General features: G+C 61.6%; 57 protein-coding genes (2 of these 57 only partly in view). 38 read left to right on the forward strand and 19 right to left on the reverse strand.

Annotated features, from left to right (window positions below):
* The 3 genes in view from SM766_RS12095 to SM766_RS12105 are tightly spaced (at most 3 nt apart) and all read left to right on the forward strand, a layout consistent with a single transcriptional unit that may run on beyond the window.
* Positions 1 to 914 carry the 3' portion of a microcin C ABC transporter permease YejB gene (locus SM766_RS12095; RefSeq protein WP_065271290.1) on the forward strand. Its footprint begins 175 nt before the window's first position, so only the last 914 of its 1089 coding nucleotides appear in the window; the start codon falls outside the window, past its left edge; the stop codon is at positions 912 to 914.
* A 3-nt stretch (positions 915 to 917) separates the two neighbouring features.
* Complete coding sequence (locus SM766_RS12100) at positions 918 to 2024, forward strand: ABC transporter permease (RefSeq protein ID WP_368947935.1); 1107 nt, start codon at positions 918 to 920, stop codon at positions 2022 to 2024.
* The gene (locus tag SM766_RS12105; protein WP_368947936.1) at positions 2021 to 3601 is read left to right on the forward strand and encodes an ABC transporter ATP-binding protein; all 1581 of its coding nucleotides are present in this window, start codon (positions 2021 to 2023) and stop codon (positions 3599 to 3601) included. Before SM766_RS12100 ends, SM766_RS12105 begins: the two co-directional genes overlap by 4 nt.
* Positions 3602 to 3667: 66 nt before the next feature.
* On the opposite strand, the gene hemN is transcribed toward SM766_RS12105, so the two are convergent.
* Positions 3668 to 5023 carry an oxygen-independent coproporphyrinogen III oxidase gene (gene hemN, locus SM766_RS12110; protein WP_368947937.1) on the reverse strand — a complete coding sequence of 452 codons (1356 nt, stop codon included), beginning with the start codon at positions 5021 to 5023 and terminating at the stop codon, positions 3668 to 3670.
* A 61-nt stretch (positions 5024 to 5084) separates the two neighbouring features.
* Between hemN and fnrL the strand changes: the two genes are divergently transcribed.
* Positions 5085 to 5825 carry a transcriptional regulator FnrL gene (fnrL, locus tag SM766_RS12115; RefSeq protein WP_065271286.1) on the forward strand — a complete coding sequence of 247 codons (741 nt, stop codon included), beginning with the start codon at positions 5085 to 5087 and terminating at the stop codon, positions 5823 to 5825.
* A 73-nt stretch (positions 5826 to 5898) separates the two neighbouring features.
* Here the strand turns inward: fnrL and SM766_RS12120 are convergent, their stop codons facing one another.
* Complete coding sequence (locus tag SM766_RS12120) at positions 5899 to 6792, reverse strand: LysR family transcriptional regulator (protein WP_368947938.1); 894 nt, start codon at positions 6790 to 6792, stop codon at positions 5899 to 5901.
* A gap of 112 nt (positions 6793 to 6904) precedes the next feature.
* On the opposite strand from SM766_RS12120, the gene glyA reads away from it, so the two are divergent.
* Both glyA and SM766_RS12130 read left to right on the forward strand, forming a co-directional pair.
* Entirely contained in the window at positions 6905 to 8242 is a 1338-nt protein-coding gene (gene glyA, locus SM766_RS12125; RefSeq protein WP_368947939.1) for a serine hydroxymethyltransferase, read from the forward strand.
* A gap of 48 nt (positions 8243 to 8290) precedes the next feature.
* Entirely contained in the window at positions 8291 to 8548 is a 258-nt protein-coding gene (locus SM766_RS12130) for a GlsB/YeaQ/YmgE family stress response membrane protein (protein WP_274832689.1), read from the forward strand.
* A 95-nt stretch (positions 8549 to 8643) separates the two neighbouring features.
* Here SM766_RS12130 and SM766_RS12135 read toward each other — a convergent pair whose 3' ends face one another.
* On the reverse strand, positions 8644 to 9483 hold the full coding sequence (locus SM766_RS12135; protein ID WP_368947940.1) for a universal stress protein: 840 nt from the start codon (positions 9481 to 9483) through the stop codon (positions 8644 to 8646).
* A 204-nt stretch (positions 9484 to 9687) separates the two neighbouring features.
* Between SM766_RS12135 and ccoN the strand changes: the two genes are divergently transcribed.
* Genes ccoN through ccoP form a run of 4 tightly spaced genes read left to right on the forward strand, consistent with a single transcriptional unit; the run spans position 9688 to position 13117 of the window.
* Positions 9688 to 11298, forward strand: coding sequence for a cytochrome-c oxidase, cbb3-type subunit I (gene ccoN / locus SM766_RS12140; RefSeq protein WP_065271283.1), 1611 nt, complete (start codon positions 9688 to 9690; stop codon positions 11296 to 11298).
* A 13-nt stretch (positions 11299 to 11311) separates the two neighbouring features.
* Complete coding sequence (gene ccoO / locus SM766_RS12145) at positions 11312 to 12040, forward strand: cytochrome-c oxidase, cbb3-type subunit II (RefSeq protein ID WP_065271282.1); 729 nt, start codon at positions 11312 to 11314, stop codon at positions 12038 to 12040.
* Positions 12041 to 12053: 13 nt separating this feature from the next.
* Positions 12054 to 12251, forward strand: coding sequence for a CcoQ/FixQ family Cbb3-type cytochrome c oxidase assembly chaperone (locus tag SM766_RS12150; RefSeq protein WP_065271281.1), 198 nt, complete (start codon positions 12054 to 12056; stop codon positions 12249 to 12251).
* Positions 12248 to 13117, forward strand: a complete 870-nt coding sequence (ccoP, locus tag SM766_RS12155) for a cytochrome-c oxidase, cbb3-type subunit III (RefSeq protein WP_368947941.1) — start codon at positions 12248 to 12250, stop codon at positions 13115 to 13117. Before SM766_RS12150 ends, ccoP begins: the two co-directional genes overlap by 4 nt.
* 98 nt (positions 13118 to 13215) lie before the next feature.
* Here the strand turns inward: ccoP and SM766_RS12160 are convergent, their stop codons facing one another.
* On the reverse strand, positions 13216 to 14133 hold the full coding sequence (locus SM766_RS12160) for a DMT family transporter (protein WP_368947942.1): 918 nt from the start codon (positions 14131 to 14133) through the stop codon (positions 13216 to 13218).
* A gap of 330 nt (positions 14134 to 14463) precedes the next feature.
* Complete coding sequence (locus SM766_RS12165; RefSeq protein WP_368947943.1) at positions 14464 to 14655, reverse strand: hypothetical protein; 192 nt, start codon at positions 14653 to 14655, stop codon at positions 14464 to 14466.
* Between the two features lie 98 nt (positions 14656 to 14753).
* On the opposite strand from SM766_RS12165, the gene SM766_RS12170 reads away from it, so the two are divergent.
* From SM766_RS12170 to ccoS, 5 genes are all read left to right on the forward strand, one after another.
* Entirely contained in the window at positions 14754 to 15662 is a 909-nt protein-coding gene (locus tag SM766_RS12170) for a LysR family transcriptional regulator (RefSeq protein WP_368947944.1), read from the forward strand.
* 331 nt (positions 15663 to 15993) lie between these two features.
* The gene (gene ccoG / locus SM766_RS12175; protein WP_274832692.1) at positions 15994 to 17424 is read left to right on the forward strand and encodes a cytochrome c oxidase accessory protein CcoG; all 1431 of its coding nucleotides are present in this window, start codon (positions 15994 to 15996) and stop codon (positions 17422 to 17424) included.
* A gap of 3 nt (positions 17425 to 17427) precedes the next feature.
* A complete protein-coding gene (locus SM766_RS12180) occupies positions 17428 to 17901 on the forward strand; it encodes a FixH family protein (protein ID WP_274834865.1) in 474 nt (157 codons plus the stop codon).
* Positions 17902 to 17906: 5 nt separating this feature from the next.
* A complete protein-coding gene (locus SM766_RS12185; protein WP_368947945.1) occupies positions 17907 to 20087 on the forward strand; it encodes a heavy metal translocating P-type ATPase in 2181 nt (726 codons plus the stop codon).
* Positions 20088 to 20105: 18 nt separating this feature from the next.
* Positions 20106 to 20264 (forward strand): cbb3-type cytochrome oxidase assembly protein CcoS, encoded by a 159-nt coding sequence (gene ccoS, locus SM766_RS12190; protein ID WP_065271273.1) that lies wholly within the window; start codon positions 20106 to 20108, stop codon positions 20262 to 20264.
* A gap of 104 nt (positions 20265 to 20368) precedes the next feature.
* Here ccoS and SM766_RS12195 read toward each other — a convergent pair whose 3' ends face one another.
* Positions 20369 to 21919 (reverse strand): D-alanyl-D-alanine carboxypeptidase family protein, encoded by a 1551-nt coding sequence (locus tag SM766_RS12195; RefSeq protein WP_274839890.1) that lies wholly within the window; start codon positions 21917 to 21919, stop codon positions 20369 to 20371.
* Between the two features lie 306 nt (positions 21920 to 22225).
* Entirely contained in the window at positions 22226 to 22939 is a 714-nt protein-coding gene (locus tag SM766_RS12200) for an HAD family hydrolase (RefSeq protein WP_274839899.1), read from the reverse strand.
* A gap of 86 nt (positions 22940 to 23025) precedes the next feature.
* Between SM766_RS12200 and clpS the strand changes: the two genes are divergently transcribed.
* The 5 genes from clpS to SM766_RS12225 all read left to right on the forward strand — a co-directional run bounded on the left by clpS (position 23026) and on the right by SM766_RS12225 (position 27168).
* Positions 23026 to 23367, forward strand: a complete 342-nt coding sequence (clpS, locus tag SM766_RS12205) for an ATP-dependent Clp protease adapter ClpS (protein WP_065271271.1) — start codon at positions 23026 to 23028, stop codon at positions 23365 to 23367.
* A gap of 12 nt (positions 23368 to 23379) precedes the next feature.
* The gene (locus tag SM766_RS12210; protein ID WP_368947946.1) at positions 23380 to 24375 is read left to right on the forward strand and encodes a class I SAM-dependent methyltransferase; all 996 of its coding nucleotides are present in this window, start codon (positions 23380 to 23382) and stop codon (positions 24373 to 24375) included.
* Between the two features lie 101 nt (positions 24376 to 24476).
* The gene (locus SM766_RS12215) at positions 24477 to 25280 is read left to right on the forward strand and encodes an SDR family NAD(P)-dependent oxidoreductase (protein ID WP_065271269.1); all 804 of its coding nucleotides are present in this window, start codon (positions 24477 to 24479) and stop codon (positions 25278 to 25280) included.
* A gap of 66 nt (positions 25281 to 25346) precedes the next feature.
* The gene (hemF, locus tag SM766_RS12220) at positions 25347 to 26240 is read left to right on the forward strand and encodes an oxygen-dependent coproporphyrinogen oxidase (protein ID WP_368947947.1); all 894 of its coding nucleotides are present in this window, start codon (positions 25347 to 25349) and stop codon (positions 26238 to 26240) included.
* A gap of 115 nt (positions 26241 to 26355) precedes the next feature.
* On the forward strand, positions 26356 to 27168 hold the full coding sequence (locus SM766_RS12225) for a glycoside hydrolase family 25 protein (protein WP_368947948.1): 813 nt from the start codon (positions 26356 to 26358) through the stop codon (positions 27166 to 27168).
* 9 nt (positions 27169 to 27177) lie between these two features.
* On the opposite strand, the gene SM766_RS12230 is transcribed toward SM766_RS12225, so the two are convergent.
* Both SM766_RS12230 and hemC read right to left on the reverse strand, forming a co-directional pair.
* Positions 27178 to 28122, reverse strand: coding sequence for a fatty acid desaturase family protein (locus tag SM766_RS12230; protein WP_065271267.1), 945 nt, complete (start codon positions 28120 to 28122; stop codon positions 27178 to 27180).
* A gap of 85 nt (positions 28123 to 28207) precedes the next feature.
* Positions 28208 to 29167 (reverse strand): hydroxymethylbilane synthase, encoded by a 960-nt coding sequence (hemC, locus tag SM766_RS12235; RefSeq protein WP_274837316.1) that lies wholly within the window; start codon positions 29165 to 29167, stop codon positions 28208 to 28210.
* Between the two features lie 111 nt (positions 29168 to 29278).
* Between hemC and hemE the strand changes: the two genes are divergently transcribed.
* Together hemE and SM766_RS12245 are read left to right on the forward strand one after the other, a co-directional pair.
* A complete protein-coding gene (gene hemE / locus SM766_RS12240; RefSeq protein WP_274829709.1) occupies positions 29279 to 30313 on the forward strand; it encodes a uroporphyrinogen decarboxylase in 1035 nt (344 codons plus the stop codon).
* Positions 30314 to 30354: 41 nt separating this feature from the next.
* On the forward strand, positions 30355 to 30519 hold the full coding sequence (locus SM766_RS12245) for a hypothetical protein (RefSeq protein ID WP_165832675.1): 165 nt from the start codon (positions 30355 to 30357) through the stop codon (positions 30517 to 30519).
* 19 nt (positions 30520 to 30538) lie between these two features.
* Here SM766_RS12245 and SM766_RS12250 read toward each other — a convergent pair whose 3' ends face one another.
* From SM766_RS12250 to SM766_RS12275, 6 genes are all read right to left on the reverse strand, one after another.
* Positions 30539 to 31696 carry an acyl-CoA dehydrogenase family protein gene (locus tag SM766_RS12250; protein ID WP_368947949.1) on the reverse strand — a complete coding sequence of 386 codons (1158 nt, stop codon included), beginning with the start codon at positions 31694 to 31696 and terminating at the stop codon, positions 30539 to 30541.
* Between the two features lie 4 nt (positions 31697 to 31700).
* Entirely contained in the window at positions 31701 to 32792 is a 1092-nt protein-coding gene (locus SM766_RS12255) for a CaiB/BaiF CoA transferase family protein (RefSeq protein WP_368947950.1), read from the reverse strand.
* A gap of 76 nt (positions 32793 to 32868) precedes the next feature.
* Positions 32869 to 33696: an SDR family NAD(P)-dependent oxidoreductase gene (locus SM766_RS12260; protein WP_368947951.1), complete on the reverse strand. Its 828-nt coding sequence runs from the start codon at positions 33694 to 33696 to the stop codon at positions 32869 to 32871.
* Between the two features lie 20 nt (positions 33697 to 33716).
* Complete coding sequence (locus SM766_RS12265) at positions 33717 to 34127, reverse strand: MaoC family dehydratase (protein WP_274832703.1); 411 nt, start codon at positions 34125 to 34127, stop codon at positions 33717 to 33719.
* Positions 34127 to 34570: a MaoC family dehydratase N-terminal domain-containing protein gene (locus SM766_RS12270; RefSeq protein ID WP_368947952.1), complete on the reverse strand. Its 444-nt coding sequence runs from the start codon at positions 34568 to 34570 to the stop codon at positions 34127 to 34129. Before SM766_RS12270 ends, SM766_RS12265 begins: the two co-directional genes overlap by 1 nt.
* Before the next feature lie 7 nt (positions 34571 to 34577).
* Positions 34578 to 35762, reverse strand: a complete 1185-nt coding sequence (locus SM766_RS12275) for a lipid-transfer protein (protein WP_368947953.1) — start codon at positions 35760 to 35762, stop codon at positions 34578 to 34580.
* Positions 35763 to 35914: 152 nt separating this feature from the next.
* Here SM766_RS12275 and SM766_RS12280 point away from each other — a divergent pair, with 152 nt between their 5' ends.
* Complete coding sequence (locus SM766_RS12280; RefSeq protein ID WP_065271258.1) at positions 35915 to 36547, forward strand: TetR/AcrR family transcriptional regulator; 633 nt, start codon at positions 35915 to 35917, stop codon at positions 36545 to 36547.
* 6 nt (positions 36548 to 36553) lie between these two features.
* On the opposite strand, the gene SM766_RS12285 is transcribed toward SM766_RS12280, so the two are convergent.
* Positions 36554 to 37414, reverse strand: a complete 861-nt coding sequence (locus SM766_RS12285) for a helix-turn-helix domain-containing protein (RefSeq protein WP_274866746.1) — start codon at positions 37412 to 37414, stop codon at positions 36554 to 36556.
* Positions 37415 to 37507: 93 nt separating this feature from the next.
* On the opposite strand from SM766_RS12285, the gene pobA reads away from it, so the two are divergent.
* Together pobA and SM766_RS12295 are read left to right on the forward strand one after the other, a co-directional pair.
* Positions 37508 to 38689: a 4-hydroxybenzoate 3-monooxygenase gene (gene pobA, locus SM766_RS12290; RefSeq protein WP_368947954.1), complete on the forward strand. Its 1182-nt coding sequence runs from the start codon at positions 37508 to 37510 to the stop codon at positions 38687 to 38689.
* A 56-nt stretch (positions 38690 to 38745) separates the two neighbouring features.
* A complete protein-coding gene (locus tag SM766_RS12295; protein ID WP_274834849.1) occupies positions 38746 to 39621 on the forward strand; it encodes a crotonase/enoyl-CoA hydratase family protein in 876 nt (291 codons plus the stop codon).
* Between the two features lie 60 nt (positions 39622 to 39681).
* On the opposite strand, the gene SM766_RS12300 is transcribed toward SM766_RS12295, so the two are convergent.
* Positions 39682 to 40356 carry an NAD(P)-dependent oxidoreductase gene (locus SM766_RS12300; protein WP_368947955.1) on the reverse strand — a complete coding sequence of 225 codons (675 nt, stop codon included), beginning with the start codon at positions 40354 to 40356 and terminating at the stop codon, positions 39682 to 39684.
* 109 nt (positions 40357 to 40465) lie between these two features.
* Complete coding sequence (locus SM766_RS12305; RefSeq protein ID WP_368947956.1) at positions 40466 to 40927, reverse strand: winged helix-turn-helix transcriptional regulator; 462 nt, start codon at positions 40925 to 40927, stop codon at positions 40466 to 40468.
* A 144-nt stretch (positions 40928 to 41071) separates the two neighbouring features.
* Here SM766_RS12305 and SM766_RS12310 point away from each other — a divergent pair, with 144 nt between their 5' ends.
* The 13 genes from SM766_RS12310 (at position 41072) to SM766_RS12370 (ending at position 53860) form a co-directional block, all read left to right on the forward strand.
* Positions 41072 to 41998, forward strand: coding sequence for an alpha/beta hydrolase (locus SM766_RS12310; protein WP_368947957.1), 927 nt, complete (start codon positions 41072 to 41074; stop codon positions 41996 to 41998).
* A 116-nt stretch (positions 41999 to 42114) separates the two neighbouring features.
* Complete coding sequence (locus tag SM766_RS12315; RefSeq protein WP_368947958.1) at positions 42115 to 42645, forward strand: SRPBCC family protein; 531 nt, start codon at positions 42115 to 42117, stop codon at positions 42643 to 42645.
* Between the two features lie 139 nt (positions 42646 to 42784).
* Complete coding sequence (locus SM766_RS12320) at positions 42785 to 43714, forward strand: ABC transporter ATP-binding protein (RefSeq protein WP_065271251.1); 930 nt, start codon at positions 42785 to 42787, stop codon at positions 43712 to 43714.
* Complete coding sequence (locus SM766_RS12325; protein WP_065271250.1) at positions 43711 to 44472, forward strand: ABC transporter permease; 762 nt, start codon at positions 43711 to 43713, stop codon at positions 44470 to 44472. Before SM766_RS12320 ends, SM766_RS12325 begins: the two co-directional genes overlap by 4 nt.
* A 162-nt stretch (positions 44473 to 44634) precedes the next feature.
* On the forward strand, positions 44635 to 45432 hold the full coding sequence (locus tag SM766_RS12330; protein ID WP_065271249.1) for a S49 family peptidase: 798 nt from the start codon (positions 44635 to 44637) through the stop codon (positions 45430 to 45432).
* 171 nt (positions 45433 to 45603) lie between these two features.
* Positions 45604 to 46563 carry a calcium/sodium antiporter gene (locus SM766_RS12335; protein ID WP_274829695.1) on the forward strand — a complete coding sequence of 320 codons (960 nt, stop codon included), beginning with the start codon at positions 45604 to 45606 and terminating at the stop codon, positions 46561 to 46563.
* Positions 46535 to 47386 (forward strand): SDR family oxidoreductase, encoded by an 852-nt coding sequence (locus SM766_RS12340; protein WP_368947959.1) that lies wholly within the window; start codon positions 46535 to 46537, stop codon positions 47384 to 47386. The genes SM766_RS12335 and SM766_RS12340 overlap by 29 nt, the downstream gene beginning before the upstream one ends.
* Before the next feature lie 303 nt (positions 47387 to 47689).
* The gene (gene uvrC / locus SM766_RS12345) at positions 47690 to 49570 is read left to right on the forward strand and encodes an excinuclease ABC subunit UvrC (RefSeq protein WP_368947960.1); all 1881 of its coding nucleotides are present in this window, start codon (positions 47690 to 47692) and stop codon (positions 49568 to 49570) included.
* A gap of 69 nt (positions 49571 to 49639) precedes the next feature.
* Positions 49640 to 50251: a DUF922 domain-containing protein gene (locus SM766_RS12350; RefSeq protein ID WP_368947961.1), complete on the forward strand. Its 612-nt coding sequence runs from the start codon at positions 49640 to 49642 to the stop codon at positions 50249 to 50251.
* Between the two features lie 127 nt (positions 50252 to 50378).
* The gene (gene pgsA / locus SM766_RS12355; protein WP_065271245.1) at positions 50379 to 51050 is read left to right on the forward strand and encodes a CDP-diacylglycerol--glycerol-3-phosphate 3-phosphatidyltransferase; all 672 of its coding nucleotides are present in this window, start codon (positions 50379 to 50381) and stop codon (positions 51048 to 51050) included.
* The gene (gene moaD / locus SM766_RS12360) at positions 51050 to 51295 is read left to right on the forward strand and encodes a molybdopterin converting factor subunit 1 (RefSeq protein ID WP_368947962.1); all 246 of its coding nucleotides are present in this window, start codon (positions 51050 to 51052) and stop codon (positions 51293 to 51295) included. Before pgsA ends, moaD begins: the two co-directional genes overlap by 1 nt.
* Before the next feature lie 3 nt (positions 51296 to 51298).
* The gene (locus tag SM766_RS12365; protein ID WP_368947963.1) at positions 51299 to 51745 is read left to right on the forward strand and encodes a molybdenum cofactor biosynthesis protein MoaE; all 447 of its coding nucleotides are present in this window, start codon (positions 51299 to 51301) and stop codon (positions 51743 to 51745) included.
* 192 nt (positions 51746 to 51937) lie between these two features.
* The gene (locus tag SM766_RS12370) at positions 51938 to 53860 is read left to right on the forward strand and encodes an FAD-binding monooxygenase (RefSeq protein ID WP_368947964.1); all 1923 of its coding nucleotides are present in this window, start codon (positions 51938 to 51940) and stop codon (positions 53858 to 53860) included.
* 41 nt (positions 53861 to 53901) lie between these two features.
* Here the strand turns inward: SM766_RS12370 and SM766_RS12375 are convergent, their stop codons facing one another.
* Positions 53902 to 54780, reverse strand: the 3' portion of a protein-coding gene (locus SM766_RS12375; RefSeq protein WP_274834840.1) for an ABC transporter ATP-binding protein. The gene runs 96 nt beyond the window's last position; the window shows 879 of its 975 coding nt (coding positions 97–975); the start codon falls outside the window, past its right edge — the gene reads right to left on this strand; it ends in the stop codon at positions 53902 to 53904.

Here is a 54780-nt window from a genome sequence, read left to right on the forward strand (position 1 = left end):
CGGGGGCCACGGAAACCCTTGGATCGAATGACAACTATGCGGGTCGTCAGGGCCTGCCACCCGAGTTGATCGAAGAGTTGAACGCGCAATTCGGTCTAGACAAGCCGCCATTGGAGCGGTTCATCCAGATGATCGGCAACTATCTTCGGTTCGATTTCGGCGAAAGTTATTTCCGCAAGATCGATGTCACCGAACTGGTGATGGAGAAAATGCCGGTGTCGATTTCGCTGGGCCTGTGGTCGACCTTGATCGCCTATATGATCTCGATCCCGATGGGCATCCGCAAGGCGCTGAGCGACGGGTCGCGTTTCGATACTTGGACCAGTGGCATGATCATCGCGGCCTATGCGATCCCCTCGTTCCTGTTCGCGATTCTATTGCTGGTGCTCTTTGCCGGTGGCTCTTATTGGCAGATCTTTCCGCTGCGGGGGCTGACCTCGGACAACTGGGAGGAGCTAAGCCTGCTGGCCAAGATTGGGGATTACTTCTGGCATATCGCGCTGCCGGTCATCGCCTCCACCATCGGGGCCTTTGCGACGCTGACGCTGCTGACCAAGAACTCCTTCCTGGATGAGATCAAGAAACAATACGTGATGACCGCCCGGGCCAAGGGGCTGAGCGAACGACGGGTTCTGTATGGCCATGTGTTCCGCAATGCCATGCTGATCGTGATCGCGGGCTTCCCGGCGGTGTTCATCGGCGTCTTCTTCTCGGGCAGCCTGATCATCGAAACGATCTTCTCGCTCGACGGGCTGGGGCGTCTCGGGTTTGAGGCCGCCGTGGCGCGTGATTATCCGGTGATCTTTGGCACGCTGTTCATCTTTGGCCTGATGAGTCTCGTCGTGGGGATCGTGTCGGACATCATGTACGTGCTGGTCGACCCACGCATCGACTTTGAAAAGAGAGAGGGCTGAGCCATGGCATTGTCCCCACTCAACCAGCGCCGCTGGAACAATTTCCGCCGCAACAAGCGGGCTTTCTGGTCGTTCTGGATCTTTTCGGTGCTGTTCGTGCTGTCGTTGTTTGCCGAGTTCATCGCCAACGACAAACCGATTCTGGTCAGTTATCGCGCCGAATTGCACATGCCGATCTTCAAGTTCTATCCCGAAACCGCCTTTGGCGGCGATTTCAGGACCGAGGCGGTGTACAAGGACCCCGAGGTCGAATGCCTGATCCGTTCGGGCGGCAATCTGGACTGTTTTGATGACCCTGAAGGGATCATGGAACAGATCGCGGCTGGCACCTTCGCAGGGGAAGATTTCCACGAAGGCTGGACCATCTGGCCGCCGATTCCCTACAGCTTTAACACCACGGTGGACCGGCCCGGTGCCGCGCCGCTGCCGCCGAACCGGCAGAATCTCTTGGGCACCGATGATACCAAGCGGGACGTGCTGGCGCGGGTCATCCACGGCTTCCGCCTGTCCATCGTCTTTACCCTGATCGTGACAGGCGCGGCGACCGTTCTCGGCATCGCGGCAGGCGCCGTGCAGGGCTATTTTGGCGGCTGGCTGGATCTTCTGTTCCAGCGGTTCATCGAAATCTGGAGCTCGACCCCAACGCTTTATGTGATCATCATCATGTTCGCGATCCTGGGGCGCAGTTTCTGGCTGCTGGTCTTCCTTATGATCCTGTTCGGCTGGACCGCGCTGGTCGGGGTGGTGCGCGCCGAATTCCTGCGGGCGCGCAATCTGGAGTACGTGCGCGCGGCCAAGGCGCTGGGTGTTGGCAACATGACCATCATGTTCCGCCACATGCTGCCGAATGCCATGGTGGCGACCCTGACGATGATGCCCTTCATCGTGACCGGCACTATCTCCTCGCTGGCGGGGCTCGATTTCCTCGGCTTCGGCCTGCCGTCCTCGGCGCCTTCGCTGGGGGAGTTGACCCTGCAGGCGAAACAGAACCTTGAAGCGCCCTGGCTGGCCTTCACCGCCTTCTTCACCTTCGCCATCATGCTGTCGCTTCTTGTCTTTATCTTTGAAGGCATCCGCGACGCCTTCGACCCAAGAAAGACCTTCTCATGACTGCGATACTGGAGGTGAAAGGCCTGCGTGTCTCTTTCCGCCAAGACGGCAAGGAGACCGAAGCGGTCAAAGGCGTGTCCTTTGAGGTGGGGCGTGGCGAAACGGTGGCGCTGGTGGGGGAATCCGGCTCTGGCAAATCCGTGTCGGCTCTGTCGACGGTGTCGCTTCTGGGGGACAGTGCCACGGTGAAGGGATCGGTGCTCTACAACGGCAAGGAGATGGTCGGCGCCGACGAAAAGCATCTGATGAAACTGCGTGGCAACGACATCAGCTTTATCTTTCAGGAGCCGATGACCTCGCTTAATCCGCTGCACACCATTGAAAAGCAACTGTCGGAATCGCTGGCCCTGCATCAGGGGCTGGTGGGGCAGGCGGCGCGGGACCGCATTCTGGAACTGCTGATCAAGGTCGGCATCCGCGATCCGGAAACTCGTCTTGGCGCCTATCCGCACGAGCTGTCCGGTGGGCAGCGGCAGCGGGTGATGATCGCCATGGCGCTGGCCAACAAACCCGAGATCCTGATCGCGGATGAGCCGACCACGGCGCTGGATGTCACCATTCAGGCCCAGATTCTCGAACTTCTGGCCGAGCTGAAGGAAAGCGAAGGCATGGGGTTGTTGTTCATCACCCATGATCTGGCCATCGTGCGGCGCATTGCCGACCGAGTCTGCGTGATGAAGGCCGGCGAGATCGTCGAAAGCGGTCCTGCCGAGAATATTTTTGCAAACCCGCAGCATCCCTATACGCAGAAATTGCTGGCAGCCGAGCCCTCTGGGCAACCTGCCGCCGTGCCCGAAGGCGCCGAGGAATTGGTCCGAACCTCGGATCTCAAGGTCTGGTTCCCGATCCAGAAGGGGCTGTTGAAGCGCACCGTTGGGCATGTGAAGGCGGTCAATCCGACCTCCATTTCCGTCCGGGCAGGGGAAACCCTTGGCATTGTCGGGGAAAGCGGCTCTGGCAAGACGACCCTGGCGCTGGCCATCATGCGGCTGATTGCGTCGGAGGGTGAGGTGCGATTCCGCGGCGATGACCTGCGGCAATGGTCAACGCGGGATCTGCGGCGCCTGCGCAAGGATATGCAGATCGTGTTTCAGGATCCCTTTGGCTCTCTCAGCCCGCGGATGACCTGCGCACAGATCATTTCCGAAGGTCTGGCGATCCATAAGGTCGACCAGCACCGGAACACCCGCGAGTTGGTGGCTGAGGTGATGCTGGAGGTGGGCCTAGACCCGGCGGCGATGGACCGCTACCCGCACGAGTTTTCGGGCGGACAGCGGCAACGCATCGCCATTGCCCGTGCCATGGTGCTGCGGCCGCGGCTGGTGGTACTGGATGAGCCGACATCGGCGCTGGATATGACGGTGCAGGTGCAGATCGTCGACCTGCTGCGCGATCTGCAGACGCGCTATGGGCTGGCCTATCTGTTCATTTCCCACGATCTGAACGTCGTGCGCGCCATGTCGCACAAGATGATTGTGATGAAGCAGGGCGACGTGGTGGAGGCCGGAGAGGCAGACGCGCTGTTTGACACCCCCCAAGAGGAATACACCCGCCAGCTTCTTGCGGCGACGCGATGAATGGCTGACCGGCCAGCGGCAGGCCGCGGGGCCTTTTGAGGTCCCGTCGCGATATCAAACGGGATATCAGATCGCGGAGCTGTGCCCGGCCTGGTTCACCTCATAGGCGTCCAGACTACGTGCGATCATCCGGGTCAGGGGGCGGGCGCGCTCCGGGATCGACAGCCCTTCCTGCGACAGTTCCACCATGTTCGGAAAGGCGCGGGCTGTTTGCTCCAGCACATCCCGGAGCCATTGCGCCGAAATCTGAAACTTGCCCAGGATATCTTCGGCGCTGATCCTGAAATCGCACATCAGCGATTCGATCATGCGACCCCGCAACTTGTCTTCTCCCTGAAAGACATGTCCGCGCGCGGTTGCAAACTGACCAGTCGCTATCGCCCTTGCGTGGTCCGCGGTGCCGGGGGCGTTCTGGGCGTAGCCCTGCGGGAAGCGCGAGATTGCCGAGGCGCCGATGCCGATCAGAACGTCGGCGGGATCCTCGGTATAGCCCTGGAAATTCCGTTTGAGCCGCCCAGAGGTCTGAGCCTTGACCAGACTGTCGTCCGGCCTTGCAAAATGGTCGATGCCAATTTCGCGGTAGCCGTCCCACAGGAACAGGCGCCGGGCGGTATCAAAAAGATCCAGCCGATTTTCGGGCGTCGGCAGGGTATCCGTAGGAATCATGGTCTGGCGCCGCGCCATCCAGGGCACATGCGCATATCCAAACAGGGCGACCCGATCCGGTGAGAGGGACAACAGTTTCTGCGCGCTGTCGGTGATCCGCTCCGGCGTCTGATGTGGCAGCCCGAACAGGATGTCAGCATTGATACTGTGGATTCCCCGCGCGCGCAGCATTTCGAAGGTTTCATGCGTCAACTCATAGCTTTGCAGCCGCCCGATTGCGTTCTGGATGGTGGTATCGAAATCCTGCACTCCGATCGAGGCCCGGTTCATGCCTGCCTCGGCCAGGGCATCCAGCCGCGCCGCGTCGCATTCGTTTGGATCAATCTCGACCGAAAACTTGGTGCCAAGGGCCCATGGCGCCAGATCGGCCTGCGCGGCGGCCAGTTCACGAATCATATCGGCCGATAGCAGCGTCGGTGTGCCACCCCCCCAATGCAGCCGGGACAGGCTGACACCTTCGGGGAGGTGCGATTTCAGCAGCGCGATTTCGGCCTTGAGCGTGTCGAGATAGGCCCTGACCGGGGCGTCTGACTGGGTGCCCTGTGTGCGGCAGGCGCAGAACCAGCACAGCCTGCGGCAGAAAGGCACATGCACATAAAGCGAGATCTGACTGCCAGGCGCGATATCCCTTAGCCAGCCTGAGAAAACACTGGCATTTACGCCGCCTGCAAAGTGCGGCGCCGTGGGGTAGCTGGTATAGCGCGGCACTTTAGCATCGAATAATCCGAGGCTTGCCAATTGTGATTTCTGTTTCATCGGACTATCGTAAATCGTGTACGAGTAACTAGACTTTGACCCAGATCAAGCGGGACACGCCATGACAGCCCCCACGATTTCATCTTTCAACTGTGGTGATTGCCCGATCAGGCATCGCGCGGTCTGTGCGCGCTGCGATTCGGATGAATTGGAAGAGTTGGATGCCATCAAATACTACCGGACCTATGAGGCGGGGCGCCCGATTATCTGGTCCGGCGACTCGATGAATTTTGTCGGTTCGGTGGTTTCCGGCATCGCGACCCTGACCCAGACAATGGAAGATGGTCGTACCCAGATGGTCGGTCTTCTCCTGCCCAGCGATTTTGTCGGACGCCCCGGGCGCGATGGCGCGGCCTATAACGTGGTCGCCACAACCGAAGTGGTGATGTGCTGTTTCCGCAAGAAACCCTTTGAAGAACTGATGGCGCGTACGCCACATATCGCGCACCGCCTGCTTGAAATGACGCTGGATGAACTGGACGCCGCGCGGGAATGGATGCTGGTACTGGGCCGCAAGACCGCCCGGGAAAAGATCGCCAGCCTGCTATCGATCATCGCCCGCCGGGATGCGTCGCTGACTCCCGCAGGCGCGAAGGATCGGATGGTATTTGATCTGCCGCTCACGCGGGAGGCAATGGCAGACTACCTTGGCCTGACCCTTGAAACCGTCAGCCGCCAGATGTCGGCACTGAAAAAGGACGGCGTGATCGAACTCGAAGGCAAGCGGCACGTGACCGTGCCGGATATGGGGCGCCTGCTGGAAGAGGCAGGCGACGACAGCGACGGTGGTTTCCTCGGCTGAGGTTCAAGCTGCACGCAACTTTGGCGGGTGTATGGGGCGAAGCAGGTGCGGATCTGTCCGCCCCTTTCTCGTGTCAGCTTGGCAAATTGCCTGCGCCCGCACTCTCTTTCAGCCAGTCAGCGACCTGATTGACCGCCGCCGTTGATCCACGGCCCGGCAGGCGCCACAGACGCAGGGCATCCGGCAGTGTAACCTTGGTGGCAAAGGGCGCAACCAGCCGTCCTGATTGCAGCAAAGGTGCCAAAAGGGCAGCATGACCGATCAGCACCCCGGCACCGTTCAGGGTTTCCTCTACCGCGAGGGCATAGAGCGAATAGACTGGTCCGCGTGGCGTCACCTTCTCACTGAGATCCACTGCAGCCAGCCAATGCATCCAGTCCCGGTCCCATGTGGTGTCAGTCAGGCAGGGCACATTCCGCAGATCCTCGGGACGCGAAAGCTGTGCGGCCAGACCCGGGGCGCAGACTGGAAATATGACATCTCGTTCCACTGGCTGCCCCTGCGACGGGTCGAAGAACAGACACAGATCATAAGGCGTGCGTTTCAGGTTGGGCGGTGTTTCCAGCGCGGTGACCGAAATGGCAACCTCGGGCATGGCCTGCCGCAGGGCGGGCAAACGTGGGGACAACCAGAACTGCGCGACCGAGGGCAGGGTGGCGATATGCACCACCGCCGGGGCTGCTTCATCCCGCAGGGTTTGCACCGCCCAGGCCAACTGATCAAAGGCGGCGGTAAATTCGGGCAGCGCGCGCGCGCCCGGCGCGGTCAGCTCCACTGCCTTGGCCCGGCGATGAAACAGCGGCGCCCCAAGCGCATCTTCCAGCGTCTTGATATGCGCCGATACCGCCCCTGGCGTGACGCCAAGCTCCTGCGCTGCGGCGGCAAAACTACCGAGCCGGGCAGCAGCCTCGAAGGCGCGCAAGGCGGTCAGGGGCAGGGATCTGGGACGGGGCGGAGAGACGCTCATGAAAAAAGGCCTAGTTTTTCTAACCCTAATTTTTCGCAAAACTGGTTTGCGCACAAGGGGCACGGCGGCTTCACTGAGGCAACGCAATAGATCCGCAACAGGGATGATCCACATGACTGATCCGGCAAAACAACGCCTTGCACAGCGCCCTTGGGTGCCATCGGCCTGCGAGGCTCATGTGCAGGAGATTGCACAGCAGACTGCCGCTGCAACGACCGAGAAGCTGTCGGGGCGGATCGATGCGCTGATCCGGCGCAATGCGGAAATCCACGATGAAGAGTGTTTCAACCTCAACCCAGCCACCAACGTGATGAACCCGGCTGCCGAGGCGGTGTTGTCATCCGGGCTCGGCAGTCGGCCGTCGCTGGGCTATCCTGGCGACAAATATGAAATGGGGCTGGAGGCCATTGAGGAGATCGAGGTGATCGCCGCCGAATTGGCCGCCGAGGTGTTTCAGGCGGCCTATGCCGAGGTTCGGGTCGGCTCCGGCGCGCTCGCCAATCTCTATGGTTTCATGGCTCTGACGCAGCCGGGGGACAGTATCATCGCGCCGCCCGCCACCGTGGGTGGACATGTGACGCACCATGAGGCGGGCTGTGCTGGGCTTTACGGGTTGAAAACACATCCGGCGCCAGTGCACGCGGATGGCTACACCGTGGATCTGGATGGCTTGCGCCGTATGGCGCATGAGGTGCAGCCAAGCCTGATCACCATCGGCGGCAGTCTGAACCTCTTTCCGCACCCGGTGGCAGAGGTCCGCGCCATCGCAGATGAGGTCGGCGCAAAGGTGCTGTTCGACGCGGCGCATCAATGCGGCATCATCGCGGGCGGCGCCTGGGCCAATCCGCTGCAAGAGGGCGCTCATCTGATGACGATGAGCACCTACAAGAGCCTTGGCGGACCGGCCGGGGGGCTGATTGTCAGCAATGACGCGGCGGTTGCCGAGCGGCTTGATGCCATCGCCTTTCCGGGGATGACGGCCAATTTTGACGCGGCCAAGACGGCGGCGCTGGCGGTCAGCCTGCTGGACTGGGTCGATTATGGCGCCGCCTATGCCAAGGCGATGATCGACCTGGCGCAGGCGCTGGCGGATGAATTGGAGAAGCTTGGATTGCCGGTGTTCAAGGGCGCAGGAAAGGCAACCCAATCGCATCAGTTCGCGATCGAGGCCGCTGGATTCGGTGGTGGGCAGGCAGCATCCAAAAACCTGCGGAAAGCCGGGTTCCTGGCCTGTGGGATCGGTCTGCCAATTGCCGAGGTGCCGGGTGACATGAACGGTCTGCGCATCGGAACGCCCGAATTGGTGCGCCGGGGTGTCACGCCTGCGGATGCGCCGGAACTGGCGGCGCTGATCGCGCAGGGGCTGACCGGGAACGATCCCGCAGCCGTGGCGCCGCGCACCCGCGCGATGCGGGCACGGTTCCAGGGCATGCATTACGTGCGGGCGTGACCTCGCAGGGCTTCGCAGCTAAGCTGCCTGAAACAGGGGAGAAATCATATGCACTTCGAAAGTCTGATCGGAATGCTGATCATCGGCGCCTTGGCAGGGTGGCTGTCGGGCAAGATCATGCAGGGACGCGGGTTTGGCGTCATTGGCAATATCATCGTGGGGATTGTCGGCGCCTTTCTGGCGGGGGCAATCTTCCCAGCTCTTGGTTTTGCCGTTGGCGGCGGGGTGCTGGCTTCGGTGATCCACGCCACCATCGGCGCGGTGATTCTATTGTTTGTCATAGGGTTGATCCGAAAAGCACGCTGAGCCAGCCCTGCGACAGAATGAAAAAAGGCGCCCCTGATCGGGCGCCTTTTGTTTGCGTCGTTTCTTTGCCAGCCACGAGCGGCCAGTCGGTGAAATCAGTGGGCCATAAAGACTGGAACGGTCGCTTTTTCCAGCATGTTGCGGGTTGCGCCGCCCAGAATCGCCTCGCGGAAACGGGAGTGGCCGTAGGCGCCCATCACGATCATATCCGCACCGGTATCGGTGGCATGGCGGTTCAGGATGTCCGAGACCCGTGGCATCGTCTTGCTGAGCACGTCGATTTCGCATTTTACGCCATGGCGCGAGAGCATCTGCGCCAGCATCCCGCCGGGATCGGACCGTTCCGGGCTGTGCTGCGGCGGGTCGATGACGACGATGCGGGCCACCTCGGCGCCTTCGAGGAAGGGCAGCGCCTTGCGGATAGCGGTCATGGCCTCGATGCTTTCGTTCCAAGCCAGCAGCACGGTTTTCGGCTGGGTGATCGGCTCGGCGTCATCCGGCACCACCAGAACCGGAGTGCGGCCTTCAAACAGGGCCGCTTCAACCACGGGCTCTGCCTCTACGCCGATGCCTTCGCCGTAGGGTTTGCCGAGCACCACCAGATCCGAGAATCGCGCATGATGCGCCACGTGGCGGCCCAGATCGGCCACCGGCGCGATGGCGACATCGGTCGAAAAGGGCGTGCCGCTGCGCTCCATGACCTCTGCGGCGTGGGTTTGGACCTCTGCTGCTTCTTCCTGTGCCCGTACCATGGCTTCCTGGATGATCATGGCATTGGCACCGGCGTAGTAGTACCCCGTTTGGGTCCGGTCCACGCCAAGGCACAGAACCTCGGTATGGCCGGAAAAATGCTCTGCCAGAGCGGCGGCCTGAGCCAGCGGAGCTGCGGCGGTGTTCTGGTCAGTCAGAACGGATAAGAAGGTTTTGTAGGTCATTGTCATCCCTTGGTGGAAATAGCGCAAAATCCCCAGAAGGGACCGCGTTTCAATGGCTGTGCCATAAATGATGTGTCACACTTGTTTGGCAATTGTCTTGATGCAGATCAATGCATGGAAGCGGCGCGTTCTGCATCACAAACTCGGTCTAAAAAGGTCCCGCGTGGCGGAAGAATCGCGCGGTACATGTTAAAGGGACGCAAGATGTCTAATTATCTCAAGCTGATAGCGCTTGGTCTGGTCACGCTCTTTGCGATGATCGGGATCAACTATGCGCGCGATCTGGCTTACCAGGTGCACGCGATCATCGTGATGCTCGTGGCTGGTGGGCTTTTCCTCTACACACTTCGCAAGACGGATGAGCCGGTACCGGCCACCGGCAATCTGGAGCACGAATATTTCGATAGCGTCGTGCGCTACGGGGTCATTGCCACCGCCTTTTGGGGCGTTGTTGGTTTTCTGGCGGGCACGTTTATTGCCTTCCAGCTGGCCTTTCCGGTTCTGAACTTCGACTGGGCGCAGGGCTTTGCCAACTTTGGCCGTCTGCGTCCGCTGCACACCTCGGCGGTGATCTTCGCCTTCGGGGGCAACGCGCTTCTGGCAACCTCTTTCTACGTCGTTCAGCGCACCTCCGCGGCGCGGCTTTGGGGCGGCAACTTGGCGTGGTTCGTGTTCTGGGGCTATCAGCTGTTCATCGTTCTGGCCGCGACCGGCTATGTTCTGGGCGGGACCCAGTCCAAGGAATACGCCGAGCCGGAATGGTATGTTGACCTGTGGCTGACCATCGTATGGGTCGCCTATCTTGCTGTCTTCCTCGGCACGCTGATCAAGCGGAAAGAGCCACATATCTACGTCGCCAACTGGTTCTACCTGGCCTTCATCGTGACCGTCGCGATGCTTCACGTGGTCAACAACCTGACCATCCCGGTCTCCATCTGGGGGTCCAAATCGGTCATCGTCTGGCCCGGCGTGCAGGATGCGATGGTGCAGTGGTGGTATGGCCACAACGCGGTGGGCTTCTTCCTGACCGCTGGCTTCCTCGGCATGATGTACTATTTCATTCCGAAACAGGCCGAACGTCCCGTGTTCAGCTACAAACTGTCGATCATCCACTTCTGGGCGCTGATCTTCATCTACATCTGGGCTGGTCCGCACCACCTGCACTACACCGCGCTGCCTGACTGGGCCTCGACCCTTGGCATGGTGTTCTCGATCGTGCTGTGGATGCCGTCCTGGGGTGGTATGATCAACGGTCTGATGACCCTGTCGGGTGCCTGGGACAAGCTGCGCACCGACCCCGTCATCCGCATGATGGTGATCTCGGTCGGCTTCTACGGCATGTCCACCTTCGAAGGTCCGATGATGTCGATCCGCGCCGTGAACTCGCTGTCGCACTACACCGACTGGACCATCGGTCACGTACACTCCGGCGCTCTTGGCTGGAATGGCATGATCACCTTCGGTGCCCTGTACTTCCTGGTGCCGGTTCTGTGGAAACGTGAGCGTCTCTACTCGCTGCAGATGGTGTCCTGGCACTTCTGGCTCGCCACCATCGGTATCGTTCTCTATGCCGCCTCCATGTGGGTGACCGGCATCATGGAAGGCCTGATGTGGCGCGAAGTGGATGCGAATGGCTTCCTGGTGAACTCCTTTGCCGACACCGTGGCTGCAAAGCTTCCGATGTATGTGGTGCGCGGTCTGGGCGGGGTCATGTACCTCACCGGTGCGATCATCATGTGCTACAACCTCATCATGACCGTCCGTCGGGCGCCGGCTAAAGAAGCCAGCCTGTCGGTCTCGGTCCCGGCTGAATAAGGAGGGCCGGACAATGGCAATTCTCGACAAACATAAAATCCTCGAGACCAACGCGACCCTCCTTCTGGTGTGCAGCTTCCTGGTTGTGACCATCGGTGGTCTGGTGCAGATCGCACCGCTGTTCTGGCTGGAAAACACCATCGAAGAGGTGGAGGGCATGCGTCCCTACACCCCGCTGGAGATGGCTGGTCGCGAAGTCTACATCCGTGAAGGCTGCTATGTGTGCCACAGCCAGATGATCCGCCCCATGCGGGACGAGGTCGAACGCTATGGTCACTACTCGCTGGCGGCGGAATCGATGTACGATCACCCGTTCCAGTGGGGGTCCAAGCGGACCGGGCCGGATCTGGCCCGTGTCGGTGGCCGCTACTCGGATGAGTGGCACGTGGACCACCTGCGCAATCCGCAGTCGGTGGTGCCGGAATCGGTGATGCCCAAATATGGCTTCCTTGAGCGGACCATGCTGGACGGCAAATACATCGGTGACATCATGGCCACCAATGCGATCCTGGGCGTGCCCTACACCGACGAGATGGTCGAAGCCGCGCAAGCCGACTTCATGGCGCAAGCGGATCCCGACAGCGATTACGACGGCCTGATGGAGCGCTATGGCGAAGACATCAATGTGCGTAACTTTGATGGCCAGCCGGGTGTTTCCGAAGCGGACGCTCTGATCGCCTATCTGCAGATGCTGGGGACTCTGGTCGACTTCTCGACCTTCACCCCGGATGCAAGCCGCTAAGCGGGAGGGACAGATGGAAGAATACACACTCCTGCGGCAGTTCGCAGACAGCTGGATGCTGTTAATGCTGTTCGCTTTCTTCATCGGGGTCGTTGTCTGGGTGTTCCGCCCAGGCAGCAACCGGGTCTACCGCGACACGGCAGATATCCCCTTCCGGCATGACGACAAACCCGCCCCAGCAAAGGGTAAAGCCAAGGAGGCGCGGACATGAGTAAGAAACCACAAAAGTTCGATAGCGATCCGAAGACAACCGGCCATCAATGGGACGGGATCGAAGAGTTCGACAATCCTATGCCGCGCTGGTGGCTCTACACCTTCTACCTCTGCATCATCTGGGGCATTGGTTACACCATCGCCTATCCGGCATGGCCGATGATCAACTCGGCCACGGCCGGGGTACTGGGCTGGTCGACCCGTGCGAATGTGGCCAGTGAAATTGCGGCCGTGGAAGAGGCAAACGCCCCGACCAATGCCAAGCTGGTCGAAACCGACCTGACCGAGATTTCGGCGGACCCGGATCTGAATGCCTATGCGGTGTCGGCTGGCTCCGCCGTGTTCAAGACCTGGTGTGCCCAGTGTCACGGCTCTGGCGCTGCGGGTGCCAAGGGTTATCCCAACCTGCTGGACGATGACTGGCTTTGGGGTGGTTCGGTGGAAGACATCCACGCGACTGTGGCCCACGGCATCCGCAATGAGGACAGCGACGATGCGCGCTACTCCGCGATGCCTGCCTTTGGCCGGGATGAGCTGCTCGAAGCCGAAGAGATCGATCAGGTCGTGAACTACGTTATGTCCCTGTCGGGCGAAGCGCAGGATGCCTCCAAAGTCGAAGCAGGCGCTGTTGTTTTTGAAGACAACTGTTCGTCCTGCCACATGGAAGACGGCACCGGTGATCGCGCTCAGGGCGCTCCGAACCTGGCCGATGCGATCTGGCTCTATGGCGGCGATTACGACACGCTGACGGAGACCGTGACCAATGCGCGTTACGGTGTGATGCCGGCCTGGAACCTCCGCCTCAGCGAGGCCGAGATCCGCGCGGTTACCGCCTATGTACACCAGCTGGGTGGCGGCGAATAAGACCGGGTTCCGCAGCAAATATCGGAACACGTAAAAGGGCTGCCCAACGGGTGGCCCTTTTCATTTTGCCCTTGCCCGGGCTGCTTGGTTCTGCCGGTTCAGGGGTCTGCCCTGTGGGGGGCGACCGTGCGCCTAGTCTGGCTGCTCAGCATGATCGCCGCAAGGATCAAGGCGCACGCGATGGCCTGCGCTAGAGAGATCCGCTCTCCGAAGGCGATGACACCTACCGCGAACATGGTTGGCAGTTCGATGCTGCCAATGACAGCGGTGCGCGCGGCGCCGATCATCGGGCTGCAGACGGAATAGACCAACTGCGGCACCAGCGCCGTGCCAAGGCTGATCCCCAGCAACAAAAGCCAGCCTTCGCCGCCGTTGGGGACCATTGCAGCCGCATCCGTCGTCATCACCAGCGGCAAGAGGCCCAGAACGGATCCTAACGAGACCGCCGCGATCCGGGCCAAAGGCGGAAGAACGGTCAGCCGGTAGACCAGCACGGTGATGCCAAATCCAAACCCCAAGGGCGCGGCCAGAGAAACCACCAGGGCTGGCAGCGCGGCAGAAGGGACCGCACCCGGGCCGCTGGCAATTGTCGCGGCAACCACGATCAGACCGGCGGCCCAGACGGCGCGCAGGGGCGGTCTGTCACGAAACAGCACCCAGGCGATCAGCAGCGTGAACACCGGGTAGGTCATGTAAAGAACCCCGACCACGGAGACCGGCGCGCTGCGCAGGGCGCTGACATATCCAATCCAGCCAAGCCCCATCAGTGCCCCGGCCGCCATCCCCCACAGGATTGCGCGGGCTTTGTCCCGGTGCAGGAACAGCAGCGGCGAGAGGACCACGGCCGCCAGGGTGAAACGGTAAAAGGCGATGATGTGGGGCGGCATGCCCTGTTCGGTCAGGCTGCGGGCAAAAAACGGCAGCGCCCCAAAGCAGAGCGAAGCAAACAGCACGCCCGCGCTGGCCAGAACAAGCGAGGGGGCGGCAGGAAGCGGGCTGGAAGAGCGATCTGACATCCAAAGCCGATAGCACCGGTTTGGAATTCCGGCAAGAATTCCACGGCGACCTGCGGCGGGCCCAGTCAGAGCTGCGCAGCCGGGCGGCAGTTTCTATCCAATTGGGCGCCTTTAGTTTGCGTGACTTGATCCGTGTCAAATCGCTTTGGGCTGTCGCGTGCTTATATCGTTTCAAAGAGAAACAGGCCCTGCAGGGCGATAGGCATCAGGGTGATGCTTTCCTGCCGGGTCCTTCGCATCCCGCCGGTACCGACGTGCTGGTTAGGCGGGTACAGGCGTCGGCTTTTCGATCTGTTCGCGCGTTTCCTGAAAAGCCGACGCTTTTTCTTCCTAGATTTTCTGCGGGTCGATGCAGCGGGTGCGTCGCGCTGGTTGATTGCCGCGCCGTGTAAGCCAGGCTTTGATCCGGCCAAGGCGGCTCCGTGGCTGGGGCAGCGGTTTGGCGGGTGGCATATCCCGCAGGGGGGCGCAGTCGAGGCGGGTCGCGGTGAATACGGTGCGTGCGTAGATGTCGGTCAGCATTTCGGTGCCTCCTGAGTTTGAACATGTCCGGTACTGTTGCGCCAAAACGCGTTTCATGCGACTCAGGAAAAAAGTCACTATGTAAGTCAGGGTTACATATGGAGTGGTTTAGCCTGCCGCCTCTGGCTGCGCTCAGAGCCTTTTCTGCCTTTGCCGAAACGTCGAATGTGGTGAAGGCAGGGGTGGCGCTGAATGTCAGCCACGCTGCCATTAGCCAACAGCTCAGGGCGCTGGAACGCCATATGGGCGTGGCGCTTCTGGACCGCAGTGGCCGGGCGCTGCGGCTGACGCGCGAGGGGGAGCATCTGGCGCGCGGACTGCAACTGGGGTTCAGTGCGATTCAGACAGCGGTTCAGGACCTGACCGTTTCTGGCGCGCAACGGCCGTTACATGTCAGTTGCACGCCGATGTTTGCCGCCCAGTGGCTTATGCCGCGCCTTGCAGAGTTCCGCGTCCTGCATCCTGAGGTGGATATGGTGCTGGACCCAAGTGGCGAACTGGTCGAACTGACGCCGGGCGGGATCGACATTGCGCTGCGTTATGGTTCTGGCGATTGGTCCGGGTTGGCGGCTGAGATGTTGCTGCAATCGCCGATGTCCGTGGTTGCGGCGCCGGATCTACTTGATGGGCGCAGCGTGTCTTCGCCGCAGGACCTGCTCGATTTTCCCTGGCTTGAGGAATTGGGAACCACGGAGGCGGCCAAATGGCTTGTCTCCCGTGGTGTCGTCGACGCCCTACGTGGCCCCCGGGTCCGGCTGCCTGGAAATCTGCTGATGGAGGCGGTGCGCGGCGGGCAGGGCGCGGCGGTCAGCGTGCGCGCCTTTGTCGAAGAGGACATCAGGGCGGGGCGGCTGGTGGACCTGTTCACAGAGGACGACACGCGCGGTTATCACATCGTGACCCGGCCCGGCGTGCTGCGGTCGCAGGCTCGCAAATTCATCGCCTGGCTCAGGAAGCACCGGCAGGTTCCGAATGCTGTGGCGGAGGATGACACCGGCGATAACTGACGGGCGGGACAACACAATTTTGTGAAGCTGCGCCTGTGAGCCCGCCGATCCCGGTTGCGTGCCCATGATCCCTTGATCACAGAGACGTTTGCAGATGCGGAGACGTGCAAAAAGGTCGCGTTGCGCATCCATATAAGGTCGCTGACAACCGTTTCAGCGTATGTCGTCAACCTATCACGGTATGTGGTGGCCGGTTTTTTTGACGTGACCAAAGGGTGGCAGGACGCTGGCAAAGATATTTGTCCGATATCCTTTTTGATCCACGTCAAAGCTGTGCTGCGCCGCATCTGTGAGAACGCAAGACAAAGAGCAAATTCAGTGGAGTGAGTCCGTGAGCGATTCCGATCCCGCCCCAAGCCTTTATGCCGCCAGGGAGCCGATTTTCCCAAGGCGCGTATCGGGCATGTTCCGCAATCTCAAATGGTATCTGATGGCCGTGATGCTGGGCATCTACTACATCACGCCGTGGATCCGTTGGGACCGGGGGCCGTCGTTGCCCGATCAGGCGGTGCTGCTGGATCTTGCCAACCGCCGCTTCTATTTCTTCTGGATCGAAATCTGGCCGCATGAATTCTATTTCGTGGCCGGTCTTCTGATCATGGCGGGGCTGGGCCTCTTCCTGTTCACCTCGGCGCTGGGCCGGGTCTGGTGTGGCTATGCCTGCCCGCAGACTGTCTGGACCGACTTGTTCATTCTGGTGGAACGCTGGATCGAGGGTGACAGGAACGCCCGCCTGCGTCTGCACCGTCAGAAAAAGATGGATTTCCGCAAGGCGCGGCTGCGTGTCACCAAATGGGTGGCCTGGTTCCTGATCGGTCTGGCAACCGGCGGTGCCTGGATCTTCTATTTCTCCGATGCCCCGACACTGCTGCACGATCTGGTGACGCTGCAGGCGCACCCCATCGCCTATACCACCATGTTGGTGCTGACCCTGACCACCTTCTTCTTTGGTGGCTTTGCGCGGGAACAGATCTGCATCTACGCCTGCCCCTGGCCGCGTATTCAGGCGGCGATGATGGATGAGGACACGCTGACCGTCGGCTATCGTGAGTGGCGGGGGGAGCCCCGCGGCAAGCATCGCAAATCTGCCGAGTCGCAGGAAATGGGCGATTGCATCGACTGCATGGCCTGCGTCAACGTCTGTCCGATGGGGATCGACATCCGGGATGGCCAGCAACTGGAGTGCATCACCTGCGCCCTGTGCATCGACGCCTGTGACGATGTCATGGCCAAGATCGGCAAGCCGCGGGGCCTCATCGACTATATGGCGCTGTCGGACGAAGCAAACGAACGCGCTGGTCAGCCACCGCGCAGCGTCTGGAAACATATCCTGCGCCCACGCACGATCATGTATACCTCGCTCTGGGCTGTTGTTGGCTTTGCGCTGGTGTTTGCTCTGTTCATCCGCCCGGATATCGATCTGACCGTCGCACCGGTCCGCAACCCGACCTTCGTTACCCTGTCGGATGGCTCCGTCCGCAACACCTATGATGTGCGCCTGCGCAACAAGCATGGGGAGCCGCGCCAGTTCGAGCTGTCGATCAAGGGTGAGCCGGAAATGCGGATCCAGCTGGAAGGCACGCCCTATGCCTCGGTTCAGGTGCCTGCCGACACCGCCTTCCTGCAACGGGTTTATATTGTTACCCCTAAGGGAGCGCCTGCGTCCGGAGCCGAGTCGACCCCGGTCCGGATCTGGGTCGAAGACCTCAATAGCGGCGAGCGTGCCTACAAGGATACGACCTTCAACGGGAAAGGAAACTGAACCATGTCGGCAGACAAACCCCAGCGTGAGTTCACTGGTCGCCATGCGCTGATGGTGTTTGGCGGCGCTTTCACGGTCATCATCGGCGTCAATATTGCGCTGGCGGTCAATGCAGTGAAAACCTTTCCTGGTCTGGAGGTGAAGAACTCCTACACCGCCAGCCAGGAGTTCGATGCCCGTCGCACCGCCCAAGAGGCTCTGGGCTGGTCGGTCTATGCCTCGGCTCAGGACGGTCAGGTAAAGCTTGAGATCACCGACCGGGATGGCAACCCGGTCGAAGTGGCCAAGCTGACGGCCACTTTGGGCCGGGCAACCCACGTGAAGGACGACCAGAACCCTGATTTCCAGTTCAACGGCCAGGCCTATGTCGCGCCTGCCAAATTGGGCGCTGGGAACTGGAATATCCGGATGGTGGCGCGGGCCCAGAACGGCACTGAGTTCACTCAGCGGGTCATCCTGCACGTGGCAAAAGGGTAACGCAGATGACGGCTCCGATGCGTCCTCAGATGGCGGTGTGTCCGGGCTGCGTTGCGGCGCCGTCTGGAGCTGTGGAACAGGCTCCGACAGACGCACGGCTGGCCTTGTCCCTGCCGTCGATCCACTGTCAGGGCTGCATTTCCGCGGTCGAGCGCGGGCTGAACGCCCATCCGGGCGTAAAATCGGCGCGGGTCAACCTGACCCTGAAACGGGCTCTGATCGAAGCGGAGCCAGATGTTCACGCCGCCGATCTGATCCCGGTGCTCGAAAATCTGGGGTATGAGGCGCATGAGCTGGATGTGACCGCCCTTGCGGCAACCCAGAACGATACCGCAGGCCGGGATCTGCTGATGCGGCTGGCGGTTGCGGGCTTTGCTTCGATGAACGTCATGTTGCTGTCGATCTCTGTCTGGTCCGGAGCTTCGGACGCGACGCGGGACATGTTCCACTGGATCTCGGCGGCGATCACCTTTCCGGCGATCATTTTCTCGGCGCAGCCTTTCTTCAAGAACGCCTGGAGCGCACTGAAGGTCGGGCGCCTCAATATGGATGTGCCCATTGTCCTCGCTCTGGTTCTGGCGCTGGTGACCTCGCTTTGGGAAACCTCGCTGTCGGGGGAACATGCCTATTTCGATGCAGCGCTGACGCTGACCTTTTTCCTGTTGGCAGGCCGTTATCTGGACTATCGCACCCGTGCCGTGGCGCGGTCGGCAGCGCAGGAGCTTGCAGCGCTTGAGGTGCCCCGGGCGATCCGGCTTCTGGACGGTCAGGAATATGAGGTCCCTGTCGCCGATCTGGCCATCGGCGATCTGATCTTGGTGCGTCCCGGCGGGCGTATGCCGGTGGACGGGGAAGTGACCGATGGGCATTCGGAACTGGACCGGTCCCTGCTGACAGGGGAAACGCTGCCAGTCTTTGCCGGTCCCGGCACCGGGGTTTCGGCGGGCGAGGTGAACTTGACCGGGCCACTGACCATCCGCGCAACGGCGGTGGGGGAGGATACCTCTCTGCATCGCATGGCCGATCTGGTGGCGATCGCCGAGTCGGGCCGCTCGCGTTATACATCGCTGGCCGACAAGGCCGCCAAACTCTATGCGCCCGGGGTGCACATCCTGTCGGCGCTCGCCTTTGTGGGCTGGTATCTTTACACCTTTGATGTGCGCACGGCGCTGAACATCGCTGCGGCGGTTCTGATCATCACCTGTCCCTGTGCGCTGGGCCTTGCGGTGCCTGCGGTGACCACCGCAGCCTCGGGACGGCTGTTCAAGAAGGGCATGCTGATCAAGCATTCCACTGCGTTGGAACGGCTTGCGGGCGTGGATACCGTTGTCTTTGACAAGACCGGGACCCTGACGGCTGGCACACCCCAGTTGGTCAATCTGGACGAGATGGCGAAATCCGATTTGGAAATCGCGCTGGCGCTTGCTGCGCCCTCAGCGCATCCGCTTTCGGTGGCGCTGGCACGTGCCGCGCGGGAGGCCGGGATCACTCCGGCGGAGGTTTCTGAGCTGAAAGAGGTGCCGGGCTACGGCACTGAAGGCATCTACCAAGGCCGCCGCGTGCGGTTGGGCCGGGCGGCTTGGGTTGGCGCCGCGCAGGGCAGCCAGACGGCCGCCTGGCTTGATACTGGCGATGGCAATCCGCGCGGTTTCCTGTTCACTGATGTGCTGCGTCCCGGCGCGGCCGAAGCGGTGCGTGCGCTGCAGACGGCGGGTAAGGACGTGTTGCTGATTTCGGGCGATACCACCGGCGCGGTGGAGGCGCTGGCGAAGCGGCTTGGCATCGAGAAATGGGTGGCCGAGGCGCTGCCGGAGGATAAGGCCGGGCGCATCCGCATGCTTGCAGGGCAGGGGCGCAAGGTGCTGATGGTCGGGGACGGTCTGAACGACACTGCGGCCCTCGCGGCAGCGCATGTGTCGATCTCGCCAGCCTCGGCGCTGGATGCGGCACGGGTGGCCTCGGATATCGTGCTATTGGGGCAAGATCTGGAACCCATCGCCGATGCCTGCACCGTGGCGCAAAAGGCGATCCGCCGGATCCGCGAGAATTTCCGCCTTGCCACCCTTTACAACGTGATCGCGGTGCCTTTGGCTGTGGCAGGGCTGGCAACGCCGCTGATCGCGGCGCTGGCGATGTCCAGCTCTTCGATCACCGTATCGCTGAACGCGCTGCGCCTGAAATCCTGAGCTGAGAAAGTCCGCAAGATGAGCGTCCTGTCCTATTTGATCCCAATTTCGCTGATCCTGGGCGGCGCGGCGCTTGTTGCCTTTATCTACACCGTGCGGTCGAACCAGTATGACGATCCCGAAGGCGATGCTCGGCGCATCCTGAGCGATGAATGGGATGATCACCCGAAACCCTGACCCTTGGCGCTGTGCAAGATCACACAAAAGAAAAGGCCCCGCCGTCCGGGGCCTTTGTCGTTTCTGGTGGTCTGGTGCCTTGCCCCTTGCATAGGGCAAGGGGGTCAGGAGGCAGGTCCCAATGTATCGCAGGTCACGTTGCGGGCCTGTAGGCGCCGACAAGCCAGTTCCGCGCTTTCCTTGCTCATGCCAAGGAAGTTGGCTTCAAACCCCAATCTGGATTTGGACACCTTGCGCAGCGAGCCGTTGAGCGTTTCCATTTCCGACAGGGCCGTGCGCAGAAGGACCTTTTCCGCTTCATACCGGTTGGTGTAGCGGCCCACGTTGATACCCCAGTAGCGGCCCCCGGAGGTAGAAAGGCGGGTTACAACAACCGGTTCCGGCTCGGCGGCGGTCTCTGCCTTTGCCAATCTGGCCGGGCGGGCGACGGGGCGCAGGCCTTTGAAGAAGGTCTTCACAGCCGCGCCAACGGTCGGTTTTTCGGCAGAGGCGGGAACTACTTTGGCTTCGGTGATCGCGGCTTCGACGCTGGCCTGCAGGATCTCGGGGTCGAGCTTGGGCGTCGATGCCACGGTATCCGCAGCGGTTTCTTCTGTGGTCTGGCTGGCTTCGGCGACCAGCACCGGCGCTGTATCTTCGGCAGGCTCGGTTGCGGGGCGCAGGCGCGGACGCAGGCTGGTTTGGACCCGGCCGCTGACGCGGATGGTCTTGCCTGCGGCGCCATCAGCCACCTGGATGTTCTGGTTGCCCACATAGGCGGGCATCGCCGGTTTGCGCAGTTTTGCGTGCGCCGGGGCACGGCGGAAGCCGAGGTCCAAAAGCTCTGCGACCTTGGCGTTGCGCGAGGTCGAGGATTTACCGCCGAACACGGTAGCGATCACTCGCTCGTTGCCGCGCTTGGCCGAAGCCACGAGGTTGAAACCGGCGGCGCGGGTATAGCCCGTCTTGATCCCGTCAGCGCCCTTGTAGGCCGCCAGAAGGCGGCGGTTTGTGTTGGGCACGACGCGCACGCCGGCGTCGGTGGAGGTGCGCGAAAACAGGTTATAATACTCGGGGTAGTCATAAAGCATGTGACGTCCCAGGGTGGTCATGTCCCGGGCGGTGGACATATGGCCGCTTTCGGTCAGACCGTGGGCGTTCTTGAAGGTCGTGCGGGACATGCCAAGCGCCTTTGCGGTGCGGGTCATGCGGCGGGCAAAGGCGGCTTCGGATCCGGCCAGGGTTTCGCCGATGGCGGTCGCGGCGTCATTGGCTGATTTCACTGCGGCGGCACGGATCAGATATCGAAATGCGATGCGCTGCCCCGAGCGAAGTCCGAGCTTGGAGGGCGGCTCGGAGGCAGCGTTGCTGCTGATGCGAACCTTGGTATCCAGCGATATTTCACCGTTCCGGACTGCTTCAAACGCGATGTAGAGCGTCATCATCTTGGTAAGCGAAGCCGGGTGCAGGCGTGTGTCGGCGTTGCGCGAGTGCAGCACCTCGCCGGTCCGGGCATCCACGACCATTGCCGCATAGGGGGCGGCGGTTGCCTGGGTAGGCGGAAGGCCCACCAACGCGACTGTTAGAACAACACCCAAGGCCCAAGCCATCTGCCGGGCGAATGCCCGCAGGGCGTGGGTCAGCGGAATACACCTGACCTGCACGATATCTGCCATTTTCTGCCTCTCGCCGCCGGTTTTCCGGCTGACTGTTCTACTTCTTTAACAAAACGGTAGCATGTGATGGCGCTGGAATAAACCATTTCCGTGACCGGTTCTGCGGCTGCGGCAGGTACAAATACCGACATGTTGTAGCGGCTTTGAGTGCGTTGCCTAGATGTGCGTTTGGTTAAAAAAGTGTTGACCAAAAAGGTGGAAAATTGGGCGTCTGGCCCGCTTTGCAGCGCTGAAAAATCAGTCTAGGCGATGCGTTTCGGCAACAGGTTTTTGGCGCGTCGAGCTGTGCGGCTTGCGGGTTGAGTTCTATCCGATTTCCCGGATCAGATCCTGAAGGCAGCCAAGGTCCGAAATCTCGTGATACCGGGGGTGCCCCTCAGGTGCCTCGGCGTGCTCGACCTCCCAGATCAGCCCGTGCGGCACATAGGTGCCCCAGCCTCCGGCCTTGATCATCGGTACCACGTCCGAGCGCATGGAGTTTCCCACCATCATTGCCTGTGCCGCGCCGGTCCCGTGCCGCTCGAAGATATCGTGGTAGATAGGGGCGGTTTTTTCCGAAACGATTTCGACCCCATCGAACAGATCGCCCAGCCCCGATTGCGCCAGTTTGCGCTCCTGATCCAGAAGATCACCCTTTGTGATCAATACGATACGGTAGTCACCAGCCAGTTTCTCCACGGCCTCACGGGCATGGGGCAGCAGGTCGATCGGATAGGACAGCATCATCTGTCCGGCGACGATCAGCTCTTTGATGACGCTGGCCGGGACCTGTGATTCGGTGACATCTATGGCGGTTTCGATCATCGACAGGGTGAAGCCCTTCACGCCGTAGCCATAGCGTCCGAGGTTGCGCTTTTCCGCCTCCAGCAGCCGCGCGGCTAGCGCATCGGGACCCATGTCCTGCGGCGTATGATCCTGCAACAACTCGGCAAAACGCTCTTGCGTGACACGAAAAAAGCGCTCGTTGTGCCAGAGGGTGTCATCGGCATCAAAACCGATTGTCGTCAAATTGCGTGTCACTGAGGCCATACACTCTCTTTTCCTGCGCGGTCAAAACGCTATATATGCGATGAAACCAATCCAAGCACGACCGGAATAGAGACGCTATGCTGCTTCAGCCAGTGATGATGACGGACAACTCGGACGACGACAGCGATCTTGGTGTCCTGACCAAGACCCGGCCGAAAACCCAGCGACCGCCGCGCTACAAGGTTCTGCTGCTCAACGATGACTACACCCCGATGGAATTCGTGGTCATGGTGCTGGAACGGTTCTTTGGCATGACACACGCGCAGGCGTTTGAAATCATGCTGACCGTGCACAAAAAAGGTCTGGCCGTGGTTGGTGTTTTCAGCCACGAGATCGCCGAGACAAAGGTCGCGCAGGTGATGGATTTTGCCCGTCGCCATCAGCATCCGCTGCAATGCACCATGGAAAAAGAAGACTGAAGAGGTCCCGCTATGTCCGTTCGCCTGTCGCTCGCTCTTGAGACGGGCGGCTTTGCGGTGCCTGCAGAGGGCCGTATCGCCGTTTTCCACCCGCGCGCGGAGCACGATCTGTCGTGCCTGCCAAAGGATCAGCTGGTGCTGATCCAGCCGATGCGCGGTGAATACGATGCCTTTGCCGCGCAAGGGTACGATTGTCGCCCCGAATTGCCGGATGACATGCGGTTTGCCGCTGCCGTGGTGTTCCTGTCCCGCGCCAAGGCGCAGTCGCGGATGGCGGTGGCGCAGGCTTCGGCCCTGACGGACGGTCCGGTGCTGGTAGATGGGGCCAAGACGGACGGAATCGATTCCATCCTGAAGGAACTGCGCAAACGCATGTCCCCGTCCGAACCGGTGTCCAAGGCGCATGGCAAGGTCTTCTGGTTCGATGGCGGCGGCGATGCGCTCACTGACTGGTTGCCACCCGCAGACGGCGTTGAAGTGGAGGGCTTCGTGACCGTGCCGGGGGTGTTTTCCGCTGACGGAATCGATCCGGCCTCGAAACTACTGGTCGACGCCCTGCCTGCAAAACTTGGCCGTGCCGTTGCTGATCTCGGCGCAGGCTGGGGGTATCTATCCCGGCAAATGCTGAGCCACTCTGAAATCGAAGAGCTGCACCTGGTCGAAGCCAATCATGACGCGCTGTCCTGCGCGCGGCGCAACGTTGCCGATGACCGGGCCCAGTTCCACTGGGCCGATGTTCGCAATTGGAAGGCGCCGGGGCAGATGAACGCGGTGGTGATGAACCCGCCGTTTCACAGCGGCCGCAGCGCTGAGCCGGAGCTGGGTAAGGCCTTCATTTCCAGCGCTGCCGAGATGCTGACCGCTTCGGGCCATCTGTGGATGGTTGCCAACCGGCATCTGCCCTATGAGATCACCCTGTCAGAGCGGTTTGCCGCAGTCGAGGAAGCCGCAGGCGACAACCGGTTCAAGGTCTTGCACGCCAGCCGCCCCAAGCGGCAGCGGCGTTAGGGCGGTAAGGTCACCCCGTATTGCAGGTTTTCAAACCGAATGGTCCGGTCTAGGCTCCGGCTCAGTTTTCACTACGCGACGCAACATTCTGGAGTGCCCGAATGTCCTTTTCGATTTCCGGCAAGACTGCCATCGTGACCGGCGCCTCAAGCGGGATTGGTCTGGCCATTGGCAAGCAGTTCGCGGATGCCGGTGCCAACGTCATGTTTGCCGATACCAACGAGGCGGCCCTGATCGCGGAACTGGGAGAGCAGGCCGACGAAAGCAACATCCGCTACTTCGCCGGGGATCTGCGCGAAAGGCTGACCATTGCCAATCTGTTGTCGGCGACCATCGATGCCTTCGAAGACGTGGATATCCTCGTCAACGGCGCCCGTCAGGTGGTGCCGAGTGATCCGCTGGACCCGAAGGACGAGTCGCTGGAACTGCTGCTGACCGAGAACCTGTTGCCGACCCTGCGTCTGTCGCAACAGGCGGCGCGGCGGATGATCAAGCAAGGCGAGGGGCGCGAGCCGGGCGCTGCGCGCGGGGCCATCATCAACCTGTCGTCGATCGCGGCGCGGCGGACCCACCCCGATCTGATGGCCTATTCGGTGGCTTCGGCGGCGCTGGATCAGCTGACCCGGTCGCTCTCTGTCTCTTATGCGCCGCATGGGGTCCGGGTGAATTCCATTGCCTTTGGCTCGGTAATGAGCGCGTCGCTCAGGGGCACGCTCAAGGATAACCGGGCCTATCGGCAGGATATCGAAGACCACACACCGCTGGGCCGCATCGCCGCACCGACCGAGCTGACCGAAACGGCGCAGTTCCTTGCCTCGGACGCGGCCAGTTTCATGACGGGCCAGATCGTGACGGTCGATGGTGGTCGCACGCTGCTGGATTCCGTTGCCGCTCCTGTTCACTGATGAATGCCGGGACCTGCCTGCGCTCACGCAGCGCGGCGTCCCACAAGTACCGAAAGACGCTCTGAAATGACTGCTGAAATGAAAGACGAAAAAGCCCGCGCTGCCGCCTGGTTCCGCACCCTGCGCGATGAGATCGTCGCGGCCTTCGAGGCGCTTGAGGCGAGCCATGACACCGGCCCCTTCTCTGATCAGGCGCCGGGCCGGTTCGAGGTGAGCGAGACAAAGCGCACCGCGGATGATGGATCGGACGCGGGCGGCGGGCTGATGAGCGTGATGCGGGGCGGCCGTGTCTTTGAAAAGGTCGGCGTCAATATCTCGGAGGTCTACGGCACGCTTGGCGAGCGGGCGCAGAACGCCATGGCGGCGCGCAAGGGCATTCCGGGCATGAAGGACGATCCGCGGTTCTGGGCCTCGGGCATTTCGCTGGTTGCGCATATGCAGAACCCGCATGTGCCTGCAGTTCACATGAACACCCGTATGTTCTGGACACCGCATGCCTGGTGGTTTGGCGGCGGCTCGGACCTCAACCCATGCATCGAGTATGCCGAGGATACCGCCCATTTTCATGCGCAGCAGAAACAGCATCTCGACCCGCATGGCACGGATCTCTATCCGCGTCTGAAGGAATGGGCGGATGAGTATTTCTACATCCCGCACCGCCACCGGGCGCGGGGGGTTGGTGGCATCTTCATGGATGATCGTTGCACCGGTGACTGGCAGGCGGATTTCGCTCTGACCCAGGATATTGGCCGCGCCTTCCTGCCAGCCTATCTGCCGCTGGTGGAAAAACGCCGGGTTCAGCCCTTTGATGACAAGGACAAGGAGGCGCAGCTGGTGCATCGTGGCCTCTATGCCGAGTATAATCTGGTCTATGACCGGGGGACAAAGTTTGGTCTGGAAACCGGGCATGACGCCAATGCGGTTCTGATGAGCCTGCCGCCGCTGGCCAAATGGGTCTGAGTGGCGCAGCAAACTGGCTCCGGGCATATCGGTTTCTGCGGAAATATCCGAGGATGTAGTCCGCGCGGGCCAGAGGCGGGGCAAAAGACTGTGTTTGTTTGTGTGCGGAGGGATGATGCGGTTCTTTTTGATGTCGGCCCTTTGCCTTGTGACACTGGCTGCCTGCGGCACCCGGCCCGAACCGGAGCGCCCGGCGCCGACCCAGCTTCCGTCCGATGCACAGCTGGCCCGGCTGGTGACCTATCCCCGGTTCGAGGACAGCGATCCTCATTCTTGGGAGGGGCGCACGCCCTACTCCTATGCCATTCACGGGATTGATGTGTCGCGCTGGCAGGGCGACATTGACTGGGACACAGCCAAGGCGGCAGGCGTCTCCTTTGCCTATCTCAAGGCGACCGAGGGCGGGGATCTGCTGGATCCGAAGTTCGGCGACAACTGGCGCGGCGCTGCACGGGCAGGGATGCCGCGCGGGGCCTATCACTATTTCTACTTCTGTCGCCCGGCGCGGGAGCAGGCGCGGTGGTTCATCCGCAACGTGCCGCGTGAGGCAAAGGCGCTGCCCCATGTTCTGGATATGGAGTGGAACCACCACTCAAAGACCTGCAGGCATCGCCCCGATGGTGCGCATATCCGCTCTGAGGCGCGTAAGTTTCTGGATATTCTGGAGGCTCACTATGGCCGCCGCCCGGTCATCTACACCACGGTGGATTTCTTTGCCGAAACCGGCATCGGTCGGCTGCGCGGCACTGAGTTCTGGCTGCGTTCCGTCGCCGGGCATCCGCGCCAGACCTATCCCAGCGCCTTCTGGCGGCTCTGGCAATACACCGGCACCGGGCGGGTGCCGGGGATCGATGGCGACGTGGACCTCAATGTGTTCCACGACAGTCCCGAAAGCTGGTTGCGCTGGTCCGGCCAGTTGGAACAGTAGGGCGCAGGATCAGGCCCGCCGCCAGCCTGCCTCGGCCAAGGCCTGACCATACCCTTTCGCGATGCGCATCTGCTCCCCCAGCCCCTTTTTCAGCAACAGGGCGTGCATGCGTCTGAGCTGCCAGCAGGGCACATGCATCACCATGTGATGCTCCAGATGGTAGTTCACCCAATAGGGCGCCACCAGAAGCCGGGCGAGCGGGCCTGCGCGGGTGGTGCGCACGTTCTGCAGCGGGTTTTCGGATTGCTCGGTGGCGCCATGCTCGGCGATGTTGCGCACCCGCAGCACGAACTGGAACCAAGTGAGATAGGGCAGCAGCCAGAAGGCAAGCCCCCACCACCAGTCGCCAATCAGACTGATGAGCAGGGCAATGCCGAAAAATACCGGCAGTGCCCCCCAAAGGCGCGGCGCCTTGAAGCTTTGGGCGAAATCGGAGTTCGCTGCCTTGATCGCGTCGTCATCTCCGGCCAGCTGCAGGGACATGGCGATCTGGCCCAAAAGCTGTTTGATGCCGGTCTGCCCGGTCAGATCGCGGGTGAACTTGCGCCGCAGCGAGGCGCGGGAGGTGGGGAATTTCGACGACAGAACCAGATCGGGATCCTTGTCGGTCTGGGTGAACCGGTGATGGGTCAGATGGTAATGCCGATAGGCGCCCAGATCCGCCAGAATGGGGCGACCGCAGAGCCAGTCCCCGGCAAGCTCATTCCAGCGGCGGGTCTTGAACAGCGCGTTATGGGCGGCCTCGTGCATCAGGATCGCCAGCCCCAGCTGGCGCGAGCCGATCACCATCACGGCGAGCACAAAGGTCAGAACATTGGGCCAGAGCGCGAAGAGCGCGATCGCCAGGGCAATCGTGCCCCAGCAGTGCAGTAGCAACCACAGTCCCATAGGATCCGATCGTTCCGCCAAAGGGCGAATTTCGTCAGAGCTGAGATATGTTTTTCCCGGTGTCATGCGTGTAGTCCTCCCAAGCCTCAGGCTTCCAGCAGAAGCGCAAACAGGTCAAGAAAACCGTGGCGTCAGGTCCGGGGCAGGGCGGTCAGCCGCGCCAGTCGAAGAAACCTTCCCCGGCCTGTTCCAGCAGCTTTGCGGCCATTTCGCGGCCCAGCTCCGGTCCGTCCTCGATCGCGCAGGTCTGCGCGTCCTGAAGGGCTTCGGAGCCATCGGGGCGCAGCACTTCGCCGCGCAGGCGCAGGGTGGTGCCATCAAGCTCCGCAAGACCCGCGATGGGCGTTTCGCAAGACCCGTCCAGAGCCGCCAGAAAGGCGCGTTCGGCCGCAAGACGCTGTGCGGTCTCTGTATCATGGATGGCCGCCAACATATCGCCTGCGCGGCTGTCATCTGCGCGCCGTTCGATGCCAATGGCGCCCTGCGCCACGGCGGGCAGCATGTCGTCGGTGTCGATGCCGGTTGCGGGCACGTTCTCCATCGCCAGACGATTCAGCCCGGCCATCGCCAGGAAGGTGCATTCGGCCACGCCGTCGTCGAGTTTCTTCAGGCGGGTCTGCACGTTGCCGCGGAACTCCACCACTTTCAGGTCGGGGCGGCGGTTCAGCAATTGCGCGCGGCGGCGCAGCGAGGAGGTGCCCACGACAGAGCCCGGCGCCAGTTCGGTGATCGAGGACAGGCTCGGGGAGATGAAAGCATCGCGCACGTCTTCGCGCGGCAGGTAGCAATCCAGCACCAGACCCACAGGCTGCGCCACTGGCATGTCCTTCATCGAATGCACCGCGATGTCGATGGCGCCGGTCAGCATCGCCTCTTCGATTTCCTTGGTGAAGAGGCCCTTGTTGCCGATCTCCTTCAGCGGGCGGTCCGCTGCGATCAGCGCCTGATTGTCACCGGTGGTTTTGATGACGACGATCTCGAAGGCCTCCTGCGGCAGCTCGAACGCGGCGGCCAGACGGTCGCGCGTCTCATGGGCCTGAGCCAGGGCCAGCGGCGAGCCACGGGTGCCGATCTTCAGGGGCGAAGCGGGGGAGGGCAGGTTCTGTGTCATGTCAGAACCTTTATTCGCGACATTATGCCGTGACAAGCATCGGCCTCACCACCCTTGACAATTTGCCGCTCAGCCTAGACCTCAGTACCCAAGAGAGAAGCGAGGAATCCCATGGCCGAACAGAAGAAACTGCTGCGCGCATTGGCAGGCGAAAAACAGCATGTGCCGCCGATCTGGATGATGCGTCAGGCGGGCCGCTATCTGCCGGAATACCGCGCGACGCGGGCCCAGGCTGGGGATTTCCTGTCGCTGTGCTACAATTCCGAACTGGCTGCCGAGGTCACCCTGCAACCGATCCGCCGCTATGGGTTTGATGCGGCGATCCTGTTTGCCGATATCCTGCTGGTGCCGCAGGCGCTGGGCGCGGATCTGTGGTTCGTCACCGGCGAAGGGCCGCGCCTGTCGACCATCACCACCGATGCGGATTTTGCCAAGCTTGGCCCGGTCAGCGACATCCACGAGACGCTGAACCCGATCTACGACACCTTGCGCATTTTGAAACAGGAATTGCCCAGCGAGACGGCTCTGATTGGGTTTGCCGGGGCGCCCTGGACCGTGGCGACCTATATGATCGCCGGACGCGGCACCCCGGATCAGGGGCCTGCCCATGCGTTGAAGGCAGAAAACCGTCCGCTGTTCGAGGCGCTGCTGGCCCGCATCACCGAGGCGACCATCGATTACCTGTCGAAACAGATCGAGGCGGGCGCCGAAGTGGTGAAGATCTTCGACAGCTGGGCGGGATCCCTGAAGGGCGAGGATTTCCAGAAGTACGCGCTGGAGCCCTGCCGCCAGATCACCGCGGCGCTGAAAGAGCGTCATCCCGGCATCCCGGTCATCGGTTTCCCGCGTGAGGCGGGCGACAAGTATATCGGTTTTGCCAAGGCAACAGGTGTCGATTGCGTAGCGGTGGATAATTCGGTGACCCCGGAATGGGTGGCCGAACATGTGCAGGTCGATGGTTGCGTGCAGGGTAACCTGGCTTCGCGTCACATGGTGACCGGTGGTCAGGATCTGATCGATGATACCCGCCGCATCGTCAACGCCCTGCGCGGCGGCCCGCATATCTTCAACCTTGGCCACGGGATCACCCCGGATGCCGACCCGGACAATGTCCAGCTGATGATCGATACGGTCCGCGAAGCCTGATCGTGCGTCGCGTTCAGCCAATCAATATGTGAGCGAGAGTAATGGATTACAGCAAGCAAGGCGGCCAGAAACCGGGCCGCAACGAACCCCGCCACAGCGAGCATAACGCCAAGGGCACCGACAAGAACCCCTACAGCAAGCGCGAAACCAAAGCAGAGTTGCTGGCCCGCATGAAGAAGGCCGCAGCCGCCCAGAAGGACGGCTGAGCCGCGCCGTTCGGCCTTTTTATTCGGTCAGGGTGCGGGCAATCAGCTCTTTCATGATCTCGTTCGACCCGCCGTAGATCTTTTGCACGCGGGCATCGGCGTACATATTGGCGATTGGGTAGTCCAGCATGTAACCGTAGCCGCCGTGCAGCTGCAGGCATTCGTCCACCACATCGCATTGCATCTGGGTGACCCACCATTTCGCCATTGATGCGGTAGCGGCGTCCAGCTCTCCGCGCAGGTGCTTAGCGACGCAGTCATCCAGGAACACGCGGGCGATATGGGCGATGGTCTTGGCCTCGGCCAGCTTGAAACGGGTGTTCTGCATCTCGATCAGCGCCTGACCAAAGGCACGCCGCTCTGAGGTATAGGCGATGGTGTCATCCAACGCCTTCTCGATCACGGCGGCGGCCCCAAGCGCGATCACCAGCCGTTCCTGTGGCAGCGCCTTCATCAGCTGATAGAACCCCTGTCCCTCGACCCCGCCAAGCAGGTTCTCGGGCGGTACGCGTACATCGTCAAAGAACAGCTCTGATGTGTCCTGACTCTTGAGGCCCAGCTTTTCGAGGTTGCGGCCCCTTGCAAACCCTTCGGCGCCCTCGGTTTCCACAACCAGAAGCGAGATCCCCTTGGCCCCCTGCGTGGTATCGGTCTTGCAGACCACGATGATCAGATCCGCCTGCTGACCATTGGTGATGAAGGTTTTGGAGCCGTTCAGCACGTAATCGTTGCCGTCGCGCAGGGCGTTCGCCTTGATGTTCTGCAGGTCCGACCCGGTGCCGGGTTCGGTCATGGCGATGGCGCAGACCATTTCGCCGCTGGCCATCTTGGGCAGCCAGCGCTGTTTCTGATCCTCGGTGCCATAATCGAGTATATAGCCCGCGCAGATCTGGCTATGGACGGAATTGCCAAAGCCGGAAAACCCGGCGGCGCGGAACTGTTCGGTGGTGATCACCGCCTCGTGCCGGAAATCGCCGCCCATGCCGCCGTATTCCTCGGGGACGCTGGCGCAGAGGAGGCCGAATTCCCCCGCCTTGTTCCAGAACTCCCGGTCTATATGGCCCTGTTTCTGCCAGCGTTCCTCATGCGGGGTCATTTCAGCGGTGAAAAAGCTGCGGCAGCTGTCTTGCAACATTGCCAGTTCGTCGGTCATCCAGGGGGAGCTATGCGCGGTCATCGGATCAGTCCTTGTCACGGCCCAGTTCGGCCAGAATTTCTTTTGCGTGTTGCCCGCGAACGGGACTTTCGGGCGCCATCCAGTCCCCTGCGCCGGAAAACCGTGGGGCAGGGGCGGCCTGAAGCGCGCCATGTGCCTCGACCCAGGTGCCGCGGGCGTTCATAGGATGGGTCAGCGCCTCGCCGGGGCTAAGGACAGGCGCGACGCAGGCATCGGTGCCCTCAAAAATACCTGCCCAGTGATCGCGGGGCTGGCTGGCAAAGATCCCGGCCAGACGCCCGGTCAGCGCGGGCCAGAGTGATTTGTCAAACTGACGCTGAAAATCGGTATCCTCCGCAAGATCCATCAATGACAGGAACTGGGCATAGAATTTCGGCTCAAGACACTGCACCGACATGAAGCCACCATCGGCGCAGGCGTAGGTACGGCTCCAGTGCGGGCCATCAAGCAGATTCTGCCCGCGCGCATCGCCAAAGTTCCCGGCCTGACGGATGCTCATCAACAGGTTCATCATATGGGCCGAGCCGTCATAGATCGCCGCATCGACGACGCAGCCTTCGCCGCTGGTGCGGGCGCGCAGGATACCGGCGAGCATACCCGCCACCAGATACATGGCGCCGCCGCCGATGTCGCCCACCAGCGTGGCCGGTGTCAGCGGCGCATCGCCGGGATTTGACCCGTACCAAAGCGCGCCGGACAGGGAGATGTAGTTGAGGTCATGCCCCGCGGCATGGGACAGGGTACTGTCCTGTCCCCAGCCGGTCATACGGCCAAAGACAAGGGCCGGGTTCACCGCATGGCAGGCCTCGGGCCCGATGCCGAGCTTTTCCATCACGCCAGGGCGGAAACCTTCGATCAACCCGTCGGCGGTTTCCACCAGCGCCATGAAGGTCTTGATGTCTTCGGGTTCCTTCAGATCCAGCTCGATCGATCGCTTGCCGCGATCCAGCACCGAACGCTCCGGCATGCCGGGGGTGACGCCGCCGCCCTTGCGGTGGATGCAGATCACATCGGCGCCCATATCGGCCAATGTCATCGCCGCGAATGGGCCGGGGCCAAGGCCTTCGACCTCGATGATGCGGGTGCCTTCCAGCATTTATGTCGTCTCCCAGTTTTGGTGGCCCGCCCCGGTGCAGGGCGGGCCAGTACGCTGTTTCTGAGTGTCGCGTGGATCAGGTGCCGGACAGGCCGCCGCCCACGACCAGGGTCTGGCCCGAGACGTAGTTGCTTTCGGGGATGCAGAATAGGTAGACGCCGCCCGCCGCCTCTTCCGGTGTGCCCGCACGGCCCACGGGGATCATCATCTCCATGCCCTGCACCAGTTTCTTGGGGATGCCGATGCCGATTTTGTTGCCTTCGACCTCGATCGATTTCTTTTCGTCCGTGGCCTCGGTCAGGCGGGTGGAGATCATGCCAAAGGCCACCGCGTTGACGTTGACCTTGAACCGGCCCCATTCCTTGGCCATCGTCTTGGTCAGGCCGATGACGCCGGATTTCGCTGCGGAATAGTTCGCCTGTCCGGGATTGCCGCCGGTGCCCGAAATCGACGAGATATTTACCACCTTGCGGAAGACCTCGCGGCCCTCGGCAGCCTCGGCTGCTGCGGCTTGCGTGATGAAGGGCGACGCTGCGCGCAGGATCTGGAAGGGCGCCTTCAGGTGTACGTCGATCATGGCATCGAACTGTTCGTCGCTCATCTTGCCGATGAAGCTGTCCCAGGTGTAGCCGGCATTGTTGACGATGATGTCGATGCCGCCGAACTTGTCGATCCCGGCCTGGATAAAATCATCGGCAAAGCCTGCCGCCGTGACGGATCCGGGAATGGCCAGCGCCTTCCGGCCCATCGCTTCGATTTCGGCAACGACGGCGTTTGCGGGGTCCGCGTCCAGATCGTTCAGCACCACATTGGCGCCGTCCTCGGCCAGTTTCAGCGCGATGGAACGGCCGATACCGCGGCCTGCGCCGGTGACATAAGCAGTCTTGCCTGCGAGTTTGCTCATCTTGTCAGTGTCCTTTGTCGTTATGGCAGCTCAATCAGGGCGGTCCCGGCCAGTTTGACCTCACCGTTCTGATCGGCGGCCTCAATCTCAAGCGCCACCAGATTGCCGTCGCGTTTCTCCACCACCTTGCCGGTGCAGGTGATCACCGCGTGAACTTGGGTGATCGATACAAACCGGGTGGTGAATTCGCGCACGGCCGATTGCGGTACCCAGCCCGTCAACAGGCGGCCCAGATAGGCCATATTCAGCATGCCGTGGGCAAAGACGTCCGGCATGCCTGCGCGTTTCGCGAAATCAATGTCGATGTGGATCGGGTTGTGATCGCCCGAGGCGCCGGCGAACAGCGCCAGCGTGGTGCGGGTGATCTCCTTGGTGGTGAGGGGCGGCAGCTGATCGCCCACATTGATCTCTGCATAGGTTGGCATGGTCATTACGGATGCCTCACGATCACGGTGCGGGTCATGCTGCCTGCGTCTTCGCCGAGCTGGTTGGTGGCCGAGGTTTTCAGATGCACGAACTCCATGGCGCCGCCTTTCTTGGCGTAGATGTCAGTGACCTTGCTCACCAGGGTAATGGTATCCTCGGCGCACATCGGCGCGCCATAGGTAAAGGCCTGCTCACCATGAAGGACCTTTGCGATGTCGATCTTCAAGAGCGTGATGAAATAGAACGGATCTTCGCGGTCCAGATCCAGCGAGAACAGGTAGGTGGGCGGCGCCAGCAGCCCACGATAGCCCGCCGCCTTCGCGGCCTCCTCATCCAGATAGACGCGGTCGCTCTGGCCGGTAGCGCGGGCAAAATCCCGCAACCGGCCTTTCTCCACCGTGACCGCATAGGGATCGGTCACGTGGCCGATGTAAGAGGTGTCGATCATCGCCGCCTCACTGCGCCTGATACATGGTGACGACGCAGGCGCCGCCAAGGCCGAGGTTGTGCTGCAGCGCCGTGCGGGCGCCTTCGACCTGCGTGCTGCCTGCGGTGCCGCGCAGCTGGCGGGTCAGCTCGTAACATTGCGCAAGGCCGGTCGCGCCAAGGGGATGTCCCTTGGACAAAAGCCCGCCCGAGGGGTTGGTCACGTATTTGCCGCCATAGGTGTTGTCGCCATCGGCGATGAACTTGGATGCGCCGCCTTCGGGGCAGAGGCCAAGGCCTTCGTAAGTGATCATCTCGTTATGGGCGAAACAGTCGTGCAGTTCGACCACGTCGACGTCTTCGATGCCGATGCCGGTTTGCTCCTGCACCTGTTTCGAGGCGGCTGCCGTCATGTCGTAGCCGACGACCTTCATCATGTCGTGGGCGTCAAAGGTGCTGGCATAATCGGTGGTCATCGCCTGGCCCGCGATGCGCACGTTGGTGTTCAGCCCGTGTTTCTTGGCATAGGCCTCGCTGACCACGACCGCCGCCGCCGCGCCGCAGGTGGGGGGGCAGGCCATCAGGCGGGTCATCACGCCTTCCCAGATGGTGGGGCTTTCCAGCACATCCTCGGGCGAGAGTTCATTGCGGAACAGGGCCAGCGGATTGTTCACCGCATGGCGGCTGGCCTTGGCCCGGATACGCGCAAGATCCAGCATGGTGGAGCCGTATTTCTCCATATGCGATTTGCCCGCGCCGCCGAAATAGCGCAGCGCCAGCGGGATCTCGGGCTGGCCAACCAGATCGTCGGTTTCCGCGTCAAAGGCATCGAACGGGCTGGGCCGGTCATCCCAGTGCGAGGTCAGCGCGCCGGGTTTCATATGCTCAAAGCCAAGCGCCAGCGCCACATCGACAACGCCCGATTCCACCGCCTGACGCGCCATGAAAAGGGCGGTCGATCCGGTCGAGCAGTTGTTGTTGACGTTCATCACCGGAATGCCGGTCATGCCAACCTTGTAAAGCGCCGCCTGGCCACAGGTGCTGTCCCCATAGACATAGCCCGCATAGGCCTGCTGCACGGCATCATAGGGCAGGCCCGCGTCCTTCAGCGCATCGCGCACGGCGGCAGCGCCCATTTCGGTATAGGGTTCATTCTGGCCGGGTTTGGCGAATTTGGTCATACCCACTCCGGCAACCATCACATGTACAGACATTGGCTCTCTCCCTTGCGCGAGTCGGAATTACACTTCCGGGTTACTTTCGGTTCGGGCTGGGCAAACTGTCAAGAAGAGTGTAACTCATGAGTGTAATTACCGGGCGTCAATAGGTCAGACCTCGCATGGGGTGGGCCGGGGGAAGAACGGCGATGGGCAATAAAACCTGGACGAAAACGGCAGACAGCCGCAGTGCGCAGCGCGAGATCAAACGCCGCGCAGTGCTGATGGCCGGTGCGCGCCTGTTCAACGATCAGGGTTATGAGCAGACCTCGCTTGAGGATATCGCTGCCGCGCTCAACATTACCAAGCGCACGATCTACTATTATGTGCAAAGCAAGGAGGACATCCTGTTCGGTTGCCACCAGCTGAGCCTGGAATTCCTGGGCGAGGTGATGGAGATCAGCCGCGATGACAGCCTGCCAGTGGCAGAGCGGATTTCGCGACTGATCCGCGGCTATTGCGAGTGGGTGTCCACCGATCTTGGCGCCAGCCTGGCCATGGTGCGGGCGCACAGCCTGTCGCCCGAGCGGCGCGAGGCCCTGCACGAGGGTAAGGCGCGGGTGGATTTTCAGCTGCGGATGCTGATTGAGAAGGGGATTCGCGAAGGCGTCATCCGCCATTGTGATCCGCGTCTTGTGGCGGCCGGGGTGTTTGGCGCGCTGAACTGGATCCCTTTCTGGAACCGCACTGACCGGCCGGTTCCCCACGAAGAAATTGCCGAACAGTATCTTGCAATGATCCTGAATGGTTTGCTGCCAGGCGCCGGGGGCAGCAAGCGCTGATCGGTGTCAGGCGCTGTCGCCCAATTGTTTGCGAAAGGCGCGCGGCGGCATGCCGGTGCCCTTGGTGAAGACGCGGCTGAAATGGGCGGGATCGCTGAACCCAAGATCATAGGCGATCTGCGCCGCGCTGAGCGACGTATAAAGCAGCATCCGCCGGGCTTCGCGCAGCATGCGTTCATTCACCAGATGCGATGCGGACTGGCCCGTGACCTGATGCACGATCCGGTTCAGATGGGTCGGGGAGACGGCGAGATCGCGTGCATACTCCGCCAGCGGGCGGCGGCTGCGGAAATGTTGCTCCACGAGGGTTTCAAAGCGGGAAAAGATCGGGTTGCCACCATTCTGACGGTCGCCGCCCTCAGCTGTGTGAATATGGCGGGCGACAAGGGCGGTCAGGGTTCCGGCGAGCGAACGCAGCAGCTGCGCGCGGGCAAAATTCTGGCCGTGGTATTCCTGATAAAGCGTTTCGGCCATGCTGCGCAGGTCGGGCGGCAGCGGCAAAACGCAGGCATGATCCAGCGGGCCGCGCACGCCTTCGCCGCTGCGGATGCAATGATCAACAAGGTCTGAGGGCAGGGTGACAACCCAGCCGCTGGTCTCTGGTTCGAACGTGTAACCGTGAACAACCCCGCGCGGAATATTGACGAAACAGGGGGCGGGCAGGCTATGGGCGTCGCCGTCCAGATCCACCACGCCGCCGCCACTGGTCATGAATAGGACCTGATGCAGCCGGGCGTGCCGGTGCGGTGACAGCTGCCAATCATGCTGCTCGGAGCGGGAGCGGATCGTCTCCACATGCAGCACGTCCGCCAGTTCATCGGTTTCCCCGAACAGGTTGTAGCTGCGGATCTGAAGAGCGCTGGTCATGTGCGAAATGTACAAGAACTTGCGCGCATGGTCCATTCGCAAAACCCGGACCCCGCGTCATATTGCCCGTCACCATGAAACGGAGACGCGCTTATGACCGTGCAGAAAACCCAAGTCGCAATCATCGGAGGCGGTCCTTCGGGCCTGCTGTTGTCGCAGCTGTTGCACCGCAAGGGGATCGATAGCATCGTACTGGAACGGCAATCCCGCGGCTATGTGTTGGGCCGGATCCGGGCGGGTGTGCTGGAGCATGGTTTCGTCAATCTGATGCGCGAGGCAGGCTGCGGAGAGCGCATGGATGCCGAAGGCGAGGTGCACGAAGGTTTCTATATCGCCCATCAGGGGCGCAACGACCGTATCGATCTGGAAAAATACGCAGATGGCGCCACGGTCATGGTCTATGGCCAGACCGAGGTGACGCGCGATCTATACGCCGCCCGCGATGCCATGGACGGGGTCGTCATTCACGAGGCCGCCAATGTGCAGCCGCATGATCTGAAGTCCGATAGCCCCTATGTCACCTACGAAAAAGACGGATCCGAGCACCGGATTGACTGCGATTTCATCGTCGGCGCCGACGGGTTCCACGGGGTCAGCCGCAAATCTATTCCCGGCGATGTGCTGAAGGAATACGAAAAGGTCTATCCCTTTGGCTGGCTGGGCATTCTGTCGGAAACCAAGCCCGTCTCGCCCGAGCTGATCTATGCCCGTCACGAGCGCGGCTTTGCGCTTTGCTCGATGCGGAGTCAGGTGCTGAGCCGCTATTACATTCAGGTGCCGCTGACGGATAAGCCCGAGGACTGGTCGGATGATGCTTTCTGGGCAGAGCTGAAGAGCCGCCTGCCTGAGGATGTGGCCGCTGGTCTGGAAACCGGCCCGTCGATCGAGAAATCCATCGCGCCGCTGCGCAGTTTCGTGGCCGAGCCGATGCGCTATGGCAATCTGTTCCTGGCCGGGGATGCGGCGCATATCGTGCCGCCCACCGGGGCCAAGGGGCTGAATTCGGCGGCGTCGGATATCTACTATCTCTACCATGGCTTTATGGATCACTACCTCAATGGCGACAGCGCCGGGCTGGATGGCTACTCCGAAAAGGCATTGGCCCGGGTCTGGAAGGCAGAACGGTTCAGCTGGTGGATGACCAACCTGTTGCATCTCTTCCCGGATGCGCAGGAAGTGGATCAGCGCCTGCAGTGTACCGATCTCGATTACCTGTTCTCTTCGGATGCGGCGCAGGCTTCGCTCGCCGAAAATTATGTGGGTCTGCCCTACTGACGTCGCGTTCGCACGGCTAGGTCTTAGCCTCCGGGCGTGCTTTCCTCCCTCGGGAAATGAGGGAGGAAAAAATGACGACAGTTGCCTATGAAAAAGACGGCCGGATCGCGCGCATCACTCTGAACCGGCCGGAGACCATGAACGCCATCGACGACCAGATGCCGCGGGATCTTGCGGCGGCCGTCGCGCGCGCAGATGCGGATCCGGGCGTGCATGTGATGGTGCTCTCCGGCGCCGGAGAGGCGTTTTGCGCTGGCTATGATCTGACCTTTTATGCTGAGGGCAACGGGTCGGGGGAGGCCACCCAGCCGATGCCATGGGATCCCATCAAGGACTATCGGTTCATGTGGGAAAACACCCAGCATTTCATGTCGATGTGGCGTGCGGTGAAGCCTGTGGTCTGCAAGGTGCACGGTTTTGCGGTGGCGGGCGGATCGGATATCGCGCTGTGCGCGGATATGACGATCATGGCCGAGGATGCGCAGATCGGATACATGCCCGCCCGCGTCTGGGGCTGCCCGACCACGGCCATGTGGGTCTATCGACTTGGCGCCGAGCGGGCCAAGAGGATGCTGTTCACCGGTGACAAGATTTCGGGGCGCGAGGCAGCCGATATGGGGCTGGTCCTCAAGGCGGTGCCAGCAGAGCAGCTGGACGATGCGGTAGAGGAGATGGCGGCCCGCATGGCCACGGTTCCGATCAACCAACTGGCCATGCAGAAAATGGTGATCAACCAGGCGATCGAGCAGACCGGTTTGATGCAGACCCAGCGGCTGGCGACGGTATTCGACGGCATCACCCGCCATTCGCCAGAAGGCATCGCCTTCAAGGAACGTTCTGAGGAAAAGGGTTGGAAGCAGGCGGTCCGGGAACGCGACGAAGGCACATACGACTGGACCCGGCAGGAGGAAATCCCGAAGGGCAACCGGTAACGGCCGGGCGCCATGCCCTGGGGGGCACGGCGCGGCGGCGCAATAGGGTGTGGTTTGGCGTCAGCCGGGCTGCATGGCCGGTGCGGGCGCCGTCCAGGCCGCCGTCAGGCGGCGACGGGCGATTTGAGGCGCTTCGGCAAGATCCAGCATCGCCACCGCGAAATCCGCATAGGTGATCTGCGACTGGCCCTCTGCGTCGGTGACCAGCGTATCGGTGCCAAATTCATAGTGGCCGGTTCGTGGCCCCGGCAACAGCATCGCGGGCGGGCGCAGGCAGGTCCAGGTGGCAGAGGTTTCCTGTTCCAGAAGGGCATCCTGATCGGCGCAGGCCTGCGCGATGGGGCGCACCGCGTCCGGCAGGAAATCGGGGGCGCTCAGAACCGTGTGGCCGCTGCCATCTGCCAGTTTCAGCAGCGCCGCGCCGCCAGTGATCAGCGCGGGGATCCCCGCTGATGCAGCGACGTTCAGCGCGGCGCGGGTGAGGGGAACCAGGTCTCCCTCGTGCCCTGCAGCGGGGCGCAGGGCGCTGATCACCAGGTCATGTCCGGCTGCGGCATCCGCTGCCGCGTCGGGTTTGCCGAGAAGGTCGAGCGACAGGGCGTCTACGCCGGAGGGTAGGGGGCCGAGCCGACTGGTATCCCGCGCTACGGCTGTGATGTGGTGGCCGCGGCTCACGGCTTCGCGCAGGGTGGCGCTTCCGACATCGCCGGTGGCGCCGAAAAGAATGATTTTCATAAGTGAACTCCTTTTGCCTCGCCGTCGAGATACTTTGTGGAAATCTCGACGTCAAGATAAGTGTCGCCCAAAGCAGTCCGCTCTTTTTGCACAGGTGCTGTTCAGAGTATCAGTTGCTTGGCTTGGCCGGGTCTCGGTAGCGCATCAGAACCGTCCGGTGGTTCAACTCCTGTCCGGTGTGTCGGTCGGTCACTACCGGATCGATCTCCTCGCCGCCGTCCCGGAGGACAAAGGAGAGGGGAGAGGGGGCCTCGCTGGGAAGATTGCTGCGCGCCCAGTCCTGCAAGGCGAGCATTACCGGGGCAAAGGCCTTGCCCGATTCGGTTAGTCGGTATTCGTGACGCAGGGGGCGTTCCTGATAGGGGCGGCGCTCCAGCAGGCCCATCGCCTCAAGCCGTTTCAGCCGTTCGGCGAGCAGATGCCGGGTGATCCCGAGGCTTTTCTGGAAGTCGTCGAACCGGCGCACACCCAGGAAACATTCCCGCAAAATCAAAAGGGTCCAGCGGTCGCCCACCACCCCCATCGCCCGCGCCACCGGGCAGGCGGCCTCTTTCATGTCATGCCATTTCATGAGGCAGTTCTAGCATGGATTGACAAGGTTCTCAAATGGAACCGATAATGGGTTCCAAATAGGAACTAACTATTGTGGCAACCATGCAGACCCCGCGAAATCCCGGGCTGCAGCCGCCGCGCCCCGACATCAGGAGGACCAGCCATGGTCAGTGTCACATCGAATGCAACGCTCAAACGCCGCCCACCGCCCGCACTGGCGATGCTCCAGCGGGCATCGGGCATGTTGGAGGCTATTTCTCCGGCGGCGGCCTCTTTCGTGCTGGCGACGCTGTTTACCCGGCCAAGACGGCAAAAGTTGCCGAAATGGGAGCGGGACTGGCTGCTGGCAGCGGCGGCGCGGCCCCTGCGGATGAAATCGGGTGTCGAGATTCCACTTTATGAATGGCGCGCGACGCCACGTGGCCATGGTGTCCTGGATGAGGCGCCTCTGCCGACCATCCTGTTGGTACATGGCATGTCGGGCCGGGCCGGGCAGCTCGGCGGTTTCGCGGCGCCACTGGTCAAGGCCGGGTTCCGGGTCGTGGCCTTTGACGCGCCGGGCCACGGGGCAGCTCCGGGGCGTCGCAGTTCGTTGCCGGAAATGCTGTGGGTAACCGAGGAGGTCGCGGCGCATCTGGGGCCGTTGACCGGGATTATCGCCCACTCCAATGGCGCGGCAGCCACGGTGGCTGCACTGTCGCGGGGACTCCGGGTGCGACGGGTTGCGCTATTGGCGCCGCCGACGGATCTGGCGGCCTATCTGGGTAAGGTCGCTCGGCTTTTGGGCTTTGGGCCGAAGGTGGCAAAAGGCGCGCAGACCCTGCTGGAAAAACGCTATGGTCTTCCATTCGATGCGCTGCGCGGCACTGATCTTGCCCGTGGGTTGGCGCAACCGTCCCTGATCGTGCATGACAATGCGGACCGTGTGGTGCCGGCCTCGGAAGGGCGTGCCTTGGCGGACAGCTGGCCGGGGGCGCGGTTGCATGTGACCGCAGGGCTGGGACACGGCAAGATCCTGCGGGATGACAGTGTAATCGCCCGGGTTGTCGACCATCTGACACCTGAGGTCGCGTCGGTCGAAGAGGAGTGATCAGGGGGTGCCCTTTGCACCCGCGTGACGCTTCCGTCTTGGCAGACGGCAGGGTGGCGGCTAGGTCTGTAAGGGATAAGAGACTGCCGACACCCGGCCATAACGGAGGACCCGCCATGCAGATGAGTGATCAGAAGGAAATTGCCGCCCCGCCGACCGAGGTCTACGCCGCGCTGCTGAACCCGGAGGTGCTGAAAGCCTGCGTGCCTGGCGCCACCGAGGTAACCGGCTCCCCGGAGGAAGGCTTCGAGGCTTCGGTTACCCAGAAGATCGGGCCGGTCAAGGCGACCTTTAAGGGGCAGGTGACCTTGTCGGATCTGGTTCCGGGCGAAAAGCTGACCATCGCCGGTGAAGGCAAGGGCGGCGCGGCCGGATTTGCCAAGGGCGGCGCAAAGGTGAGCCTGGAACCCTCTGATGGCGGCACCATGCTGAGCTATGAGGTCGAGGCCAAGGTCGGCGGCAAGCTGGCGCAGCTGGGCAACCGGATCATCGACGGCTTTGCCAAGAAGATGGCTGATCAGTTCTTCGTCAACCTGCAGACCCATCTGGCGCCCGAAGCGGAAAACGCTGGGGAAGACGGCGCCGAGGATGGCGGCGAAGAGGGTGAAGGCAAAAAAGGCTGGTTCAAGAAAATGACGGGCGGTTAAGGGGCGGCTGATCGGCGCCCGACCGTAGCAGCCGTAGCCTTTCTCTCTGCGCTGGCGCACATGCAACTGCGCGCCTGACCACTGGTGGCTGGATCAGTGGCTGGATAGCCTGCGCTCAACGAAAATATGGGGAGAGGCCATGTCAGCGATCCTGTCTATACGCGATCTGCGCAAGACCTACGAAGGTGGGTTCGAGGCGCTGAAAGGGGCCTCTCTGGAGATTGAAGAGGGCGAAATCCTTGCCTTGCTCGGGCCGAATGGCGCGGGCAAGACAACCTTGATTTCAACCGTCTGCGGTATCACCACGCCCACGTCAGGCAGCGTCACCGTCGCCGGGCATGATATCCTGCAGGAATTCCGCGCGGCGCGGCGGTTGATCGGGCTGGTGCCGCAGGAAATTAATCTGGAACCGTTTGAAACGGTCTGGAACGCGGTGCGGTTTTCACGCGGCCTGTTCGGCAAGCCCAAGAATGATGCGCTGCTTGAGGAGATCCTGAAGAAGCTGTCCCTCTGGGACAAGCGCAAGAGCCAGATCAAGGAATTGTCCGGCGGCATGAAACGCCGGGTGCTGATCGCCAAGGCGCTAAGCCACGAGCCGCGCGTGCTGTTCCTGGATGAGCCCACCGCCGGTGTCGATGTGGAACTGCGCAAGGACATGTGGGAGGTGGTGCGCGAGCTGAAGGCCGATGGCGTCACCATTATCCTGACCACCCATTACATCGAAGAGGCCGAAGCCATTGCCGACCGGATCGGGGTGATCACCAAGGGGCAGATCCTGCTGGTGCAGGAGAAGGCTGATCTGATGGCGCAGATGGGCCGCAAGCAGCTGGAAGTGCAGCTGACATCGCCGATCACTGAAGTGCCCGAGGCGTTGGCAGCACATGGGCTGGAACTGGGCGCGGACGGGCGGTCACTCATCTACAGCTACGACACAAGGGGTGAGCGGACCGGCATCACCGCGCTGCTCAACGATGTGGCTGCGGCCGGGCTGGTGCTGTCAGATGTGGTGACACGCCAATCCAGCCTTGAAGATATCTTTGTCGGTCTTGTCGCGGGAGAAGAGTCATGAACTGGACGGCGGTTGCATCAATATATCGCTTTGAAATGGCGCGTTTCTTTCGCACGCTGATGCAAAGCTTCCTGTCGCCGGTCCTGTCGACCTCGCTTTATTTCGTGGTCTTTGGCGCCGCCATTGGCAGCCGCATCGACGAGGTCGAGGGCATCGCCTATGGCGCCTTCATCGTGCCGGGGCTGATCATGCTGAGCGTGATCACGCAGAGCATTTCGAACGCCTCCTTTGGGATCTACTTCCCCAAATTCATCGGCACGGTTTACGAGCTGTTGTCGGCGCCGATCAATTTCCTTGAGATTGTCCTCGGCTATGTCGGGGCGGCCGCGACCAAGGCGCTGTTCATTGGGGTGGTGATCCTGTGCACGGCCTCGCTGTTCGTGGATCTGTCCATCGCGCATCCTTTTGCCATGGTGCTGTTCCTGCTGCTGACGTGCCTCAGCTTTGCGCTGTTGGGCTTTATCATCGGGATCTGGGCGAAAAACTTTGAACAGCTGCAACTTGTGCCGTTGCTGATCGTGACTCCGCTGGTGTTCCTGGGCGGGTCTTTCTACTCGATCTCGATGTTGCCGCCGATCTGGCAGAAAATCACCATGTTCAATCCGGTGGTCTATCTGATCTCGGGCTTCCGCTGGTCCTTCTTTGGCACCGCAGATGTTCCGGTGGGGACCAGCCTCTTGGCCATCGGCGGTTTTACCTGCCTGTGCCTTGCGGTGATCTGGTGGATTTTCAAAACCGGCTGGCGCATCCGGTCCTGATCGCTGGGCGATACAGCGCTGGCAGGCGGGCCGCAACATTCGGACGTTTGCCCGGGGTGGTGCGTTGCAAAATTGCCTGCGCACAGGTGCTTTTTCCCTTTGCGGTCGTTTCCCTGCCCCGGGGACCTTGTTTCGGGGCGGGGGGCATTCTACATCGGCGCCATGATCCTGCGCATACCCTTTGTCAAAAAGCCGCCTCTTGTCTCTGTGGTCCGCCTGTCCGGCGCGATCGGAATGCCGGGACGCGGCAGCCTGAGCGATGCGGCGTTGGCCCCTGTGCTGGAGCGCGCCTTTAGCAAGGGCAAGCCCGCCGCCGTGGCGCTGGAGATCAATTCTCCGGGCGGCTCACCGGTGCAAAGTTCGCTGATCGGCGCGCGCATCCGGCGTCTGGCCGAGGAAAAAGAGATCCCCGTGATCGCCTTTGTCGAGGATGTGGCGGCCTCGGGCGGCTATTGGCTGGCGGCCGCGGCCGATGAAATCTGGGCAGATGACAGCTCTGTTGTTGGCTCGATCGGCGTGATTTCCGCGGGCTTTGGCGCCCATGTGCTGCTGGCCCGTCAGGGCGTGGAGCGCCGGGTCTACACGGCAGGCGAAAGCAAATCGATGCTGGATCCGTTCCGTCCTGAAAACCCCGAAGACGTGGCGCGCCTGAAAAGACTGTTGAACGATATTCACACCAATTTCATCCATCACGTGACCAGCCGTCGCGGCGATGCGCTGAGCAAGGATGAGCCGCTGTTCACCGGCGAGGTCTGGCTGGCCCGGCGGGCAACCGAACTGGGGCTGATCGACGGGATCGCGCATCTGCTGCCGAAACTGAAGCAGCGCTACGGCGACAAGGTGCGGATCCGCCGTTATGGCATGAAACGCCCGTTTCTGAGCCGGTTTGGCATGCAGATGGCACAGGATGCCCTGGGTGGCCTTGAGGAACGCGCGGAATTCGCGCGGTTTGGCCTCTGACGTGCTGCTCAAAATCGTTTCCATTTTCCTGGTTGTTATGGCGGTTATGGCCATGTTCGGAAAGCTCCGGCTGCCCGGGCACAAGCAGCTGAAATCTGCGCGTTGCCCGTCCTGCGGACGCTTTAGGATTGGCAAAGGGCCCTGCGCCTGCGGAAAAGGAGGACCACGGCGATGATGCCTTGGTTGTATTGTGGACTGGGCCTGGTGATCCTGCTGCTGGCCGGGGACGCATTGGTGCGCGGGGCGGTGAACCTGTCGCTGCGCCTTGGCGTTCCGGCCCTGATCGTCAGTCTGACCATCGTGGCCTTTGGTACCTCGGCGCCGGAACTTCTGATTGCCATCAGCGCGGTTATGGAAGGTGCCGACGGCATTGCGATGGGCAACGTCGTAGGATCCAATACAGCCAATATCCTTCTGGTTCTGGGCGTGCCTGCGATCCTGATGCGGCTGGATACCAGCAAATGCGCGACGCAGAAAAACTATGTTTACATGCTCATCGCCTCGGTGCTGTTCATCGCGTTGGCTTTCGTCGGGGTGTTCACCCTGTGGTCGGGGCTGATCCTGCTGGCGGCGCTGGCGATTGTACTGGGCGGCGCATTCCGCGAGGCACGGGCACACCGGCGCAACCGGAATGGGAACGCGGAGGCAGCGGATGATCTGGAAGAGATCGAGGAAGCCGACCCCGACATGCCGTTCTGGCGCATTGGTGTCTATCTCGTTCTGGGGTTGGTCGGCCTGCCACTGGGCGCGGATTTGCTGGTAGACAATGCCACGATCATCGCGCGGATGTATGGCATCAGCGAAACCGTTATTGGTCTGACGTTGGTGGCGATCGGAACCTCCCTGCCGGAACTGGCCACCACGGTCATGGCGGCGCTGCGGCGGCAGGCGGATGTCGCGCTGGGCAATGTCATCGGCTCCAACATGTTCAACCTGCTGGCCATCATCGGTGTGGCAACCTTTGTCGGGCCGATCTCGGTCGATCCCGAATTCCTGCGCTTTGACCTTTGGGTGATGCTGGCGGCCTCGCTGCTTATCTTTCCTTTTGTCTTTTTCAAGATGGACATCACGCGCCGGTGGGGTGGTCTCTTGACCGGGCTTTATGTGCTCTATCTGTGGGTCCTGCTCTGACCACAGAAGCAGGCAGGCAATCAGGCAGGCAATCAGGGAGGCATCCATGCGGGCTTTGGTGACAGGAGCGGGCAAACGTCTGGGGCAGGCGATGGCCCTGAAACTGGCCCGGCAGGGGTTCGACGTTGCCGTCCATTACGCGACCTCTGAGGCTGAGGCGAATACCACTGCCGATGCGATACGGGGCTTGGGGCGGCGCGCTGAACTGGTGCAGGCTGATCTTCTGTGTGAGGCTGAAGCCGTAGAACTACTGCCTGCGGCTGCCAAGGCATTGGGCGGTCCGATCACCTGCCTTGTGAACAACGCCTCCATCTTCGAGCACGACAGTGTTGAAACCGCGACGCGGGAAAGCTGGGACCGGCATTTCGGCAGCAACCTGCGTGCTCCCTTCGTGCTGATGCAAGCGATGGCCGCACAAGAGGTCGAGCAGCCGTTTGATGAGAGCAATGAGCCGCAGGCCTGGGGGCTGGTGGTCAACATGACCGATCAGCGGGTACGGCGGCTGACGCCTGAGTTCAGCAGCTACACGTTGGCAAAATCCGCCCTCTGGACGCTGACACAGACGGCGGCACAGGGGCTGGCACCCCGGATCCGGGTCAATGCCATCGGGCCGGGGCCAACCCTACAGGGACCGCGCCAGAGCCCGCAGCAGTTCAACGATCAGCGGGCCAGAACCGTGCTGCAGCGGGGCGCCAATCTGGGCGATATCACGGCCGCACTAGGCTATCTTCTGGAGGCGCCCGCGGTTACCGGACAGCTGATCTGTGTCGATGGCGGGCAGCATCTGGCCTGGGAAACGCCGGACGTTGTCGGGCTTGAATAGCCCCTGCCGGACCGGTCTTTGCGAAAAGTTTTGCACCACCAGCGCGATGATCACAAACCCGTTACAAAAGTGTCTTTGTTTTCAAAACCTTGTCAGGCGTTGGAAAATTTTCAAAACGAAATCAAGATCTTATATATCCGCCTAAATTTTAGGCATTCATCCAAAACCGGTCGAAAACAAGGGAAAACGCTGGATAGCCCGAAGATATCTTCACACTTATCCACAGGAGTGGTGGATTTGTCCGCTCTTGAAACAGGCTGGGAAACATTGCAGCGACATGCGTAGAATCATATGTGTCAGGACATGATTGATCAGACTTCAGACGCATCGCCCGCGGAACCGCCGCGCAGCGGTTATGCCGTCATTCAGGACTATGTGAAAACGCTGGATTCCTCGCCCGGCGTTTATCGCATGCTCGATGCCGACAGCCGGGTTCTTTATGTGGGCAAGGCGCGCAATCTGAAGGCGCGGGTGTCGAATTACACCCGGCCGGGCAACAGCCCGCGGATCGAACGGATGATCGCGCTGACTACCTCGATGATGTTCCTGACCACGCGGACGGAAACCGAGGCGCTGCTGCTGGAGCAGAATCTGATCAAGCAGCTGAAGCCGAAGTACAACGTGCTGCTGCGCGATGACAAAAGCTTTCCCAATATCTTGGTGTCCAAAGATCACGCCTATCCGCAGATCAAGAAGCATCGGGGCGCCCGCAAGGAAAAGGGCAGCTATTTCGGACCCTTTGCCAGCGCAGGCGCGGTGAACCGAACGCTGAACCAGCTGCAAAAGGCGTTCCTGCTGCGCAACTGCTCGGACGCAATGTTCGAGAGCCGCACGCGCCCCTGTCTGCAATATCAGATCAAGCGCTGCTCGGCCCCATGCACCGGGGAAATCAGCGCCGAGGACTATGCCGCCAGCGTCCGCGATGCCGAACGGTTCCTATCCGGGCGCTCCACCAAGATCCAGGAGGAACTGGCGGAACAGATGATGGCGGCCTCCGAAGCGATGGAGTTCGAGCGCGCGGCCGCCTTGCGCGACCGGATCAAGGCGCTGACACAGGTGCAAACGGCGCAGGGCATCAATCCGCGCGGTGTGGCCGAGGCGGATGTCATCGGTCTGCACATGGAGGGGGGGCAGGCCTGCGTTCAGGTCTTCTTCATCCGGGCGAACCAGAACTGGGGCAATCAGGATTTCTATCCCCGCGTCGATGCCGACAACAGCCCCGCCGAGGTGATGGAGGCCTTCCTTGGCCAGTTCTACAGCAACAAGGAACCGCCGCGGCAGTTGATCCTGTCTGATGATATCGAGAATGGCGATCTGATGGAACAGGCGCTGAGCGAGAAGGCTGGGCGCCGGGTCGAGGTGATGGTCCCGCAACGCGGTGAAAAGACTGAACTGGTCGCTGGTGCCGTGCGCAATGCCCGCGAAAGCCTGGCCCGCCGCATGGCTGAAAGCGCGACGCAGGCCAAGCTGCTGAAGGGGCTGGCGGAGGCCTTCGGCCTAGACGGTCCGCCAAATCGGATAGAGGTCTACGACAACTCGCATATCCAAGGCACCAATGCGGTCGGTGGCATGATCGTCGCGGGCCCCGAGGGGCTGATGAAGAATGCCTATCGCAAGTTCAACATCAAGGGCGATGACCTGGTGCCGGGTGATGACTTTGGCATGATGAAAGAAGTGCTGAACCGCCGGTTCTCTCGCTTGCTTAAAGAGGATCCCGACCGGGAAAAGGGGCTGTGGCCGGATCTTCTGCTGATCGACGGCGGCGCCGGGCAGGTGTCGGCGGTGGCGGAGATCATGGCAGAACACGGCGTGCAGGATATTCCCATGGTCGGCGTCGCCAAGGGGGTGGATCGCGACCACGGCAAGGAAGAGTTCCACCGGCTGGGCGAGAATGCCTTTGCCCTGCAGCGCAACGATCCGGTGCTTTATTTCATTCAGCGTCTGCGGGACGAGGCGCACAGATTTGCCATCGGCACCCATCGGGCCAAACGGGCCAAGGCGATGGGGGCGACACCGCTGGATGAAGTGGCTGGTGTCGGCGCCAGCCGGAAACGTGCACTGCTAGCCCATTTCGGCAGCGCCAAGGCGGTGAGCCGCGCCAATCTGGCTGACCTCAAGGCGGTGGACGGCATTTCCGAGGCGCTGGCAGAGCGGATCTACGACCACTTCCACGCGCAAGGCTAGGCGTCTGATTTTGGGGTAGGGGGGAAACATGCTATTCTGGGCGCGCGTCCCTAGCCGCCCGGAGGAGCCATGGCTGTTTCCCTGACCGTAAAGCCCGTCGCCTACGACACCTATTCTGTGTCCGGAAAGACGCTGCCGGACATTGCTAAAAGCATCAAGAGCAAGGGGCCCAAGGACCCGAACGACAACAAGAAGGTCACCTTTCTTACCACCACGGAGCTGGAGTGCCTCACCGCCAAGGGCAAATACGTGGCGGATGGCAAGGCAAAGGTCGACAAGAAGACCGGCTGGTTCGAGGTCACGACCAAGGTTTCTACGCTGAAGCTGATCCTGCACACCACGGTGCGATGTCCGAAACGCTCGGTCAGCGGCCTGTCACCGCGGGCACTGATCGAATGGTACCGTTTTTATGCCTGTTGCCTCGCGCATGAGGGGGAACATCTGATCAAGGCCAAGAAGGAATGCGAGAAAATCGCCAAGGAACTGGACAAGCTCAAAGGCACCGGGCTGGCCGAAACCGAGGCGGAAGCCCTCAAGCTTGCTCAGGAAGACCTGATGCGGGTCATCAACATCCACATCTTTGACGACCGCAATCGCCTGAACGAGGTGCACCGGAAGTTCGATCATTCCAGTCATCACGGTGAAAAGAAGGGCGCACTTTTGGATACCTCGGTTGGGTGATCGGACCACATTCCCGGCGCAGCGGATCTGCAGCGACACAATTGGTCGCGGCCGGTCTTTGCCGGACCACGTCAAAATTTGATTAAGCCTGCTTTCCACTTGTGAAACAGCCGGATAATGTGCGTCCATGACGTGGACCTTGCCCAATATCCTGACCATCGTGCGGCTGCTGGCTGCACCCGGTCTTGCCATCATGTTTCTCTACTTCAGCCGTCCGCTGGCGGATTGGTTTGCGCTGTTGCTGTTTGTCGGCGCAGCGGTGACCGATTGGTTCGACGGCTATCTGGCGCGTGCCTGGAAGCAGGAGACCAAGATCGGCGCGATGCTGGATCCGATTGCGGACAAGGCGATGGTGGTGATCGCGCTGATGATCCTTGTTGGCTACGCGGCCGAGCATTGGGCGCCTTGGCTGGTGCTGCCCGCGACGGTTATCCTGTTTCGGGAGGTATTCGTCTCTGGCCTGCGGGAATACCTGGGGGATACGGCTGGCACGCTCAAGGTCACCAAACTGGCCAAGTGGAAGACGACGGCCCAGATGACGGCCATCGCCACCCTGTTTTGCCAAGGGGTGTTCGAGCACTATCTGGTGATGTCCTCCTTCGGGATGGATGATGAGCTGCTGGGGCAGATCCTTGCAGGGGAGGTCGAGGATGTAACCGGCCTCAGATGGAAATTCGAAGGCATGGTCTGGACCGGCCGCATCGGGCTGTGGCTGCTGTGGATTGCAGCGGCGCTGACCCTGATCACCGGGGCCGACTATCTGAAAAAGGCCCTGCCATTTCTGAAGGAGACGCGCTGATGGATGTCTTGTATTTTGCCTGGGTGCGTGAACGGATTGGCCTGCCGCGCGAGCGCGTTGAAACGACGGCGGCAACCGTGTCGGATCTGGTCGAGGAATTGCGCGCACGGGAGCCGCGCTATGCGGCGGCCTTTGCCGATATCTCGGCCCTGCGGGTGGCGCTGGATCAGGAGCTTTCCGATTTTGATGCCCCGCTTGACGGTGTTCGGGAAGTAGCCTTTTTCCCGCCGATGACGGGGGGCTAGGCGATGCGCGTTCTGGTGCAGGAAGGCCCCTTTGATCTTGGGTCGGTCACCGAAGCTTTTGCCGATGCAGTGGCCGGGGCCGGGGCTGTGGTGACATTCACTGGCGTCGTGCGCGATGCAGACACCGGCGATATGGCCGCGATGGAGATTGAGCATTATCCCGGCATGACGCAGAAGGCGCTGGAAAAAATCGCCTCCGAGGCGATGACGCGCTGGGATCTTGCGGATGCGCTGGTAATCCACCGCTACGGACGGCTGGAACCCGGAGAGCGCATCATGATGGTCGCAACCGCCGCTCGCCACCGCAAGGACGCCTTTGAGGCGGCCGAGTTCCTGATGGATTACCTGAAGTCCCGCGCCCCATTCTGGAAAAAAGAGGTCCTGCGGGATGGCGAGGCCGAATGGGTCGCCGCCAAGGACGCCGATGAAGACGCGCTGAAGCGCTGGTAATCCGTCACTTCAAGGACATTTAGAGCCTGCATCCGGCCTGCTGGGGGACCCCGGCGGGGAGCTTTCTGCTGTGTACACTTGGGATTTCGACAGGTTTCACGAATTAAAGTAAGTATACATATAATAATTGACACACGGCATCTCTAAAATGTAAGTGGACTTATCAAGTGCCGAGATCGTGGAGGAAAGCGCATGCAATATCACCTGAACGGATTTCGCCCGGGCGATCCCGCGGTGCACACGGACCTGAGACAAAACGGGGGGGATACGGCGCCGTTGCCCGACACGCTGGACGTTCTGATTGTCGGTACCGGCCCCACGGGTCTGGTGCTTGCCAGCCAGCTGGCTGCGTTTTCGGACATCCGCACCGGGATTGTCGAACAACGTGCTGGCCCCATTCAGGTGGGGCAGGCGGATGGGATTGCCTGCCGCTCGATGGAGATGTTCGAGGCGTTTGGCTTCAGCGAGAAGGTTCTGAAGGAATCCTACTGGGTCAATGAAACCTCGTTCTGGCGCCCAGATGCGGAAAACCCCGGCACGATCACCCGCAGTGGCCGTATTCAGGACACCGAGGATGGGCTGTCCGAATTCCCTCATGTGATCCTCAATCAGGCGCGGGTGCATGATTTCTTTCTGGAGACTATGGCCAATGCGCCGATGGCGATGGCGCCCTGGTACAACCAGCGCATCAAGAATCTGACGGTGACCGGAGATGCGGAGTATCCGGTGACCGTAACGCTGGAGAGCACGGAACCCGGCCATGAGGGAGAAACCCATGAGCTGCGGGCAAAATACGTGGTGGGCTGCGATGGCGCCCGCAGCCGCGTGCGCGAGGCGATTGGGCGCAAGCTGACGGGCGACTCCGCCAATCAGGCCTGGGGCGTGATGGATGTTCTGGCCGTCACCGACTTTCCCGACATCCGCATGAAGGCCACCGTGCATTCCGCGGAAGAGGGCAACCTTCTGGTGATCCCGCGCGAAGGCGGCTACATGGTTCGCCTCTATATCGAACTGGACAAGCTGAAAGAGGATGAGCGGGTCGCCAGCCGTAATATCACCCTCGACAAACTGGTCGCGGCGGCGCAGCGGATCCTGCATCCCTATACGCTGGAGGTGAAGGAAACCGCATGGTGGTCGGTCTATGAGATCGGTCAGCGGCTGTGCGACAAGTTCGACGACGTTCCGGCCGAAAACATCGACAGTCAGCTGCCGCGCGTCTTCATCGCCGGGGATGCCTGCCACACGCACAGTCCAAAGGCGGGGCAGGGCATGAACGTCTCCATGCGCGACGGGTTCAATCTGGGCTGGAAGCTGGCCGCTGTCCTGCGCAAGCAGGCGGTGCCCGAAATACTGCACAGCTACTCTGCCGAACGGCAGGGGGTGGCAAAGATGCTGATCGATTTCGACCGCGAGTTCGCCCGCATGTTCAGCGCCAAGCCCAAGACCGGCGATGCTGAGGGCGGCGTCGATCCCGAGGAGTTCCAGAAATATTTCGTGCAGCACGGGCGGTTCACTGCCGGCACGGCCATCCAATACGCGCCCTCGGTTCTGACCGGAGCGGACACCCATCAGGCACTGGCCAGCGGGTTTCCTCTGGGCATGCGGTTCCATTCGGCGCCGGTGATCCGACTGGCGGATGCGCGTCCCCTGCAACTGGGCCATGTGGTGCGGGCCGATGGGCGCTGGCGCCTCTTCGCCTTTGCCGCGGCCGATGACCGGGGACAGGAAGGCGGCGCTTTGCATGCGCTATGTCAGTATCTGGAAAGCGATGCCGCCTCACCTTTGCGGCGCTACACGGCAGAGGGGGCAGATATCGATTCCGTTCTGGATGTGCGCGCGGTGCTGCAGCAGGAGCACCGCAGCCTGACGCCGGGGGACATGCCCTCACTCCTGCGGCCTCTAAAGGGACGCTACGGGCTGCGCGATTACGAGAAGGTCTTCTGCCCGGATCTGAAATCGGGGCAGGATATCTTTGACATGCGCGGTATTGATCGGAGCCAGGGCTGCATGGTGCTGGTGCGTCCGGATCAGCACGTGGCCCAGGTTCTGCCACTGGATGCCCATGAGGCGCTCAGCCAGTTCTTTGACGGCTTCATGATCCCGGCAGCGGGATAAGAGAGACGGAGCTCTGCAGCCCCGTAACGGGGCTGCGGGCCTTATGCCGCTGCGAAATGGCAGGCGACCTGGCTGGCCCCATTGGGTTTCAGGACAGGTTGCTCCTGTCGGCACAGATCCTGCGCCAGCGGGCAGCGGTCCACAAAGGCGCAGCCTTTTGGCGGATTGATCGGGCTGGGCGGATCGCCGGACAGTTTCAGCGGCCGCACATAGCCTTTGGACTTGCGCCGTGCCAGAGAGGGCGCCGCTGCCAGCAGGGCCTGCGTGTAGGGATGTTTCGGACTGTCGAACAGCTCCTCCCGGCTGGCTTGCTCCACGATCTGGCCCAGATACATCACTGCCACATCATCGCAGAGGTGCCGGACCACGCCCAGATCGTGGCTGATGAACAGGTAGGACAGGCCAAGTTCCCGTTTCAGCCGCGCCAGCAGGTTCAGGATCTGCGCTTGAATGGCCACGTCGAGGGCGCTGACAGGTTCGTCACAGACCAGCAGCCGGGGGTTGGTGGTCAGTGCGCGCGCGATGGAAATCCGCTGCCGCTGCCCGCCCGAGAACTGGTGCGGGAAGAGGTTCAGCTGATCAGGGCGCAGGCCGACCAGTTCGAACAGTTCCTTGACCCGGGCCAGACGGCTGTCGGCATCGCCGATATTCATTAGGTCCATCGGCTCGCGCACGATATCCACCACCCGTGCCCGCGGGTTGAGCGAGGAATAGGGATCCTGAAAGATCAGCTGGATATCGCGCCGCCGGGCGCGCATCGCCTCGTCATCCAGTTGCAGCAGGTCTTCACCGTCGAACAGGATCTCGCCCCCAGCCGCAGGTACCAGCCGGATCGTCGACATGGCCGCGGTGGTCTTGCCCGATCCGCTTTCGCCGACAATGCCAAGGGCACGGCCCCGCTCCAGCGTGAAGGACACGCC

Source organism: Pseudophaeobacter sp. A-200-2 (assembly GCF_041008815.1).
Lineage (GTDB): Bacteria > Pseudomonadota > Alphaproteobacteria > Rhodobacterales > Rhodobacteraceae > Phycobacter > Phycobacter gallaeciensis_A.

What these genes read in the sequence shown, in the direction of transcription:
- SM766_RS12100 (WP_368947935.1), top strand. Translation starts at nt 918, where the DNA reads ATGGCATTGTCCCCACTCAACCAGCGCCGCTGGAACAATTTCCGCCGC.
- SM766_RS12105 (WP_368947936.1), top strand. Translation starts at nt 2,021, where the DNA reads ATGACTGCGATACTGGAGGTGAAAGGCCTGCGTGTCTCTTTCCGCCAA.
- hemN (WP_368947937.1), bottom strand. Translation starts at nt 5,023, where the DNA reads ATGAAACAGAAATCACAATTGGCAAGCCTCGGATTATTCGATGCTAAA.
- fnrL (WP_065271286.1), top strand. Translation starts at nt 5,085, where the DNA reads ATGACAGCCCCCACGATTTCATCTTTCAACTGTGGTGATTGCCCGATC.
- SM766_RS12120 (WP_368947938.1), bottom strand. Translation starts at nt 6,792, where the DNA reads ATGAGCGTCTCTCCGCCCCGTCCCAGATCCCTGCCCCTGACCGCCTTG.
- glyA (WP_368947939.1), top strand. Translation starts at nt 6,905, where the DNA reads ATGACTGATCCGGCAAAACAACGCCTTGCACAGCGCCCTTGGGTGCCA.
- SM766_RS12130 (WP_274832689.1), top strand. Translation starts at nt 8,291, where the DNA reads ATGCACTTCGAAAGTCTGATCGGAATGCTGATCATCGGCGCCTTGGCA.
- SM766_RS12135 (WP_368947940.1), bottom strand. Translation starts at nt 9,483, where the DNA reads ATGACCTACAAAACCTTCTTATCCGTTCTGACTGACCAGAACACCGCC.
- ccoN (WP_065271283.1), top strand. Translation starts at nt 9,688, where the DNA reads ATGTCTAATTATCTCAAGCTGATAGCGCTTGGTCTGGTCACGCTCTTT.
- ccoO (WP_065271282.1), top strand. Translation starts at nt 11,312, where the DNA reads ATGGCAATTCTCGACAAACATAAAATCCTCGAGACCAACGCGACCCTC.
- SM766_RS12150 (WP_065271281.1), top strand. Translation starts at nt 12,054, where the DNA reads ATGGAAGAATACACACTCCTGCGGCAGTTCGCAGACAGCTGGATGCTG.
- ccoP (WP_368947941.1), top strand. Translation starts at nt 12,248, where the DNA reads ATGAGTAAGAAACCACAAAAGTTCGATAGCGATCCGAAGACAACCGGC.
- SM766_RS12160 (WP_368947942.1), bottom strand. Translation starts at nt 14,133, where the DNA reads ATGTCAGATCGCTCTTCCAGCCCGCTTCCTGCCGCCCCCTCGCTTGTT.
- SM766_RS12165 (WP_368947943.1), bottom strand. Translation starts at nt 14,655, where the DNA reads ATGCTGACCGACATCTACGCACGCACCGTATTCACCGCGACCCGCCTC.
- SM766_RS12170 (WP_368947944.1), top strand. Translation starts at nt 14,754, where the DNA reads ATGGAGTGGTTTAGCCTGCCGCCTCTGGCTGCGCTCAGAGCCTTTTCT.
- SM766_RS12180 (WP_274834865.1), top strand. Translation starts at nt 17,428, where the DNA reads ATGTCGGCAGACAAACCCCAGCGTGAGTTCACTGGTCGCCATGCGCTG.
- SM766_RS12185 (WP_368947945.1), top strand. Translation starts at nt 17,907, where the DNA reads ATGACGGCTCCGATGCGTCCTCAGATGGCGGTGTGTCCGGGCTGCGTT.
- ccoS (WP_065271273.1), top strand. Translation starts at nt 20,106, where the DNA reads ATGAGCGTCCTGTCCTATTTGATCCCAATTTCGCTGATCCTGGGCGGC.
- SM766_RS12195 (WP_274839890.1), bottom strand. Translation starts at nt 21,919, where the DNA reads ATGGCAGATATCGTGCAGGTCAGGTGTATTCCGCTGACCCACGCCCTG.
- clpS (WP_065271271.1), top strand. Translation starts at nt 23,026, where the DNA reads ATGCTGCTTCAGCCAGTGATGATGACGGACAACTCGGACGACGACAGC.
- SM766_RS12210 (WP_368947946.1), top strand. Translation starts at nt 23,380, where the DNA reads ATGTCCGTTCGCCTGTCGCTCGCTCTTGAGACGGGCGGCTTTGCGGTG.
- SM766_RS12215 (WP_065271269.1), top strand. Translation starts at nt 24,477, where the DNA reads ATGTCCTTTTCGATTTCCGGCAAGACTGCCATCGTGACCGGCGCCTCA.
- hemF (WP_368947947.1), top strand. Translation starts at nt 25,347, where the DNA reads ATGACTGCTGAAATGAAAGACGAAAAAGCCCGCGCTGCCGCCTGGTTC.
- SM766_RS12225 (WP_368947948.1), top strand. Translation starts at nt 26,356, where the DNA reads ATGCGGTTCTTTTTGATGTCGGCCCTTTGCCTTGTGACACTGGCTGCC.
- SM766_RS12230 (WP_065271267.1), bottom strand. Translation starts at nt 28,122, where the DNA reads ATGACACCGGGAAAAACATATCTCAGCTCTGACGAAATTCGCCCTTTG.
- hemC (WP_274837316.1), bottom strand. Translation starts at nt 29,167, where the DNA reads ATGACACAGAACCTGCCCTCCCCCGCTTCGCCCCTGAAGATCGGCACC.
- hemE (WP_274829709.1), top strand. Translation starts at nt 29,279, where the DNA reads ATGGCCGAACAGAAGAAACTGCTGCGCGCATTGGCAGGCGAAAAACAG.
- SM766_RS12245 (WP_165832675.1), top strand. Translation starts at nt 30,355, where the DNA reads ATGGATTACAGCAAGCAAGGCGGCCAGAAACCGGGCCGCAACGAACCC.
- SM766_RS12250 (WP_368947949.1), bottom strand. Translation starts at nt 31,696, where the DNA reads ATGACCGCGCATAGCTCCCCCTGGATGACCGACGAACTGGCAATGTTG.
- SM766_RS12255 (WP_368947950.1), bottom strand. Translation starts at nt 32,792, where the DNA reads ATGCTGGAAGGCACCCGCATCATCGAGGTCGAAGGCCTTGGCCCCGGC.
- SM766_RS12260 (WP_368947951.1), bottom strand. Translation starts at nt 33,696, where the DNA reads ATGAGCAAACTCGCAGGCAAGACTGCTTATGTCACCGGCGCAGGCCGC.
- SM766_RS12265 (WP_274832703.1), bottom strand. Translation starts at nt 34,127, where the DNA reads ATGACCATGCCAACCTATGCAGAGATCAATGTGGGCGATCAGCTGCCG.
- SM766_RS12270 (WP_368947952.1), bottom strand. Translation starts at nt 34,570, where the DNA reads ATGATCGACACCTCTTACATCGGCCACGTGACCGATCCCTATGCGGTC.
- SM766_RS12275 (WP_368947953.1), bottom strand. Translation starts at nt 35,762, where the DNA reads ATGTCTGTACATGTGATGGTTGCCGGAGTGGGTATGACCAAATTCGCC.
- SM766_RS12280 (WP_065271258.1), top strand. Translation starts at nt 35,915, where the DNA reads ATGGGCAATAAAACCTGGACGAAAACGGCAGACAGCCGCAGTGCGCAG.
- SM766_RS12285 (WP_274866746.1), bottom strand. Translation starts at nt 37,414, where the DNA reads ATGACCAGCGCTCTTCAGATCCGCAGCTACAACCTGTTCGGGGAAACC.
- pobA (WP_368947954.1), top strand. Translation starts at nt 37,508, where the DNA reads ATGACCGTGCAGAAAACCCAAGTCGCAATCATCGGAGGCGGTCCTTCG.
- SM766_RS12295 (WP_274834849.1), top strand. Translation starts at nt 38,746, where the DNA reads ATGAGGGAGGAAAAAATGACGACAGTTGCCTATGAAAAAGACGGCCGG.
- SM766_RS12300 (WP_368947955.1), bottom strand. Translation starts at nt 40,356, where the DNA reads ATGAAAATCATTCTTTTCGGCGCCACCGGCGATGTCGGAAGCGCCACC.
- SM766_RS12305 (WP_368947956.1), bottom strand. Translation starts at nt 40,927, where the DNA reads ATGAAATGGCATGACATGAAAGAGGCCGCCTGCCCGGTGGCGCGGGCG.
- SM766_RS12310 (WP_368947957.1), top strand. Translation starts at nt 41,072, where the DNA reads ATGGTCAGTGTCACATCGAATGCAACGCTCAAACGCCGCCCACCGCCC.
- SM766_RS12315 (WP_368947958.1), top strand. Translation starts at nt 42,115, where the DNA reads ATGCAGATGAGTGATCAGAAGGAAATTGCCGCCCCGCCGACCGAGGTC.
- SM766_RS12320 (WP_065271251.1), top strand. Translation starts at nt 42,785, where the DNA reads ATGTCAGCGATCCTGTCTATACGCGATCTGCGCAAGACCTACGAAGGT.
- SM766_RS12325 (WP_065271250.1), top strand. Translation starts at nt 43,711, where the DNA reads ATGAACTGGACGGCGGTTGCATCAATATATCGCTTTGAAATGGCGCGT.
- SM766_RS12330 (WP_065271249.1), top strand. Translation starts at nt 44,635, where the DNA reads ATGATCCTGCGCATACCCTTTGTCAAAAAGCCGCCTCTTGTCTCTGTG.
- SM766_RS12335 (WP_274829695.1), top strand. Translation starts at nt 45,604, where the DNA reads ATGATGCCTTGGTTGTATTGTGGACTGGGCCTGGTGATCCTGCTGCTG.
- SM766_RS12340 (WP_368947959.1), top strand. Translation starts at nt 46,535, where the DNA reads ATGTGCTCTATCTGTGGGTCCTGCTCTGACCACAGAAGCAGGCAGGCA.
- uvrC (WP_368947960.1), top strand. Translation starts at nt 47,690, where the DNA reads ATGATTGATCAGACTTCAGACGCATCGCCCGCGGAACCGCCGCGCAGC.
- SM766_RS12350 (WP_368947961.1), top strand. Translation starts at nt 49,640, where the DNA reads ATGGCTGTTTCCCTGACCGTAAAGCCCGTCGCCTACGACACCTATTCT.
- pgsA (WP_065271245.1), top strand. Translation starts at nt 50,379, where the DNA reads ATGACGTGGACCTTGCCCAATATCCTGACCATCGTGCGGCTGCTGGCT.
- moaD (WP_368947962.1), top strand. Translation starts at nt 51,050, where the DNA reads ATGGATGTCTTGTATTTTGCCTGGGTGCGTGAACGGATTGGCCTGCCG.
- SM766_RS12365 (WP_368947963.1), top strand. Translation starts at nt 51,299, where the DNA reads ATGCGCGTTCTGGTGCAGGAAGGCCCCTTTGATCTTGGGTCGGTCACC.
- SM766_RS12370 (WP_368947964.1), top strand. Translation starts at nt 51,938, where the DNA reads ATGCAATATCACCTGAACGGATTTCGCCCGGGCGATCCCGCGGTGCAC.